This window comes from Veillonella sp. 27098_8_77 (assembly GCF_041431535.1).
Taxonomy (GTDB): Bacteria; Bacillota; Negativicutes; order Veillonellales; family Veillonellaceae; genus Veillonella.
The window spans coordinates 1-57,671 of record NZ_JAPVXW010000010.1 but is presented as its reverse complement, the minus strand read 5'-3'; the positions used below and the strand labels follow the sequence as shown (position 1 = coordinate 57,671).

General features: G+C 39.9%; 52 protein-coding genes and 4 tRNA genes (1 of these 56 running past the window's edge). 45 read left to right on the top strand and 11 right to left on the bottom strand.

Annotation, left to right across the window (positions count from 1 at the left end; all coding sequences use genetic code 11):
* Window positions 1-1,173: the 3' portion of an MFS transporter gene (locus O3617_RS07075; RefSeq protein ID WP_371449311.1), read on the top strand. The gene continues 78 nt to the left of window position 1, outside the view; 1,173 of the gene's 1,251 nt are visible here — the last part of the coding sequence; its start codon lies beyond the left edge, outside the window; its stop codon occupies window positions 1,171-1,173.
* A gap of 94 nt (window positions 1,174-1,267) precedes the next feature.
* Here the strand turns inward: O3617_RS07075 and pepT are convergent, their stop codons facing one another.
* Entirely contained in the window at window positions 1,268-2,491 is a 1,224-nt protein-coding gene (pepT, locus tag O3617_RS07070; RefSeq protein WP_371449310.1) for a peptidase T, read from the bottom strand.
* Window positions 2,492-2,723: 232 nt separating this feature from the next.
* On the opposite strand from pepT, the gene O3617_RS07065 reads away from it, so the two are divergent.
* Window positions 2,724-4,664, top strand: a complete 1,941-nt coding sequence (locus O3617_RS07065) for an OPT family oligopeptide transporter (protein ID WP_371449309.1) — start codon at window positions 2,724-2,726, stop codon at window positions 4,662-4,664.
* 227 nt (window positions 4,665-4,891) lie between these two features.
* Window positions 4,892-5,911: a homocysteine S-methyltransferase gene (gene mmuM, locus O3617_RS07060; RefSeq protein ID WP_316598505.1), complete on the top strand. Its 1,020-nt coding sequence runs from the start codon at window positions 4,892-4,894 to the stop codon at window positions 5,909-5,911.
* A gap of 80 nt (window positions 5,912-5,991) precedes the next feature.
* Here the strand turns inward: mmuM and O3617_RS07055 are convergent.
* From O3617_RS07055 to O3617_RS07045, 3 genes are all read right to left on the bottom strand, one after another.
* Window positions 5,992-6,082 (bottom strand) — tRNA-Ser (locus tag O3617_RS07055).
* Between the two features lie 137 nt (window positions 6,083-6,219).
* Complete coding sequence (locus O3617_RS07050; RefSeq protein WP_371441847.1) at window positions 6,220-7,455, bottom strand: FprA family A-type flavoprotein; 1,236 nt, start codon at window positions 7,453-7,455, stop codon at window positions 6,220-6,222.
* 222 nt (window positions 7,456-7,677) lie between these two features.
* Window positions 7,678-11,421: a phosphoribosylformylglycinamidine synthase gene (locus tag O3617_RS07045; RefSeq protein WP_371449307.1), complete on the bottom strand. Its 3,744-nt coding sequence runs from the start codon at window positions 11,419-11,421 to the stop codon at window positions 7,678-7,680.
* Window positions 11,422-11,668: 247 nt separating this feature from the next.
* Between O3617_RS07045 and O3617_RS07040 the strand changes: the two genes are divergently transcribed.
* From O3617_RS07040 to O3617_RS06955, 18 genes are all read left to right on the top strand, one after another.
* On the top strand, window positions 11,669-12,574 hold the full coding sequence (locus O3617_RS07040) for a LysR family transcriptional regulator (RefSeq protein WP_005377632.1): 906 nt from the start codon (window positions 11,669-11,671) through the stop codon (window positions 12,572-12,574).
* A 113-nt stretch (window positions 12,575-12,687) separates the two neighbouring features.
* A complete protein-coding gene (locus O3617_RS07035; protein WP_302745844.1) occupies window positions 12,688-13,263 on the top strand; it encodes a xanthine phosphoribosyltransferase in 576 nt (191 codons plus the stop codon).
* Between the two features lie 32 nt (window positions 13,264-13,295).
* Window positions 13,296-13,748, top strand: a complete 453-nt coding sequence (locus O3617_RS07030) for a hypothetical protein (RefSeq protein WP_371441845.1) — start codon at window positions 13,296-13,298, stop codon at window positions 13,746-13,748.
* A 9-nt stretch (window positions 13,749-13,757) separates the two neighbouring features.
* A complete protein-coding gene (locus tag O3617_RS07025; RefSeq protein ID WP_371441844.1) occupies window positions 13,758-14,198 on the top strand; it encodes a hypothetical protein in 441 nt (146 codons plus the stop codon).
* 387 nt (window positions 14,199-14,585) lie between these two features.
* Window positions 14,586-15,077, top strand: coding sequence for a 5-(carboxyamino)imidazole ribonucleotide mutase (gene purE, locus O3617_RS07020; RefSeq protein WP_371441843.1), 492 nt, complete (start codon window positions 14,586-14,588; stop codon window positions 15,075-15,077).
* Window positions 15,078-15,101: 24 nt separating this feature from the next.
* Entirely contained in the window at window positions 15,102-15,830 is a 729-nt protein-coding gene (purC, locus tag O3617_RS07015; RefSeq protein ID WP_119982252.1) for a phosphoribosylaminoimidazolesuccinocarboxamide synthase, read from the top strand.
* A gap of 14 nt (window positions 15,831-15,844) precedes the next feature.
* Window positions 15,845-17,263, top strand: coding sequence for an amidophosphoribosyltransferase (gene purF, locus O3617_RS07010; protein WP_371449305.1), 1,419 nt, complete (start codon window positions 15,845-15,847; stop codon window positions 17,261-17,263).
* Window positions 17,250-18,311 carry a phosphoribosylformylglycinamidine cyclo-ligase gene (gene purM / locus O3617_RS07005; protein ID WP_371449303.1) on the top strand — a complete coding sequence of 354 codons (1,062 nt, stop codon included), beginning with the start codon at window positions 17,250-17,252 and terminating at the stop codon, window positions 18,309-18,311. Before purF ends, purM begins: the two co-directional genes overlap by 14 nt.
* The gene (purN, locus tag O3617_RS07000; protein WP_371449301.1) at window positions 18,304-18,924 is read left to right on the top strand and encodes a phosphoribosylglycinamide formyltransferase; all 621 of its coding nucleotides are present in this window, start codon (window positions 18,304-18,306) and stop codon (window positions 18,922-18,924) included. The genes purM and purN overlap by 8 nt, the downstream gene beginning before the upstream one ends.
* Window positions 18,925-18,932: 8 nt before the next feature.
* Window positions 18,933-20,462, top strand: a complete 1,530-nt coding sequence (gene purH, locus O3617_RS06995; protein WP_371449299.1) for a bifunctional phosphoribosylaminoimidazolecarboxamide formyltransferase/IMP cyclohydrolase — start codon at window positions 18,933-18,935, stop codon at window positions 20,460-20,462.
* 8 nt (window positions 20,463-20,470) lie between these two features.
* Complete coding sequence (gene purD, locus O3617_RS06990; RefSeq protein ID WP_371447191.1) at window positions 20,471-21,733, top strand: phosphoribosylamine--glycine ligase; 1,263 nt, start codon at window positions 20,471-20,473, stop codon at window positions 21,731-21,733.
* A gap of 171 nt (window positions 21,734-21,904) precedes the next feature.
* The gene (locus tag O3617_RS06985) at window positions 21,905-23,047 is read left to right on the top strand and encodes an isochorismate synthase (RefSeq protein WP_371449298.1); all 1,143 of its coding nucleotides are present in this window, start codon (window positions 21,905-21,907) and stop codon (window positions 23,045-23,047) included.
* Window positions 23,048-23,114: 67 nt separating this feature from the next.
* Complete coding sequence (gene menD, locus O3617_RS06980; RefSeq protein WP_371449296.1) at window positions 23,115-24,854, top strand: 2-succinyl-5-enolpyruvyl-6-hydroxy-3-cyclohexene-1-carboxylic-acid synthase; 1,740 nt, start codon at window positions 23,115-23,117, stop codon at window positions 24,852-24,854.
* Window positions 24,851-25,711, top strand: coding sequence for a 2-succinyl-6-hydroxy-2,4-cyclohexadiene-1-carboxylate synthase (gene menH, locus O3617_RS06975; RefSeq protein WP_371441835.1), 861 nt, complete (start codon window positions 24,851-24,853; stop codon window positions 25,709-25,711). Before menD ends, menH begins: the two co-directional genes overlap by 4 nt.
* Before the next feature lie 5 nt (window positions 25,712-25,716).
* The gene (menB, locus tag O3617_RS06970) at window positions 25,717-26,559 is read left to right on the top strand and encodes a 1,4-dihydroxy-2-naphthoyl-CoA synthase (protein WP_371441834.1); all 843 of its coding nucleotides are present in this window, start codon (window positions 25,717-25,719) and stop codon (window positions 26,557-26,559) included.
* A gap of 129 nt (window positions 26,560-26,688) precedes the next feature.
* Window positions 26,689-28,116, top strand: coding sequence for an o-succinylbenzoate--CoA ligase (menE, locus tag O3617_RS06965; protein ID WP_371449294.1), 1,428 nt, complete (start codon window positions 26,689-26,691; stop codon window positions 28,114-28,116).
* Window positions 28,109-29,251 carry an o-succinylbenzoate synthase gene (gene menC / locus O3617_RS06960; RefSeq protein WP_371449293.1) on the top strand — a complete coding sequence of 381 codons (1,143 nt, stop codon included), beginning with the start codon at window positions 28,109-28,111 and terminating at the stop codon, window positions 29,249-29,251. The genes menE and menC overlap by 8 nt, the downstream gene beginning before the upstream one ends.
* Window positions 29,248-29,625, top strand: coding sequence for a PaaI family thioesterase (locus O3617_RS06955; RefSeq protein WP_371449291.1), 378 nt, complete (start codon window positions 29,248-29,250; stop codon window positions 29,623-29,625). The genes menC and O3617_RS06955 overlap by 4 nt, the downstream gene beginning before the upstream one ends.
* Window positions 29,626-29,785: 160 nt before the next feature.
* Here the strand turns inward: O3617_RS06955 and O3617_RS06950 are convergent, their stop codons facing one another.
* Window positions 29,786-30,403, bottom strand: coding sequence for a DUF2939 domain-containing protein (locus tag O3617_RS06950; protein WP_371449289.1), 618 nt, complete (start codon window positions 30,401-30,403; stop codon window positions 29,786-29,788).
* Between the two features lie 147 nt (window positions 30,404-30,550).
* Between O3617_RS06950 and O3617_RS06945 the strand changes: the two genes are divergently transcribed.
* The 7 genes from O3617_RS06945 (at window position 30,551) to O3617_RS06915 (ending at window position 34,928) form a co-directional block, all read left to right on the top strand.
* The gene (locus O3617_RS06945; protein ID WP_371449287.1) at window positions 30,551-31,765 is read left to right on the top strand and encodes an inverse autotransporter beta domain-containing protein; all 1,215 of its coding nucleotides are present in this window, start codon (window positions 30,551-30,553) and stop codon (window positions 31,763-31,765) included.
* A gap of 296 nt (window positions 31,766-32,061) precedes the next feature.
* A tRNA-Asp gene (locus O3617_RS06940) sits at window positions 32,062-32,137 on the top strand.
* A gap of 20 nt (window positions 32,138-32,157) precedes the next feature.
* Window positions 32,158-32,233: transfer RNA gene (locus O3617_RS06935), tRNA-Phe, on the top strand.
* 14 nt (window positions 32,234-32,247) lie between these two features.
* A tRNA-Leu gene (locus O3617_RS06930) sits at window positions 32,248-32,333 on the top strand.
* Window positions 32,334-32,899: 566 nt separating this feature from the next.
* Entirely contained in the window at window positions 32,900-34,405 is a 1,506-nt protein-coding gene (locus O3617_RS06925; protein ID WP_371449286.1) for an ESPR-type extended signal peptide-containing protein, read from the top strand.
* A 76-nt stretch (window positions 34,406-34,481) separates the two neighbouring features.
* Window positions 34,482-34,703 (top strand): type II toxin-antitoxin system RelB family antitoxin, encoded by a 222-nt coding sequence (gene relB / locus O3617_RS06920; RefSeq protein ID WP_371449284.1) that lies wholly within the window; start codon window positions 34,482-34,484, stop codon window positions 34,701-34,703.
* A gap of 12 nt (window positions 34,704-34,715) precedes the next feature.
* A complete protein-coding gene (locus O3617_RS06915; RefSeq protein ID WP_005380157.1) occupies window positions 34,716-34,928 on the top strand; it encodes a hypothetical protein in 213 nt (70 codons plus the stop codon).
* 50 nt (window positions 34,929-34,978) lie between these two features.
* Here the strand turns inward: O3617_RS06915 and O3617_RS06910 are convergent, their stop codons facing one another.
* The gene (locus O3617_RS06910) at window positions 34,979-35,770 is read right to left on the bottom strand and encodes a carbon-nitrogen family hydrolase (protein ID WP_371449283.1); all 792 of its coding nucleotides are present in this window, start codon (window positions 35,768-35,770) and stop codon (window positions 34,979-34,981) included.
* 184 nt (window positions 35,771-35,954) lie between these two features.
* On the opposite strand from O3617_RS06910, the gene O3617_RS06905 reads away from it, so the two are divergent.
* From O3617_RS06905 to O3617_RS06865, 9 genes are all read left to right on the top strand, one after another.
* Complete coding sequence (locus O3617_RS06905; RefSeq protein ID WP_371449282.1) at window positions 35,955-36,761, top strand: polysaccharide deacetylase family protein; 807 nt, start codon at window positions 35,955-35,957, stop codon at window positions 36,759-36,761.
* A gap of 11 nt (window positions 36,762-36,772) precedes the next feature.
* Window positions 36,773-37,711 (top strand): phosphodiester glycosidase family protein, encoded by a 939-nt coding sequence (locus O3617_RS06900; RefSeq protein WP_005377648.1) that lies wholly within the window; start codon window positions 36,773-36,775, stop codon window positions 37,709-37,711.
* Window positions 37,712-37,719: 8 nt separating this feature from the next.
* Window positions 37,720-38,661 carry a hypothetical protein gene (locus O3617_RS06895; RefSeq protein ID WP_302943385.1) on the top strand — a complete coding sequence of 314 codons (942 nt, stop codon included), beginning with the start codon at window positions 37,720-37,722 and terminating at the stop codon, window positions 38,659-38,661.
* Between the two features lie 166 nt (window positions 38,662-38,827).
* Entirely contained in the window at window positions 38,828-39,907 is a 1,080-nt protein-coding gene (waaF, locus tag O3617_RS06890) for a lipopolysaccharide heptosyltransferase II (protein WP_371441825.1), read from the top strand.
* Window positions 39,908-39,990: 83 nt separating this feature from the next.
* On the top strand, window positions 39,991-40,308 hold the full coding sequence (locus tag O3617_RS06885; RefSeq protein WP_298605764.1) for a hypothetical protein: 318 nt from the start codon (window positions 39,991-39,993) through the stop codon (window positions 40,306-40,308).
* 493 nt (window positions 40,309-40,801) lie between these two features.
* Entirely contained in the window at window positions 40,802-42,154 is a 1,353-nt protein-coding gene (locus tag O3617_RS06880) for a pyruvate carboxylase subunit B (RefSeq protein WP_302943417.1), read from the top strand.
* Between the two features lie 139 nt (window positions 42,155-42,293).
* Complete coding sequence (locus O3617_RS06875; protein ID WP_367890895.1) at window positions 42,294-43,637, top strand: sensor histidine kinase; 1,344 nt, start codon at window positions 42,294-42,296, stop codon at window positions 43,635-43,637.
* Window positions 43,630-44,319 (top strand): response regulator transcription factor, encoded by a 690-nt coding sequence (locus O3617_RS06870; protein WP_005377711.1) that lies wholly within the window; start codon window positions 43,630-43,632, stop codon window positions 44,317-44,319. The genes O3617_RS06875 and O3617_RS06870 overlap by 8 nt, the downstream gene beginning before the upstream one ends.
* A gap of 442 nt (window positions 44,320-44,761) precedes the next feature.
* Window positions 44,762-45,859 (top strand): S1C family serine protease, encoded by a 1,098-nt coding sequence (locus O3617_RS06865; RefSeq protein WP_371441824.1) that lies wholly within the window; start codon window positions 44,762-44,764, stop codon window positions 45,857-45,859.
* Between the two features lie 110 nt (window positions 45,860-45,969).
* Here the strand turns inward: O3617_RS06865 and pyrE are convergent, their stop codons facing one another.
* Complete coding sequence (pyrE, locus tag O3617_RS06860; RefSeq protein WP_371441823.1) at window positions 45,970-46,557, bottom strand: orotate phosphoribosyltransferase; 588 nt, start codon at window positions 46,555-46,557, stop codon at window positions 45,970-45,972.
* Window positions 46,554-47,273: an orotidine-5'-phosphate decarboxylase gene (pyrF, locus tag O3617_RS06855; RefSeq protein ID WP_005375655.1), complete on the bottom strand. Its 720-nt coding sequence runs from the start codon at window positions 47,271-47,273 to the stop codon at window positions 46,554-46,556. The genes pyrE and pyrF overlap by 4 nt, the downstream gene beginning before the upstream one ends.
* A gap of 230 nt (window positions 47,274-47,503) precedes the next feature.
* On the opposite strand from pyrF, the gene O3617_RS06850 reads away from it, so the two are divergent.
* From O3617_RS06850 to O3617_RS06835, 4 genes are all read left to right on the top strand, one after another.
* Complete coding sequence (locus O3617_RS06850) at window positions 47,504-48,133, top strand: 3'-5' exonuclease (protein ID WP_016475950.1); 630 nt, start codon at window positions 47,504-47,506, stop codon at window positions 48,131-48,133.
* A 63-nt stretch (window positions 48,134-48,196) separates the two neighbouring features.
* The gene (deoC, locus tag O3617_RS06845; RefSeq protein WP_371441822.1) at window positions 48,197-48,859 is read left to right on the top strand and encodes a deoxyribose-phosphate aldolase; all 663 of its coding nucleotides are present in this window, start codon (window positions 48,197-48,199) and stop codon (window positions 48,857-48,859) included.
* 53 nt (window positions 48,860-48,912) lie between these two features.
* On the top strand, window positions 48,913-50,214 hold the full coding sequence (locus O3617_RS06840; RefSeq protein WP_371441821.1) for a pyrimidine-nucleoside phosphorylase: 1,302 nt from the start codon (window positions 48,913-48,915) through the stop codon (window positions 50,212-50,214).
* A gap of 10 nt (window positions 50,215-50,224) precedes the next feature.
* Entirely contained in the window at window positions 50,225-50,629 is a 405-nt protein-coding gene (locus O3617_RS06835) for a cytidine deaminase (RefSeq protein ID WP_371449281.1), read from the top strand.
* A gap of 63 nt (window positions 50,630-50,692) precedes the next feature.
* Here O3617_RS06835 and O3617_RS06830 read toward each other — a convergent pair whose 3' ends face one another.
* Window positions 50,693-51,514 carry a MetQ/NlpA family ABC transporter substrate-binding protein gene (locus tag O3617_RS06830; RefSeq protein ID WP_371449280.1) on the bottom strand — a complete coding sequence of 274 codons (822 nt, stop codon included), beginning with the start codon at window positions 51,512-51,514 and terminating at the stop codon, window positions 50,693-50,695.
* 235 nt (window positions 51,515-51,749) lie between these two features.
* A complete protein-coding gene (locus O3617_RS06825; protein WP_371449279.1) occupies window positions 51,750-52,646 on the bottom strand; it encodes a prenyltransferase in 897 nt (298 codons plus the stop codon).
* 203 nt (window positions 52,647-52,849) lie between these two features.
* On the opposite strand from O3617_RS06825, the gene O3617_RS06820 reads away from it, so the two are divergent.
* The 4 genes from O3617_RS06820 to O3617_RS06805 all read left to right on the top strand — a co-directional run bounded on the left by O3617_RS06820 (window position 52,850) and on the right by O3617_RS06805 (window position 56,313).
* The gene (locus tag O3617_RS06820; protein WP_371449278.1) at window positions 52,850-53,794 is read left to right on the top strand and encodes a glutamyl-tRNA amidotransferase; all 945 of its coding nucleotides are present in this window, start codon (window positions 52,850-52,852) and stop codon (window positions 53,792-53,794) included.
* Window positions 53,794-54,618: a hypothetical protein gene (locus tag O3617_RS06815; protein WP_371449277.1), complete on the top strand. Its 825-nt coding sequence runs from the start codon at window positions 53,794-53,796 to the stop codon at window positions 54,616-54,618. The genes O3617_RS06820 and O3617_RS06815 overlap by 1 nt, the downstream gene beginning before the upstream one ends.
* Before the next feature lie 74 nt (window positions 54,619-54,692).
* Complete coding sequence (locus O3617_RS06810; protein ID WP_371449276.1) at window positions 54,693-55,064, top strand: RidA family protein; 372 nt, start codon at window positions 54,693-54,695, stop codon at window positions 55,062-55,064.
* 1 nt (window position 55,065) lies between these two features.
* The gene (locus O3617_RS06805; protein WP_371449275.1) at window positions 55,066-56,313 is read left to right on the top strand and encodes a serine dehydratase subunit alpha family protein; all 1,248 of its coding nucleotides are present in this window, start codon (window positions 55,066-55,068) and stop codon (window positions 56,311-56,313) included.
* Between the two features lie 86 nt (window positions 56,314-56,399).
* On the opposite strand, the gene O3617_RS06800 is transcribed toward O3617_RS06805, so the two are convergent.
* A complete protein-coding gene (locus tag O3617_RS06800; RefSeq protein WP_371449274.1) occupies window positions 56,400-57,587 on the bottom strand; it encodes an MFS transporter in 1,188 nt (395 codons plus the stop codon).
* Window positions 57,588-57,671: the final 84 nt, after the last annotated feature.

Genomic DNA, 57,671 nt, shown 5'->3' with positions numbered 1-57,671 from the left:
TATTATTTATTAATCGTTATTATTGCCGTAGTTGCAAAAGATAACCTTCATGCCACAGCTAGTCAAGCAGGTTTAGCCGTTGGTATATATATTATTGGTACCGTCGTAGCACGGTTGCTAGCAGGTCGCTTCATTAGCGTGTTGGGCTGCCGCAAGATGTTGTATCTCGGCTTATTAATTTATCTACTTTCAACAGCCATGTATTTTTACACACCTAATTTGTTAATGCTTGATAGTGTGCGTTTCTTAAATGGTTTTGCTTATGGTATTACATCTACTGCGACTAGTACTATTATTGCAGCGATTATTCCTCAATCGCGTCGCGGTGAAGGAATTAACTATTATGGTTTGTCTACATCCCTTGCTGCTGCAGTAGGTCCATTCTTAGGTATCTTGATGCTTCATAGTCTTGGTTATGACTTTATCATTGCGTTCTGTGTTGCCCTTATCGTTATTTGTGGCATTGGCGCCGTAATTATGAAGTTTAAGGAACCTAAGCTCGATATTGAGTCTGAAGCTCATAAGGGTATTAAGATTTCCGATTATATTGAACCTCGTATGAATTCTATTAGCCTCGTTTCGGTGCTTGTAGGTTTTGCATATTCTGGTGTTATCGGCTTTATGGCGGCCTATACAAAGGATTTAGATCTTATCATGGCCGGCACATTCTTCTTTGTTGTATATGCCGTAGTTATTACCATCACAAGACCGTTACTTGGCATCCTATTCGATATGAAAGGGGAAAACTTCGTTTTATATCCTTGCTTCGTATCTTTAGCGCTTGGTATTTTCTTACTATCCATTGCTCACACTACATGGCTTGTACTGTTATCCTCCGTATTCGTTGGTCTTGGTTATGGTACATTCATGTCTAATGGACAAGCAGTAACCGTTAAAATTGTACCGGTTCACCGTATTGGTGTTGCTACATCAACATATTTTATCGCATTGGATGTTGGTCTTGGCTTTGGTCCATATATCTTAGGTGCTATTAAAGAAGTGGTAGGGTACACAAGCATGTTCCATGTAACTGTAGTCGTTGCCCTTGTAGCGTTAGTTGCGTACTATTTGTTCTATGGCCGTTATGTAGGGACAGATAAAGATCTTTCCTTGAAAGCACGTGCTGAAGAAGAACAAATTAGAAATCGTAAACGCAATGGTAAACTTGCGTAAGATGCTCTTTTACATTGGATATATAATTTTATAGATTAATAAAAAATGACTATTCGAGCTATTGCTCGAATAGTCATTTTGCTTTTATGTGGTATTATTTTTCGATATTTACGATGTTAACGATAACTTCGACAGCTTTTTTCATATCGTCAATACATGCAAATTCATGACGTCCATGAAGGTTTTCTACACCGGTAAAGATATTTGGTGTTGGAATACCCATGAAGGAAATTTTAGAGCCATCGGTACCACCTCGGATAGGATCACAAATAGGTGTAATACCTGCTTTTTCCATGGCCGCTTTGGCTACGTTTACACATTCCATATTATCTTTGATGATGTCATACATATTGTAATATTGATCTTTGACAGATACTTCGCATACTTCGCGGCCATAGATTTCATTTAATGTTTGACCGGCTTGTAGGAAGAATGCTTTTTTCGCTTCGAACAATTCTTTATCATGGTCGCGGATAATATAGTTCATCTTACCTGTATCCACTTGTGTTTCCATGCTCATAAGCATAAAGAAACCTTGACGACCACAGGTGTGTTCAGGAACAGCGGCCCCTGGTAATAGCGCATCAAATTGCATAGCCAGTTTAGCACAGTTAATCATGATTCCCTTCGCTGTACCAGTGTGTACTGATACACCTTTGAGCGTCACAGTTCCGCCAGCTGCATTGAATGTTTCATACTCGAGTTGACCTAGGCTTTCACCATCGATTGTATAGGCAAAGTCTACAGGGAATTGTTTTACATCAAAATGGTCTGCACCAGTGCCGATTTCTTCGTCAGGGCCAAAGGCGCACATGATTTTACCATGTTTGATTTCTGGGTGAGCCACAAGATAGGAGAGGGCCTCCATAATTTCGCAGATGCCTGCCTTATCATCGCCGCCTAGCAATGTAAGACCATCGGTTACGACTAGAGATTTGCCGATATAGTTTTTTAAATTAGGGAAATCTTCGCGACGTGTGAAAATTTGATGCTCTTCATTGAGACAAATATCGTTGCCATCATAGTTTTCAATGATGCGTGGTTTAATATTTTCTGCGTTATAGTCGGCCGTATCCATATGGGCAATAAAGCCAATCGAAGGAGCCTTTGCATCTGTATTAGCATGTAATGTACCAATGACAAATCCGTTTTCTCGATTGTAGATGACCTCATCAAGACCGATTGCTTTCAAATCAGGGACGAGTACATTAGTCGCAAAATCGACTTGTGTTTGCGTACTAGGAATCGTTGTGCTTTCCTCGTTAGACCTTGTATTTATGCTTGTATAGCGTACAAAACGTTCAACCATTGGTTCCATAATAAGCCTCCTAATGTATTGAATATATAATTGGTTGATACCATGGGTAGACCTAAATGGTCCATTCATAATCTAATTGTAGACCAGTAGTACATAAAATGCAAAGTGTATCCCTGTATAATATGTAAAAATATTCGCATTATGCATATAAAGCAATTGAAACACACATAATGCCGTGATAGTATAAAGGTGGATAGATATACGTTTGTGTTTTTTATGAGGAGGTTTTACCATGTCGGACGAAACTCGTTCTATTCCGCCCGTAGAACCGGTACTTGATCCTAAAAAGGACTACGAAGAAATTAATTCATACGTAGTATTTTGGGGCCTGTTCTATGCAGCAATCTTTACACTGGCTGTTGGCTATCTATGTTTGAAAATTGGTCAAACAGTAGATGCCTTTGCTCCAGTATCTGTACTTGCCATGGGTACAGCAGTTATTTTGAAACGGAAAAATGCGTTTGCTGAAACTGTACACATTCAAGCAATCGCTAGCTCTAGTACAAACACATTAGCTGGGGCTATGTTCTTCTTGCCAGCCCTTTACATTTGGGGTGTAACAGATGTAACCTTTACACAAATGGCAATTCCAATTATTCTCGGTGGCGTACTTGGTGTTCTATTATGCGTTATGTTCCGTCGCTACTTTGTAGAAGAAATGCACTATGTGTATCCGTTCCCAAGTGGTCGTGCTGCAGCTGAAGTATTGATGAGTAATGAAGGTAGCAAAGCTAAATTGATGTTAGGTTCAGGCCTTATTGCTCTCGTATATGACTTTATCCTAAACAGCCTTGGCTGGTGGGAAGAGGTCATTCGTACAGCTACATTTAAATGGGGCGCTGCCTTAGCCGACCAAACTAAATTGACGGCTGCCGTAGATACTGATGCAGCATTGCTTGGTCTTGGTTATTTTACAGGCCTTCGCTATGCAGCGATTATCGCAGCGGGCTCATTCTTCTCTTGGTTCGTATGTATTCCGATTGTGTACTTCTTAGCACCAGAACATGTGATGCACATCAATGGTCAATCCGTATTTTTAGCGGATGCGCCAATTCGTAAGGTATTCCTTGATTATGTGCGTCATATCGGTATCGGTATGCTTGCTATGGCCGGCATCATTGGCCTTTTGAGCATGTCTAAGGTGGTTGGCAGCGTTGTTAAAAAAGCAGTTTTAGATATATTCACATCCAAAACTACAGAGGTTAATTTGCTCCGTACGCAACGCGACGTTCCTACATCCTGGATTGGTGCAGGCATCTTGTTATGTACCGTTTTATTTGCCGTATACTTCCACTTTATGTATTCTGAAAGCCTCGCTCAAACAGGCGTAGCATTCTTGATTGTTTTAATCATGTCCTTCTTACTTGCTGTAGTCGGTATTAGCTCCATTGCCTATACTGGTACAGAACCGGTATCCGGTATGACAATCTTTATGATTATCATCTCGGCTGTATGTTTAACAGCTGCTGGCATGACTGGTAAAGTAGGTATGATTGCAGTCCTCATGATGGCATCCTTCATCGGTACGACCATCGGCATGTCTGGTAACTTTATGTCCGAACTTAAGGTAGCGCACATGACAGGTGCCACACCTAAGAAAATGGAACAATGGCAAATCGTTGGTACCATTCTTTGTGCTGTACTTTCTGTAGGTGTCATGATCTTATTAAATGGCGCTTATGGTTTCGTAGGAGACCATGCATTGAATGCGCCTCAAGCGAATGCGATGGCTGCTATCATCGAACCTATGATGACTGGTGGTAGTGCACAATGGCCTTTATACATGGCAGGCGCATTGTTCGCAATTATTTTGTGGATGGTAAAAGTTCCACCTTTGGCATTTGCCCTAGGTACATATTTACCAATGGAAATCAACACACCATTACTCGTTGGTGGTTTGATTGCATACTTTGTACAAAATAGTACAAAAGATAAAGCGTTGGCAGACCTTCGCTTCTCTAAAGGTAGTACAATCGCTTCTGGTCTCGTAGCCGGTGGTGCTATTGGTTCCTTGTTCAGTGCTGTACTTCGTATAGCAGGTATTGATGTATTTGCTCAAGAATGGGTAGAAACACCAGAAGCAACATACCTCAGTATTGTAATGTACTTATTACTCTGTGCATTCTTGTACAAGGTAGCTATGTATATTAAAGACAAAAAAACAGCTAAATAATATGAATCCTTTATAATAGGATCATGAATAACGCTCTCTATGAATGCAATTCATAGAGAGCGTTTTCTATATGGAGATAATCAAATTGTGATGAGTACCTTTTTGTTATAGATATAATCAATATCAAATAAAGCATATTTATATGGTAGGAATTATTGACCTAGGATATATAGGGTGATATGATATGTTTATAATGAATTCATTAGAGAGCGAAAATAGGTGATAGAATGGCAAAACGTAATGCATTTTTAGATATAATCAAAGAGAAAGGGCACCTTGTATTAGATGGGGCACTAGGGACTGAATTAGAACGTCTTGGATACGACATTAGTGATAAACTATGGTCTGCTAAGATGCTCATTGAAAATCCAGAAGCCCTTAAAAAGCTGCATATTGCGTATTTGGCCGCTGGTGCAGATATTATTGAAAGTGCTGGCTATCAAGCGACAGTAGCAGGTTTTAAATCCTATGGCTGTGGTACGGAAGAGGCTCTTGAACTGGTTAAATCATCTGTGCGTATTGCCGTACAGGCTCGTAATGAATTCTTAGAGGCTAAAGCTAATGATGCTCTTACATTGCGTGGTATTACATTAGGTGAACAGTTGCCAGAAGGTAGTGTGCGCTACTTTTCTGAGGGGGCCTTACCAAAACCTTTAGTAGCAGCTTCCGTAGGGCCTTATGGGGCCTTTTTGGCAGATGGTTCTGAGTACCATGGAAATTATGGTGTACAAACAGAGTATCTCGAGGTATTCCATATTCCACGTATGGCATTGTTCTGTGAAGAAAATCCAGACGTTATAGCGTGTGAGACTGTTCCATCTTATGATGAAGCTATTGCCATCGCTCGTACTTTGTGTGATCCGTTTACGACAAAAGGTATTCCTGCATGGATTTCCTTTTCCTGTAAAGATGAACATCATATCTCAAGCGGTGAGACCATCATTAAATGCGCTGAAATGATTGATAAGGTGCGTCAAGTAACGGGCATAGGTATTAACTGTACAGCACCGGAATATGTAGAGTCCTTAATCAAAGATATTCGGTCTGTCACAGATAAACCGATTGCCGTATATCCAAATCTTGGTGAAACCTATGATGGAGAAACTAAAACATGGTCAGGTGGGCAGCAAAGCTTTATTGATTATGTTGATGTATGGCGCAAGGCTGGTGCGAACATAATTGGTGGATGTTGCCGAACAAATCCTGATATCATTCGTGAAGTTGCAAAACAAATACATGTAAAATAAATGAGAGGGGCTGTTTAGATACAGTCCCTCTTTCATATACAAAAAAAAGAAGGTCATCCTTCAGATAACCTTCTTATATGTGGCGGAGAGACAGGGATTTGAACCCTGGGTACGGTATAACCGCACACATGATTTCCAATCATGCTCCTTCAGCCGCTCGGACACCTCTCCATGTATTCTGTTGTGTAACAGGTACTTGTATAGTATATGAAAAAGTTAGATTTATGTCAAGAACAAAATAGTAGAATTATTATAGTTTCATAAGAGTTTTAAAAAGCCGCCCCGAAGGACGGCTTTTAGTCTGTATATTATAATACTTCTTTGATTTCTGCTGCATCGATGGATGCTTTGATATCGTCTGCCATTTTTTCGATTAATGGAATATCTTCTTCTTTCAAAGAGGATTTGATATCAAGTGGTTCGGATACGATTTCAATGTCTTTGAAGTCATTTTCGAAGTGAGCAACCATTGTTTTCATTGCAGCGGAAGCCCAGGAATGGTTACCGATGATGGATACCTTATGATTTTGGAAGTTAAGTGCTTTCAACTCATGAATGAAGTTTTCCATAGTAAGGTATAGGTTCAAGTTGTATGTTGGTGCAATTGTTACCAAGTTTGTATATTTCCAAGCATCAGCGATGATGTAGGAAGCATTTGTTTTAGAAACATCGTAGATTTTAATATCTGTAACACCGCGTTTAGACAATTGTTTAGCCAATTGTTGAGCAATGTCACGAGTGTTGCCATACATGGAACCGAAAGCGATAACAACGCCTTTTTTCTCAGCTGTGTAGCTAGACCAGTGCAAGTATTTGTGCAAGATATATTCAATCGTTTCAGGTGTACGCCAGATTGGACCATGAAGTGGAGCAATGCGTTTGATTTCAAGGCCGGAAACCTTGCGAATTGCATTTTGTACTTGAGGACCATATTTACCAACGATATTTGTGTAGTAACGACGAGCTTCATCTTCATAGGTTGCTACAAAATCAGTTTGGTCAGCAAAGATGTTGCCATTGATTGTACCAAATGTACCAAATGCGTCAGCAGAGAACAATGTACCTGTAGATTTTTCATACGTACAAGTTACTTCTGGCCAGTGAACCATAGGCATTGTATAAGAAACAAGGGTATGTTTACCTAAGCAAATTTCGTCGCCTTCTTTAACTGTGTAGTATTGGTCAGGCTTTGGTGTGCGGTAGAATTGCTCGAACATGCGGAATGTTGTTGCATTACCAACCATTTTACAATTTGGATAGCGTTCCAATGTTTCTAACAATGTTTGGCAGTGGTCAGGTTCCATATGGTTTACGATGATGTAATCGAGGTCACGACCATTTAAAAGGTGAGATAAGTTGTCGAAGTATTCTTCGCGAATTTCTGCATCAACTGCATCAACAACACAAGTTTTTTCATCATCGATGAAATAGCTATTGTAGCTTACACCATTTGGAATAGGGAATAAGTTTTCAAAACGTTCAGTTGTCCAGTCATTACTACCAATCCAGTAGATATTATGGGTCATTTTTTGAGCACAATGCATAGTAATATCCTTTCCTTACACATATGTATATACATAACTAACCTCATCCATGCGATGACGGTTTAATTAATTATATTGACATCTTATAATACAGTTTTTTTCGAAAAAAATCAATATATCGATATATGTCAATGTGATATAACTGTGATAACTTTCACATATTAGAATGTATGTTGTGAAAGTTTGCAAATATAGCCCATTCCGAAGAATGGGCCATATAGATTATTTAAAGTATTTTACGCCGGATGTGAAGATTGGCATTTCTAAGTTGCCTGGAATATTTTTGCTAATATCTGCACCACAACGTTCGGAGTGCGCCATTTTACCAAATACGCGGCCATCAGGGCTATAAATGCCTTCGATAGCAGCTACGGATTGGTTAGGATTAAAGCGCCCATCCATGGATGCAATGCCGTCAAAGTCAACATATTGTGTAGCAATTTGACCAGTTTTATTGAATCCCAATACTTGTTGTGGGGAGGCAATAAAGCGACCTTCACCATGAGAAATAGGAACTGTATAAATTTCGCCAGCTTTAGCTTCACACATCCAAGGAGATTTTGTAGAAATAACCTTAGTGTTGGCCATACGGGATACGTGGCGTCCAATGGTATTGTATGTCAATGTAGGGTGATCTGCCGTTAATGTTTCAATATGGCCACCAGGCAATAGACCTAATTTAATCAATGCTTGGAAACCGTTACAGATACCGAGAACTAGACCATCTTGTTTATAAAGTAGGTTTTCGAGGCCTTCTGCAAGATATGGGTTACGGAATAGGGTAGCCATGAATTTACCGGACCCATCTGGTTCATCGCCACCACTAAAGCCACCAGGAAACATAAGAATTTGAGACTCTGCTAATTTAGCTTTGATTACGTCAATAGATTCTTTTAATTGTTCTGGCGTTTGGTTGCGAATCAATACGATGTCGGCAATGGCACCAGCTCGTTCAAAGGCACGAGCGGAATCGAATTCGCAGTTAGTACCAGGGAATACAGGGATAAGTACCTTTGGTTTGGCGCCTAAGGATGTACTACGAGGTTTTGCGTGTTGATCGTGAATGTAGGCTACTGCTTCACCGGTACCAGATTTTGCTTCCAATGGGAAGATATCCGCTAAAGGTTTTTCGTATGCTTTTTCAACTTCATCAAGTGTTACAGATTGTCCGTTCCATTCGATAACAGGAGTATCTTGGGTAACTGCAATAACGCGAACATCGGATAATTCAAGTAAATGGTTAACCGCTGTAATATCTACTTCTACGATGAAAGAACCAATAGCCGGTTGGAAAATTGCTCGTTCCGCATATTTGTCGAATTTAACGCCAATTTTATTGCCGAGAGCCATTTTGGAAATTGCTTCAGGGATGCCACCTTGGTCTACTACATAGACAGAGTATACGCGGCCTTTTTCGATTTCCTCTTGTAAGATATCACAATTTTCCTTGAAGTGATCCCAGTCAGGTGTATCGTTGTACGTACGAGGTACATCAAAGTATACGAGTCGATGGTTAGGGCCTTTTAAATCTTGGCTTACAATATTTTTTACAGGAGCTGTTACCGCTGCGAAGGATACGAGGGTAGGAGGCACTGTTAAATCCATAAATGTACCACTCATGGAATCCTTGCCACCAATGGCACCGATTTCAAGTTCTTTTTGTGCTTTATACGCACCTAGGAGTGCAGCGACTGGTTTACCCCAAGATTCTTTGGAGTATAAACGTTCAAAGTACTCCTGTAATGTTAAGTATGCATCTTGACGACGACCGCCGAGAGCTACTAATTTAGCAACGGATAATAGAACTGCATATTGTGCACCATGGTATGGACTCCAAGCGGACAACTCAGGTACAAAGCCATGTGTCATGATACTAGCTGTTGTCGTTTCACCGTGAAGAACTGGTAATTTTGCCACCATACCTTGGGTAGGTGTTTTTTGATATTTACCACCAAATGGCATGAGAACCGTATTGGCCCCAACTGTGCTATCAAAGCGTTCTACTAAGCCTTGTTGAGAAGCAGTGTTTAATGTAGATATTGCTTCGAGCCATTGATCTTTGAAATTGTCGGCACTGGCAGAACCGCGGCGGAAATAAGATTTTTCAGTAGGAGCTGTTACTACAGCTTCTTGTTGTTGACTTGCCCCATTTGTATTTAAGAAATCACGACTGATATCGACAATTGTTTCTCCGCGCCATGTCATGATGAGGCGATTTGTGTCGGTTACATCCGCAACGATTGTGCATTCAAGGTTTTCTTCATCGCAATACTTCATAAATGCATCTACATCAGCTGGTGCAATGACACAAGCCATACGTTCTTGGGATTCGGAAATAGCGAGTTCTGTACCATCGAGGCCGTCGTATTTTTTAGGCACTAAATCAAGGTTGATGGTAACGCCATCTGTTAGTTCGCCGATGGCTACGGAAACACCACCAGCACCAAAGTCATTACAACGTTTGATGAGTGTTGTTACCTCAGGGCGACGGAATAGGCGTTGAATTTTACGTTCTGTAAGGGCATTCCCTTTTTGAACCTCTGCACCACATGTAGCGAGGGATTCTAATGTATGTTCCTTAGAAGAACCGGTAGCACCACCGCAGCCATCACGACCCGTTTTACCACCGAGTAGTACGATGATATCACCTGGTGTTGGTACTTCACGTCGCACTTGATTGCGCGGAGCAGCACCGATAACAGCACCGATTTCCATACGTTTTGCCACATAACCTGGATGATAGTATTCCTTAACTTCGCCAGTAGCAAGACCGATTTGGTTACCATAGGAGGAATAGCCACGTGCGGCTTCAACAGTAATCTTTTTTTGAGGTAGCTTGCCTTCTAGTGTATCGGCTAGTGGTGTGCGAGGGTCTCCGCTACCAGTGATGCGCATAGCTTGATATACATAAGAACGGCCACTTAAAGGATCGCGGATACAACCGCCAAGGCATGTGGCAGCACCACCAAAAGGTTCGATTTCAGTTGGGTGATTGTGAGTTTCGTTTTTGAATAGTAAGAGCCATTCTTCTTCTTTGCCATCTACATCAACGGGAACGATGATAGTACATGCATTGATTTCTTCGGATTCATCAAGGTTAGTAAGGCCACCTGCATGACGCAATTCTTTTACAGCTAATGTGGCCATATCCATGAGAGAACGAGCTTTCACCTTAGTTGTATATAACAAATTGCGACCTTCAGTGTATTCTTCAAGGGCTTCCTTAATTGGTTCTGTGAAACGGCTATCTTCGATAGTAATATCCGTTAACTCTGTCATAAATGTAGTATGACGGCAATGGTCGGACCAATATGTATCGAATAAGCGAATTTCTGTAATCGTTGGATTGCGTTTTTCTACATTCTTGTATTGCTCTTGAATTAATTTGATATCCGCCAATGTCATAGCGAGTCCATATTCGCTAATCATATCTTGTAGTGCATCGTCTGACATTTCTGTAAAACCGTCGATGATAGCTACATCTTCTGGCTCTTCTAGCTTAAGTGCCAAGGTATCAGGTAACTCGAGACTTGCTTCTCTAGAATCAACAGGATTGATGTAATACTGTTTGATTGATTCTTTTTCTTCGTTTGTGAAAGTACCTTCTATGACAAATACTCTTGCACAACGAACGGTATGACCTGTTGTAAGTGTGAGCATAGAAATACATTGCTCCGCACTGTCTGCACGTTGATCGTATTGCCCTGGTACATATTCGATAGCAAAGACAAAAGCATTTGCTGGAATATCTAATGTTTCTGCTACTAAATCAACAGGCGGTTCAGAAAAAATCAAATGTTTAGCCTTTTGTAATGCGTCATCGCTAAGATTTTCTACATCATAACGTTCATAGATTTGCACGACTGTAGCTGGTACATGTAATTCTTGCTGTAATGTAGCTAATACATGTGCTGCTTCATTAGCAAAAGCATCACGTTTTCTTACAAATAGTCGTTGAATAGCCATATAGCCTCCTGTAATATGCAGAATAAATGAGTTCTGGTGTTGACAAGATAAGTATAGTCGGTCTAGACTTATAAGTAAAGATAATCTTACTTATATAAAGATTAATGCTACTTATAAATATGAAGTTTTCATGAAGGTCATAAGACCAAAATTTCATAAACCGTAACAATAATATCTTGTTTTGAGTAAAAAGTAGAATATTAATGATGTATTACTATACTATTAGTATATAACAGAGGAGGATAAAATGGCAGTATCAGCAGATCTATATAGATCATTTTTAGGAGTTGGGTTGTATTTGTCATTTTCTCGCGCTGCAAAAGAGTTAGGTGTTTCGCAGTCCGCAATCAGTCAAAGTATTAAACAATTAGAAGGCGAATTAAAAATGCCTTTGTTTGTGCGCACTACTAAATCGGTAGCATTTACGCCAGAAGGCAAGGAATTATTCGATACAGTAGCAAAAGCATTTTCTATTTTAGATAATGGAATTACGCAATTACAAGAACGGGTGAATCAAGCTTACGAAAGTTTGAATATTGCCGCTACAGATACACTATGTCGTCATTTCTTGTTGCCCTACTTTCATAAATGGCAATTGCAAGAAAATCAAATTGGATTACATATCATAAATAGACCATCTCCAGACTGTGTGGAAATGGTCATCAATAAAGAAGTGCAGTTAGCTGTAGTCAATGACTACGAGGGTTTGCGTAGCAATACACAATTAGAGGTTACCACCTTGGCAAGTATTCAAGATATATTTGTAGGTGGCCATGAATATAAAGGGGCAGGCTTCTTTGATCAAGGTCGTTTGCTTAGCGAGCCAATGCTTTTATTACAAAAGGGCACTGCAAGCCGTACCTTCTTTGATGAAGTAACGCATGGTGCTTGTAGTAAACCTCGCTTTGAATTGAGTAGTGTAGACGTTCTCCTCGATCTTGTGGAAATTAACATGGGGATCGCTATGTTGCCAAGTAATGTGGTGCAAGAAAAAATGCAAGAAGGGACGGTTGTAAAAATCGATACCGATATTCCTGTGCCAACGCGAGATATCGTACTTGTACGGTCGCGGCTCGTTCCACAATCTGAAGGGGCTGCTAGATTTACAAATTTACTGACTAATCGTGAAGATAAACGGGACAAAGTTTTATAAATAGGAATTACAAACACACTTTATTCTTTTTTTCAATAAAGTGTGTTTTTTTGTTGACCCTAAGCGTTGATTTACGTTAAAATTTAAAGATAGTTATGCGGAGGTAAAACGAAATGGAATTATTAAAACAACGCATTCGTGAAGAAGGTATTGTCTTAAACAATCGTGTATTAAAAGTTGATAGTTTTTTGAATCACCAAATCGATCCACATTTATTTAAAGCTATTGGTAAAGAAATTGCTGACCGCTATCGTGATGCTGGTGTTCAACGTATTGTTACCATTGAAGCATCTGGAATTGCCTTGGCATTGATGGCTGCTCTTGAACTAGATGTGCCATTAGTATTTGCTCGTAAGAAAAAATCTATTCTTATGGTCGATGATGTATATCATTCTGTTGTATATTCTTATACAAAAGAAGAAAATTATGACATTACAATTTCTAAAAAATTCTTGCCAGCAGGCGAAAAAGTTTTAATTATTGATGACTTCTTGGCATCTGGTGAAGCAGCTATGGGGCTTGCTAAACTTGTAAAAGATGCAGGTGATGAAGTGGTTGGTATGGCAATTGCTATTGAAAAATCTTTCCAACCAGGTCGTGAACGCCTAGAAAATGCTGGTTTCCGTGTTGAATCTTTAGTGCGCATCAAAGAATTTAAAGATAATAAATGTGTTTTTATAGAGGACTAGTCCTATAGTTTTTTGCGGAGAGAGGTAGAATAATGAACGTAAAAGCTGAGAAATTTGATGTACTAGTAGCGGATATTGAAAAATCTGGTAATAAATGGTTTACAAAGGACGTTATTAAAGGCGATGAATACAATACGGTTGTATACCATGGTCGTTTAGAAATTCATGGTAATTCTTTACCTGTGTTTATTGTGTTGGATGACTCTGTATTCTCCTATATTCGTGTGGCAGTTACGACAACAAGCATTACAGATGCAGCCATTAAAAAAGTATTGCCTAAATTGAATGAGCTTAACCAACAATTTAAGGTAACAAAATACTATGTAAACGATGAAGACAGCAATATTTACACTGATATTTCTGTGCCATCTACAGCTGAAACATTTGAACCAGCAGTATTGGTTAATCTTATGTTAGAGGTTATTAAACCTCATTTAGATGAAGTTCATCCAGAAATTTTGAAAATCGTAGGACAAGCAAAATAAGAGGTTAGTATGAATCCTAAAGCATTAGCCTTTGATAAATTTATGAAGGCAGAAGAAGTAACGGCTTTTGAGCGTAAAGATTTTGATGATGAAGACGGTACAGTCGTATATCGATCCTATATTAAATCACCGCTTTGGGATATGCCGATGTTCGTAATCCTAGATAATAGTATTTATAGTGTTATTCGTTTGGTTCTTGGACCTGAAAAGGTTACTGCCCGAAATATGGCGGCTATCAACGCATTGATAAACCGTGAAAATGCAACGTATAAGAATTATAAATTCTATATTGATGAACAAGACTCTACATTATATTTAGATTGCGTTTACATGTGCGCTAATGATGAGTTTATCCCAGAATTGATATATGCCTTAATGACATCGATTGTGGATTATATTCCTGAAGCCGTTGGCGATTTAAAAGCTGCTTTTGAAAGCAATATACAATAAAATATATTCCCATATATCTTGAATCATAGATGTTAAGATTAAAGGGTAGTATTCAAGAGACTTCCATACAAATGTATGGGAGTCTCTTTTTGTATCAATGTACATTCGTACATAATAATTATTATTCGTATCATACTGTGTAATTTTTAATATAATTATCACATAGTTCGGAATATAACGAACAATTATAAAAACTAATATAATTATTATTCGAAAAACGATTGACCGATAGAAATTGGTCTGATACAATTTAGATACAGATAAGGAGGCGTTATCATGAAGAGACATATGAACCTAACATCCGTTACTATTATGACTATTTCTGCTAACGCTATCAGTGCGTAAACTCGGCCTTTTTAGGTCGAGTTTTTTTATTAAGGAGGAACAATGAAGGTTGGCATTATCATGGGCAGTAAATCTGACCTAGACACGATGAAGAAAGCATCTGCTATATTAGATGCATTCAATATTCCTTATGAAATGGTGATTGCTTCTGCGCATCGTACACCAGAGGCTGTTAAGTCTTTTGTGGAACGCCTTGAAGCAGAAGGGGCTATCGCTTTTATCGCAGGTGCAGGCGCTGCAGCCCATCTACCTGGAGTGGTGGCAAGTTTTACAACCGTACCTGTTATCGGTATCCCTCTTAATGCTACAGCATTAAAGGGCATTGATTCCCTCTTGGCAATCGTACAAATGCCTTCTGGTATGCCAGTAGCAACAATGGCCGTAGATGGTGCAAAAAATGCTGCATTATTTGCAGTACAAATCGGTGCTACTTTTAACAAGGATCTAAAAGAAAAATATGTTGCCTATCGCAAAGATATGGCTGACAAGGTTTTAGCAGATAATACTGCATTACAAGCAGAATTAAATAAATAATTATTACATAGGAGGATTACTATCATGGCTAATATCGATTTGGAAAAATTAACACTTTTATACGAAGGCAAAGCAAAACAAGTGTATCAAACAGATGACAAGGAAACATATATTGTTCACTACAAAGATGATGCCACTGCATTTAATGGTGAAAAACATGATACTATCCTTGGCAAAGGCGTATTGAACAATAAAATTTCCTCATTCTTCTTTGAATTGTTGAAAAAAGAAGGCGTTCCAACACATTTCGTTCGTCGTGAAGATGATCGTAATCAAACAGTATTGACGTTGAACATTGTTCCTCTAGAAGTTATCGTTCGTAACATTGCTGCTGGCTCTATGGCTAAACGTTTTGGCATTGAAGAAGGTACACCTCTTAAACATCCAATTCTTGAATTCTGCTACAAAAATGATGAACTAGGCGATCCATTTGCTAACGAATCCCAAATCACAGCTCTTGGTTGGGCTACGCAAGAACAATTGGATACAATTTCCGAAATTACTATGAAGGTAAACGATATCCTTAAAAACTTCTTGGCCACTAAGAATGTAACATTAGTCGATTTCAAACTTGAATTTGGTACTCACAATGGTGAAGTATTGCTTGGCGATGAAATTTCTCCTGATACATGCCGTTTTTGGGATGCAACAACGGGTGAAAAACTCGATAAAGACCGTTTCCGTCGCGACCTAGGCAATATCGAAGAAGCTTATAAAGAAATGTTATTCCGCTTAACAGGCGAACGTGCATAACCTGGGGGTTATTGATGAACTACGATCCGATTTTTGATAAATGGCATGAAGAATGTGGCGTCTTTGGTGTGTTTGACCGCACCATTGATGTTGCACGATATGTGTACTGGGGATTGTTTGCCCTTCAACACCGCGGTCAAGAAAGTGCAGGTATCGCTATCACCGATGGTAATGAAGTGGCTCTAAAAAAAGGTATGGGGTTATTGACCGAAGCAATCAAGGAATTGCCTACATTGAAAAGTCATATGGGGACTGGCCACGTGCGATATTCTACGACTGGCTCTAATAATCCCCGTAATATTCAACCTCTCGTAATTCATTATCAAGGCGGTCAAATTGCAGTAGCTCACAATGGTAATTTGACGAATGCTCTCGGTATCCGCCGCCGATTAGAAGCCGATGGTTCCATTTTTCAAACAACTATGGATTCAGAGGTTATCGTAAACTTAATCGCTCGTTCTAAGGCTGAAACGCAAGAGGAACGCATTGCTGATGCAGCTCGACAAATCGAAGGGGCCTTTTCCTTGGTTATTACAACTAATGACTCTCTCGTTGGGGTTCGCGATCCTCAAGGCTTTAGACCGCTTTGCTTAGGTAAGACTGAGCATGGCTATGTTTTATCTAGTGAAAGCTGCGCCTTTGATGCTATAAGGGCTGAATTTATTCGCGATATTGACCCAGGTGAGATGGTTATTATCGATGATCGTGGCGTGCGTAGCACAATCTATGCAGAACCTCAAAAAATTGATAAAAAACTTTGTGTCTTTGAATATATTTATTTTGCGCGCTCCGATAGTAAAATCGATGGCCAATCTGTATATGAAACACGACTCAATATGGGACGTGAACTATATAATGAAACTAAATATGATGCAGATATCGTGATGTCTATTCCAGACTCTGGCACGACGGCTGCTCTTGGGTATGCTCGTGCATCGGGCATCCCTTTCGCAGAAGGTTTGATTAAAAATCGATATAGTGGACGTACATTTATCAAACCTAATCAAGAGGAACGGGAACTAGCTGTGCGCATGAAACTAAATGCTATGCCAGAGGTTGTAGGCGGTAAACGCATTGTATTAATCGATGACTCTATCGTGCGTGGTACCACAAGCGGCCTTATCGTTAAGATGCTAAAAGAGGCAGGCGCTAGGGAAATCTATATGTGTGTTAGCTCGCCGGCTATCGAATATTCTTGTCACTATGGTATTGATACATCGGTTCGTAAAGAATTGATTGCGGCCACACATACAATTGAAGAAATTAAAGATTATATTAAGGCAGATAAATTGCATTATCTATCAAAAGAAGGCTTGTGCCGAGCTGTTAGCGGCGTGCCAGAAGCGGATTTATGTTTCGCTTGTTTCAATGGTGATTACAGGGTAAATGTACCTACAGAACAAGAGGAAGGGGTCAAATATGTGCTCGAATAAAACAGGATTAACCTATCGTGATGCAGGTGTAGATATCGATGCCGGTAATAAAGCCGTAGAGTTGATGAAAGAATCCGTAAAAAGAACATACACAGCAGGTGTTGTAGGTGATTTAGGCGGCTTTGGTGGCCTTTACTCCTTAGCAGGTCATTCCATGGAAGAACCAATGCTCGTATCTGGCACAGACGGTGTTGGCACAAAATTGCGCCTTGCTATCATGATGGATAAACATGATACGATTGGCCAAGACTGTGTTGCCATGAGTGTAAATGATATTCTTGTGCAAGGGGCAACACCTCTGTTCTTCTTAGACTATGTAGCGGTTGGTAAACTTGATCCAGTACAAGTCGCTGATATCGTACGCAGCGTCGCTAATGCTTGTGAAGAGTCCGGTTGTGCTCTCCTTGGTGGGGAAACAGCTGAGATGGCTGGTTTCTATGGTGAAGGTGACTATGATGTAGCAGGTTTTGCCGTAGGTATTGTAGATCGCCCTAAACTAATTACAGGTGAACATATTAAAGCTGGTGACGTTATTCTTGGTTTGCCATCCTCCGGTGTTCATTCCAATGGGTTCTCCTTGGTTCGTAAAATCGTTTTCGACCACAAGGGTTTCTCCATAGATCAAGACATTCCAGAATTTGGTAAAACCCTTGGCGAAGAACTATTAACACCAACACGCTTGTATCCTAAAGCTGTATTACCGTTGTTTAAAGAAAACTATATCAAAGGTATGGTTCATATCACAGGGGGTGGTTTCTATGAAAACATTCCACGCGTACTACCAAATGGCGTAACTGCTGAGGTAGATTGTGATACATGGCCACGCCTTCCTGTGTTTACAAAGTTGCAAGAATGGGGCAATGTGGATTGGCATGAAATGTACCGTACATTTAATATGGGTATCGGTATGATTCTCATCGTCGATGCCGATGATGTAGATACGGTGAAAGCTAATCTTGAAAGCCGCAATGAAGCGGTATATGAAATTGGTCGTATCGTTGCAGGCGAAGGTCCTGTTGTCGTAAAAGGGGCGGTATTTAATGACTAATTCCGTGTCTAAAAAGCGTCTTGCTCTATTTGCTAGCGGTAGAGGCTCAAATGGCGAAGCCTTGTACAAGGCGATGCAAGAGGGCCTTATCAATGGCGAGTTTGTCGTTATTATTACAGACCATGCAGATGCAGGTATTGTAGAACGCTCTAAAGGATGGGGCATTCCACTCATTGCTATTGAACGTAGTCAGTTTGATTCAAAGCAAGCCTTTGAACAAGCTCAATTGGATGCTCTTGATTTGTATTGTGTTGATGGCATTGTATTGGCAGGCTACATGCGTATTGTAGGGGCCGGCCTTATTGCGCGCTATGAGCATAAGATTTTAAATATTCATCCCGCTTTATTGCCATCCTTTCCAGGGCTTCATGGTCATCAACAGGCTATCGATGCGGGTGTAAAAGTAACTGGTTGTACCGTTCATTTCGTAGATGCCGGTATGGATACAGGACCTATCATCATGCAAAATACAGTTCCTGTATACCCTGATGATACAGAGGATACTTTGTCCGAACGATTATTGCCCGTAGAACATGCGACCTATCGTGAAGCACTTCGCTTGTTCTGTGAAGATGCATTGCGCATAGATGGACGCATTGTACATTATATTTAGGAGGAACGATGATTCAAAACGCATTACTTAGTGTTTCTGATAAAACAGGTATTGTTGACTTTGCCAAAGGTCTTGTAGAGTTAGGGGTAACTATCTATTCTACAGGTGGCACGTTGAAAGCTATTACTGATGCAGGCGTTCCTGCAAAGGCTGTAGAATCTCTTACTGGTTTTCCTGAAATGATGGATGGTCGTGTAAAGACGTTACATCCAAAGGTACATGGTGGCATCTTAGCGATTCGTGATAATGCAGAGCATCAAGCCGCTATGGAAGAACATGGTATTTTGCCAATCGATTTAGTGGTAGTCAATTTATATCCTTTCCGCGAAACGATTGCAAAACCAAATGTTTCATTAGACGATGCTATTGAAAATATAGATATTGGGGGCCCGACTATGGTGCGCTCCGCAGCTAAAAATAATGCGTATGTAGGCATTGTAGTTAACCCTAATCACTATGATGAAATTTTAGACATGCTTCAAACGAATGGTGCATTGACAAAAGAGTATCGTTTTGCCTTAGCGAAAGAAGCCTTTGCCCATACAGCCGCTTATGATACAGCAATTGCTAATTATATGAGTGGTATAATCGGAGAAGGCCCTACACCTCCTGAATATTTAAGTGCTTATGAAAAGGTTATGGACCTTCGTTATGGCGAAAATCCACATCAAAAAGCGGCTTTTTATAAAGAAATTGGCAAGGCTCACGGCATGGGGGCATTGAAGCAATTGCACGGTAAAGAATTATCTTATAACAATATCGTCGATATGGAAGCTGCGTGGAATATGGTATGGGAATTTACTGATCCTGCGGCATGCATTATTAAACATACTAATCCATGCGGTGCCGCAACCGCAGCCACATTGCATGATGCGTATGTCAATGCCTATGAAGCCGATTCCGTATCCGCTTTTGGTGGTATCGTTGTGTTGAACCGCGAAGTTGATGCGGCTACGGCAGAAGAAATGAGCAAAATTTTCTTAGAAGTCATCATGGCGCCAGCTTTCACAAAAGAAGCCCTAGATATTTTGGAAGCGAAGAAAAATATTCGGCTCATCGAGTTATCTAAGCCTGAATCTGGCCAAGTGACTGTGAAAAAGGTGTCTGGCGGTATGCTCGTACAAACGGAAGATGACATCGTAGAAGACCGTGCTAATTATAAGGTTGTTACAAAGGCGCAACCTACAGAAGAACAATGGAAAGCGCTTGAATTTGCATGGAAGCTTGTAAAACATGTAAAATCCAATGCTATCTTAATCTCCAATGAAAAACGAACACTCGGTGTTGGTGCCGGTCAAATGAACCGCGTTGGTTCTGCTAAAATTGCCCTTGAACAAGCTGGAGAGGCTGCAAAAGGGGCTGTTCTTGCATCTGATGCGTTCTTCCCATTTGGCGATACCGTAGAAACCGCGGCTAAACATGGTATCGCGGCTATTATACAACCGGGTGGATCTATCCGTGATGAAGAGTCCATCAAGGCTGCTGATGAAGCGGGCATTGCTATGGTATTTACAGGCATTCGTCATTTTAAACATTAGAGGTAATTATGAAGGTTTGCGTAATCGGCAATGGGGGCCGCGAACATGCTATTGCGTGGCGTTTATCCATTAGCCCCAGTGTAGAAAAGGTATACGCTGTACCTGGTAGTGCAGCTATGAAAAATTGTGCAGAATTAGTCGGTATCGATTGGTCTCATACGGATCATCTGATCCGTTTTTTGAAAGATAATAAGGTGGACCTTGTTGTTGTAGGTCCAGAGGCTCCTCTTGTGGCAGGCCTTGCGGATGCGTTGAATGAAGCGGGAATCCCTGTATTTGGACCTTCTAAGGCGGCTGCTCAACTAGAAGGCTCTAAGGTCTTTGCTAAAGATCTTATGAAAAAATATAATATCCCTACAGCTGCTTACGGCGTATTTTCTAACGCAGATGAAGCTAAACAATTCATCGCTAAAACTGGCGCGCCTATTGTGGTGAAAGCCGATGGTTTAGCAGCTGGCAAGGGTGTTGTTGTGGCTATGACTATTGATGAAGCCAATGCAGCCGTTGATGATATGCTCAGTGGAAATCGCTTTGGCGAGGCTGGTAGTACTGTTGTCATTGAGGAATTTATGGAAGGCGAAGAAGCTAGCCTTCTTGCCTTTGTAGATGGGAAGACAGTGGTTCCTATGATTGCATCTCAAGATCATAAGCGTATTTTTGATGGCGATAAGGGCCCTAATACGGGTGGTATGGGAACCTATGCACCAGCACCTGTGCTAACTGATGCGTTGCGAGATGAAGCAATGAAGACTATTTTAGAGCCTATGGTAGCAGCCATGGCAAAGGAAGGTATGCCATATGTGGGCTGTCTTTATGCAGGTCTTATGATTACCGATGAAGGTCCGAAGGTGGTGGAATTTAACGCCCGCTTTGGGGACCCAGAAACCCAAGTAGTATTACCATTGTTGGAAGGTGATTTAGGCCAAATTATGATGGCCTGTGCTACTGGTACATTACAGCCAAACATGGTGAAATGGAAAGACTCATCTGCTGCCTGTGTTATTCTTGCTTCAAAAGGTTATCCGGAAACATCCTCTAAGGGGGATGTCATCTTAGGTGAACTTGTACAATATGATACATCCATTATTTTCCATTCCGGAACGAAGCTAGAAGGAGACCATTATGTTACAAATGGTGGTCGTGTTCTTGGTGTTGTAGGACTTGGTAAGGACCTACGAACTGCTTTAGACCGTGCCTATGAGCGCGTAGATCATATTACATTTAAAGGTATGCAATATCGTAAGGATATTGGTGCAAAAGCTTTCAAATAATACATAATCCCCTATACTATATGCGTATGCAAACGGTGTAGGGGATTTTTATTGCCTATAATTTAGTATGTACCCGTGATATAATAATATCGATATACATAGAAACACCAATGTAGATGACATTGGGTGATGTAATAGAGTCTGTTTTCTTTATAATAGCGATATACCATTATGATTTATAATAAAGAACCGTTACAACTGAATAGTCCTGTGGCCTTTTGGCTTAATTTCCCCAATGAGGAACGCGTTTTTTGGGTGGACCGGCAAAGTGATCGTATTGTTGTAGGCGCTAAACGTCTAGCTACAGTTAAAGATGATGAGGACCGCCATAATTATGCGTACGTATTTTATGGGGATACTTTTTTTGACACATCAAAGGATCCTAAATGGTCGGGAATGGGGCATGAAATGATTGCGTTCACCCATTACTACATCGTAGAAAATGGGGAATCCTTTTATTTGCATGCTGGTGAAAGCGTTAGCATAGAAGATATTGAAGTGCCTCATATTCGTCATAATTTCCGTGAAACCAGTGATGATAAATCTGATTGGGATAATTTGATGAGTGCTATTTCGGATGGCATTAGTTATGGGGAGATGACAAAGGTAGTTGCATCCCGTGAGGTGCAATTTACAAGTGATACACCGTTTAATGTGGCGAGTATCTTGGCCAATTTGGTTGAAAATAATCCGAACTGTTTTATCTTTGGTTATGAAAAGGATGGGCGTACTTTTGTAGGGGCTTCTCCAGAAATTTTGGTGCGTCATCGTGGTAATGAAATCCTTAGTTATGCACTAGCTGGAACAGCACTAAAGGACGGACCTCATGCATGGACCAAGGAACAGTTATTAACAGACGAGAAAAATCTGTTTGAACACAATATCGTTCGAGATCGTATTGTACATACGATGAACGAGGTCACTCAAGATATTTCTGTTGGTAAAACGGAGATTATGGAGCTTGCCCATCTATATCATTTGAGAACTATCATAACGGCTAAGGATAGTACAAAGTCGCTTATTGAATGGGCGAAGTTATTACATCCTACACCGGCTCTTGGGGGAGAACCAAGAGTTAAGGCGTTGACCTTACTACAACAATATGAAGCGCACGAGCGTGGTATGTATGCCGCTCCGTTTGGCTTTATGAAGGATATGGGGGATGGCATCATTGTTGTCGCTATTCGATCTGCGCTCATTATGGATAATGTTCTATATGCGTACGCCGGATGTGGTGTAGTTGCTGATTCCGATGCGGATGACGAATATATAGAAACGAATAATAAAATGCGTACTATACTAGATGCTTTATAAATGGTATAGAACTAGTACGGAATAACTATGATGAGAAATAACCCCATCTATATTACGGAGAAATTACATGAATGAATATATCGCTACCTTGGTAGATGAGTTCGCCCAATTAGGCATCACGCATGCCGTGTTTAGCCCTGGTTCTCGCTCTACAACAATGGCCATGTTATTTCGTGAACATGGTGATTTTGAAACCTATATGAATATTGATGAACGGTCCGCAGGGTTCATGGCGTTGGGCATTGCTAAGGCCCATAGAAAGCCTGTAATTCTCGTATGCACATCGGGTTCAGCGGTGGCACATTATATGCCGGCCGTACTAGAAGCACAATATAGCGGTGTACCCTTGATTATTTTGTCTGCCGATCGACCTCATACATTGCAACATGTAGGGGCTCCACAAACGGTGGATCAACAAAAACTATTCGGAACAGCCGTTAACTATTACGAAGAATTAGCTGTACCACAACAGGACCATTACTATACATATCCACGCCTAGTAGCTCGGAAGGCCTACATGAAGGCTATGGATGTGAAAAGGGGACCGGTGCATATTAATGTGCCACTCTTTGAACCATTGGTACCGGAGTTAGATAAAAAACATTTTGATTGTGGACGACTTCCATTTTCTGTTGTGGGTGGAACGATTCAACCAAGCGATGTGCATGCTATGTATGATCTTCTTAAGAATACAAAGGTTCTTATATTGGCTGGCCCAAGTGCCTATCCTAATGACATAGAGGCTATTCTTGCTTTGTCCTATATGTTCAATGCACCGATTTTGGGCGATCCCTTATCTAATATGCGTAGCGTTCGTGATGAACGGGTCGTCACATCCTACGATGCAGTACTGACACAAGAAGCGTATTGTGACGTGTTACAACCAGATTGCATTTTACAGATTGGTCAGATGGTCGTATCTAAACGTGTTCAGCAGTGGGTGGCATCCATGCAACATACACCAATCATATCTGTTAGCCCCACAATGGACTATACGAACCCTGCAGGAAACACAACACTCTTTGTACAATCGATGCCACAAGGTTTGGTTGCTGCACTGAAAATAGGGATTCCTGAGCTTCATGCAATGGAAAATGAGGGATATGCAGAAGGTGCTTATGAGGAACTCGATACAGCGGATAATGGTTATCTAGCTACGTGGATTCATGCAGACGAAGTAGGGCGTAAACAACTCGATACAGTTGGTCGAGAACAGGAACTATTTGAAGGACGTACAATTCATCTCTTACAAGAACTGTTACCACCACACAGTCAAATTGTAGTTGCCAATAGTATGAGCATTCGAGATATGGATTATTTCTGGTCTGGTAATCGTCACAGTGCTATTATCTATGGTAACCGTGGCGTTAACGGTATTGACGGTACCGTTTCTACAGCCCTTGGCATCGCTACAAATGGCATGCCTACCGTATTGCTTACGGGGGACTTGACCTTCTTTCACGATTTGAATGGCCTTGCCGTGGCGAAAACGCACCCATTAAATTTAACCATCATTGTTCACAATAATGATGGGGGTGGCATTTTTGAATATTTGCCACAAAAGGGAACGCCCCATTTTGATTACTTATTTAGTACTGCACAAGGCTTAGACTATAGTGGCCTTGCAACCCTATATGGTATCGATTTTGTACGCGTTGCAAGCAATGATGAATTGAAAAATGCGTTACAAAACTATGTAGGAAAAGCAGGTGTTCACGTCATCGAAATCCCCACATCTAAAGAACGAAGTAGGGAATTACATAAACAATATACGACGATTCCTACAAACAAGGAGGACCGACTATGAGCCAATATGCTTGCAGTATTATAGATAACTCCATATACAATCCAGCACTTCGCATGTATGTCGATCTTGGTGAGTATCGATATGGGGTGACGGTAGCTGGCGCCGGTAAACCTCTTGTGTGCTTACATGGCTTTTCTGAGTCAGGCTATACATGGGATGGCATCGTTGTACCGGGCTATCAGCTTATCCGCATCGATACGATTGGCCATGGAGATTCGGATATACCAGAGGATGAGAGCGCATTTTCTATTCCTACCATGCTCAATGATTTGCATACAGTGATTTCCGCCGTGGCTGGAGAAAGCTATTCTCTTATGGGCTACTCCATGGGTGCACGATTAGGATTGCTTTATGCTCTTGAGTATGGTTCAGAAATTGAAAACCTCATTTTAGAAAGTGGTTCTGTTGGTATTGAATCGGATGGAGAACGACAAGCGCGTAAAGAATCAGATGATCAATTGGCACTAGCTATAGAAGATAATGATGGACATTGGTTTGCCACTAAATGGTCGGAAATCTCTATTTTTGAAAGCCAAAGCCAGCTTTCACCAATCGTACAAGATAAGTTGTTTCAACGTCGTGCACACAATAGTCCCTATGCATTAGCAGCTACATTGCGAGGCTCAGGACAAGGCGTTATGCCATATGTAGGCCATCGATTACAAGAATTATCTATGCCATCTCTATATATTAGTGGCGCGTTAGATACAAAATATACTACAATAGGAGAAGAGCGGTTTAGTAATTTACCAAACTGTGACCATGTCATCGTCAATGGGGCGGGACATAATGTACATTTAGAAAAGCCGGGCCCGTTTATGACGGCCTTAGCAGATTTTTTATATAAAGAAAGGTAACATCCATGAGCAAAATTGATTGGAAAGTATTGGATCGTAATTATGAAGATGTAATTTACGAAACCTATAATGGTATTGCAAAAATCACGATTAATCGCCCAGAAGTGCGCAACGCATTTCGCCCTAAAACCGTAATCGAGCTTATTGATGCATTCACAATCGCTCGCGACGATGCAGAAATCGGTGTTATTATCTTGACTGGTGCTAACCATGGCCAAGGTGAAGATAAAGAGGCATTCTGCTCCGGCGGTGACCAACGTGTGCGCGGCAATGGCGGTTATGTAGGCGATGACAATATTCCTCGTCTTAACGTACTTGACTTGCAACATTTAATCCGCATCATTCCAAAACCTGTTATCGCTATGGTAAATGGTTTTGCCATCGGTGGTGGCCATGTATTGCACATCGTATGTGACCTTACTATCGCTTCTGAAAATGCAAAATTCGGTCAAACAGGTCCTCGCGTAGGTTCCTTCGATGCTGGTTACGGTGCTGGTTATTTAGCGCGCATGATCGGTCATAAACGCGCTCGTGAAGTATGGTTCCTTTGCCGTCAATACACGGCTGCTCAAGCTTACGAAATGGGCATGGTTAACTGCGTGGTACCATTTGACAAATTGGAAGAAGAAACGGTTCAATGGTGTAATGAAATTTTGGCATTGTCCCCAATGGCATTGCGCATGTTGAAAGCATCCTTCAACGCAGATACAGATGGCCTTGCAGGGTTACAACAATTTGCAGGTGATGCAACATTGATGTACTATACAACAGATGAAGCTAAAGAAGGTCGCGATGCGTTCAAAGAAAAACGCAAACCAGACTTCAAACAATTCCCTAAATTCCCTTAATAGGAATATGGTTATCAGTCCTTATGTATGGACCGGAACCTTTTACATGATAAGTGCAGTGCGCCTCTATATGAGGCGCCTTTCTTATACGTATATGTTTTATAGTATTATGGCTAGCTAAGAGGTGAGATGATGGAATGGTTACGATATGGAAAACAGCACTATCCGAATCGTATATGTATGAATGAATATACCTATCGCGACATATATATTGCTGTTGTGCACGTGGCAACGAGATTACAAGCATTGACAGATACACGCATCGCTATAGTATCGGATAACTCTGTAACGATGGCCGTCTATATCTTGGCGGCTATGCTAGTCCATAAAGAAGTGCTTTTATTAAACGTCCATCTTACAGCAGGTGAAATAGAAAACCAGTTATCTCAATTACATATCACAACTGTGCTACATAGTGCTAAACGACAGTCACAAGTGCCAACATCTGCAACAGCCATTCAATTCGAATCCATAAGAACTATGTCGCGTAATGTAGCAGAGGATATCTTTGATTGGACCGTTGACGATAATGACATAGCAGCTATCATGAACACTAGTGCTACAACAGGGCAGTTTAAATCGGTACCACTTCGTTGGGGGCAAATTAAGGCTCATGTGCAAGCATCACAACAGGTACTTGGCGTTACGGAACAGGATAATTGGCTTATGGTATTGCCATTGTTTCATGTAAGTGGTTTGTCTATATTGATGCGATCAATCTACAATGGAACGGCCATGACAATCATGGAATCCTATAACGAAGAACAAGTACTGCAATATATTCATGATAGTCGCATTAATATGATGTCTCTGGTGCCTACCATCTTAAAGAATTTAGAACCGCGCATTGCTCACCATCAACTGCGTGTTATCTTATTGGGCGGTGAATTTATACCGCGACCTCTAGTTGATGCGTGTATGGCAAAGCAGTTACCGATTTATAAGACCTATGGTATGACGGAAACCTTTAGTCAAAGCGTGACCATGCCGGTATTATCGAATCTAAATAAACTTGATTCGGTAGGTAAACCTTTGCCGGGGATGACCGTACATATTGTAAATTCCGATACAGATGGGGTAGGCGAAATTCATTTGAATGGTCCCATGGTTATGAGTGGCTATATCAATCACGCACCGATTCATGGCGATTTTAATACCGATGACATAGGATACCTAGATGAAGATGGCTTTTTATACATCTTAAATCGCCGTACAGATTTGATTATTTCTGGAGGCGAGAATATCTATCCTAAGGAAATTGAAGATACTGTGTATGCCATGCAAGGGGTGAAGGAATGTGCGGTTATTCCTGTAGCCGATACGAAATGGGGGCAGGTGCCTGCACTATTTGTTGCCTTTGATGATGTAGATGTATTAGGTGCCGATTTGGAAATGGTTGTGCGAGGCTATATTTCTAGTAAGCTAGCCAAATATAAGGTGCCTAAATACATTATGATTATGGATGCATTACCACGTAATGGGACAGGTAAGATTATGCGTAAGTCGTTGGCCTCCTATCTCGATATGACGGCGCCGAGTGGAGGTTCTTATGCATGATATATTGAACTTTAAATCCATAACGACATATCGCGTAGCATTGCCTCTAAAATTTGAATTCAAAACGGCTAAGGGTACCGTTCGTGTTCGTGAAAGCATCATCGTTCGTGTCGAGGATCAACAAGGCTATGTTGGATACGGGGAATGTGTGGCTTTCACAGACCCTTTTTATACATCAGAAACCGTTGATTCCGCATGGAAGCAATTGGTGGATACCTATATTCTAGAGTTGCGCTTGATACGGCCAAAACCATTGATGGCCTATATTCGGCAGTTACAATTTTGGTTAAAGCGCGACAATATGCCCATGACAATAGCAGGCCTTGAAAATGCATTAATTAATTTGGACTGCAACCGAAAAGGCGTGAATTCTGTGTCGTATATCATGGGCCAGTCTTTGGAATCTACTATTTCAAAGGGTATCGTCATTGGTGACGTGCCCATGGATAAATTATTAGACATCGTGGAACAGCATGTATCTAATGGTTGCAAACGAATTAAACTCAAGGTATCGCCTCGTGATGGTTATGAACGGACACGACTTGTACGTGAAGCCTATCCAGAATTAGCCTTAGCTGTTGATGCTAACCAAAGTTATACGTATGACCAATTAGATATGGTGGCTGCCTATAATGATTTGAATTTGCTCTGCATAGAGGAACCCTTTAGCATGACGAATTTGATTACCTATAAGGCGTGGAAAGACTCGTTGCCTAATTGGCCGATTACAAGTCCTATTTGTCTAGATGAGTCAATTTTGTCCTATGATGATTTATCTTATGCAATCGAGCATAGATTAATTGATGTGCTCAATGTAAAAGTAGGACGCCTTGGTGGATTCATACAGACGCGCGCCGCTATTTTACGATGCCGTGAAGCAGGTATTCCCTACTGGATTGGTAGCATGGTTGAATCGGGTATTTCAAAGATATTACATATTCAACTAGCCGCTCTAGGTGATACATATATGGCAGGGGATTTATCCGATTCTAATCGTTATTTTGAACATGATTTTATCAGCCCAGAAATTTCATTTATCGATGGGGCCATGCAGGTGCCTAATGGCAATGGTCTTGGTGTTGATGTATTGGATAATCGTATTGAGGAATATACAGTGGAGAAACGAATGCTATGACAATGATAGACGCATTACAAATCGATTGTGTTGAGTTAACAGGGCCTACCAGTGGGCAAGGGGTGATGCATGTAACTAGTTATCATGCGCAGCCACAAGGCTATCTCAATGGTGGCGCTACCTTGGCCTTTGGCGAAGTGTTATCAGGGATGCTCAGCAATCAACTGATTCGAGATGATCAATTTGCTGTCGGACAATCGGTGACTGCAAATCATATGCGCCCTATGAAAGCAGAAGGCGATTTAATCGCTAAAGGACAGTTACTATTACAAGGGAAAACATCTCATGTTTGGCGTTTTGATATGCTTGATGAAAGCCATCGTTTGATATCTCAGGTTACCGTAACCTGTGCGATAGTATCTAAAAATCGATAAGAAAAAAAGACCTCTTTTGGTAAGCTGATACGGAAAAGAGGTAGATAACAGCAAAATTCGACTTTGGCCCTGCGAAGCCCGAAGGGCGTAGACAGACCTGGCCGGTGGAGAATTTTGCTATTATCTACCTCTACAAACGTATTTGCTACGAAAGAGGTCTTTATTTTCTTGTGATTTTATAGAGTGCTTCGATATCTGGGATATCATAGATAGCCCAAGTTCCATCACCGATGTGCTTCATAAGTACTCGGATAGGAGCTGTTTGGTTTGTTTTTGTGTTGTGTATCGTTACGGTTACTGTGGCAGTATCACCATCATCTTCAGAGGTAATGTTTTTTATCTCCAAATGTCGTTGTTTAAATAATTCACCCCGTTGGATACGGTCTACCATAGAGAAGGTATTGGATGTATCTTCGCTTTCAGTATTGGAATCACTACTATTTTGCGATTTGAAACTATCCGGATCTTCTACATATTTACGAATTACATCATCAAGAAGGGCTGGACCGAATGTTTTCGTTGCTGCCACTGCGGCCTTGCCTAATGGTGAGGATGTATCCACATAGGTGTTGCCCTCGCGGGTGACGATGTTTTTTACTAATGATGTTGTATCGATGTGCTCTAATACCGTCTCTGCATCTTTGTTTTCAACGGCTTCACGAATAGTTTGGAACGTGTAGACTGGTGTATGAGGAATATACCATAAGAAATACCACATAGCACTCAGTGCAGCTATGATGGCAATAATGATTGCTATTGTTAGTGTTTTTGATTTCATAATATTGCTCCGATGTATATAATACATATATTTTAACACATAAATTTCTCCTTCTCTATGGTTGTCAGCTTATTAGATTATATGTATAATAAAGTATGTTCATTTTATATTCATTATTAAAATGAATTTGTAAGAGAGGAGTTTGAAATGAAAGATAAATTAATAATAAAAACTCTGGTTTGCAGTGCTTTTATGTGCAGCTTGAGTATGGGAATTATGGCTGCAGATGTGAGCGCTGATGTAAAAGCTGGGGATACTGATCAAAGTAGCTGGATGGATCGTACAGATATCGGTATTGGGGTACAAGGTACTCAGGAAGATTCTTATCATGATTATGCAATGCCTAATAAACAAATGACTGATAATAATCTAAGCTATGATACACGATTCCATTATCGTAATCATAACTCTAAGCAGAAAATGAACGCAAAGTATTTTATAGAAACATTGCAACCTATAAAGAAATATGATAAATCTATGGTTTTTGTACAGGGGCGCTTAGATGGTAATGGTGGCGAAAAAGTTTCCACTACTACATATTGGAATGGTTCGGATTCAGATTTTGGAAGAATTGACGGTCAAGGTACCTATATTGATAAAGGTGAAGTCGTAGAACATGATACGCTTGGTGTTGTCGGTACTGCTGGTATTGGCTATCGCCGTCTTAGTACACATGAGCATGCCTACGTCGGTGCCAATGTATTCTATGACTATGCATTTAAGGATAAATTTTCTCGTGTTAGTGCAGGATTAGAATATGTAGCTGGTCTAAATACGATTAGTGTCAATGTATACCATGGACTATCAGAAAAAAAGGTGGGGCCTTATGACATTAACACACCTTTGCGTCAAGTACCACGGGCAATAGATTTCCATGATAGCTTAAGTTCACCGCCTAATGGTATTCGAAAAACACCTCGATATTCTTATGAACATGTATTGGATGGCTTTGATATACGGTATACACGCGATTATAAGAATGCTCGTTGGTTATCTAGTTATGTGGAAGGATATCATTGGAAAACAAAAGCGCCAGGAAAACATCCAGAAGAGATGTACTATATTGATCAACATAAGTGGCAATCCATACATGGATTAAGGGTAGGCGCTAAAATGAATGTGACGCCTCATATTTCTGTAGATCTAGGAATTGGTAAAAGTAATATTAGTTCTGTAGAACCGTATGTATCTGTTATGTATACCCTAGGTAAGTCTAAATATGCGTACTTTGGTGGTAAGCATAGTGAAAATGTGATGACTTCGGCACGTTCTAAGATGTTCGATAAGGTAAAACGCAGTGATATGAAGGTTGAGTATTATTGGGAGCAAGACTTGCGTGACGGTCCTTGGGATCATCTATAATCAGTATCATGCTGGTAGAAATGCTATAATCAACAATTTCATATAATTATATTTGAATTGGCACCTAAGGTTTCCTTATAGAAATCTAGGTGTCAATTTTATTTCTATAAATTTAGGTATAATTTTGAGCATATTCAAGTATACTGAATATAAATGACTATTATATACGATTTTTAATATATAATTCTTATTTCCATATATTTTGGAAAGATTCATCAAAAAATTAGAAAAAAGTACTTGCATTATGCTAGTGCGTCATGTTAATATATACAAGTAGTCAACGAGAGTTGATATGCGGCCCCGTGGTGTAGCGGTTAACATGTCGCCCTGTCACGGCGAAGATCGTCAGTTCAAATCTGATCGGGGTCGCCATTTTTTTTTACAAAAAACATGCCTCGGTAGCTCAGTCGGTAGAGCAACGGACTGAAAATCCGTGTGTCGACAGTTCGATTCTGTCCTGAGGCACCATTTTTGTATTCCACGCGGTTGTGGTGGAATGGCAGACACGCCATCTTGAGGGGGTGGTGAGCGTACGCTCGTGAGGGTTCAAGTCCCTCCAACCGCACCAAATATGAGGACCTACAGTTCGCTGTAGGTCCTTTTTCTATATCTGTATGAGCAGAGTTTAGGCAAGCTCTAGTAAAACCTGAGAAAATTATATTATTTATTTCTGTCAGCGCGATTAATTGTAGGCTTAATATTGTAATTAGCTGATTTGATCTTTTTATAAAATATAATTATTAACTAAAAATAAAATATTGACATAGATTATTTTAAAATATAAAATAATTGTAGACATACTGGCGTGTCAAAAAGGGATTAGAGAGTTCAGCCAGATATAATATGATATAGTTCGAGAGATCTATATACAAATTAAGACATGTTACGAGAGAGACGAGAGAAGAGTAACATGTCTTTTTTGTATGCCTAAATATAGGTGATAGTTCATTTTTACTCATAAAAATAATTTCATCTAGCATTTAATTAACTGATAAATATACTTAAAAATAAATAAAATATTGACATTAGAAATATAAACAGATATATTGATGATGATATTCATTTTCATACAAGAGAGAGTGTGAAAATGATATAACAACTTATAGTGTGAGAGCTTTAGGAGGGAACTTTCAAATGAATAAGGTGTATCGAGTAATTTTTAATGTCAAAAAAGGTTGTTATACTGTTGTATCCGAGATTGCAAAACGGACAGGTAAATCTAGTAGTGTGTTAAAGAGTAGTACTGTAACGGCGGCTACTCTTGCAGTGCTTATTACACTCGGTGGAATTGCCTCTATTGATGCAGCGAATTATGTCAATATTAGTGGAACTGAAGGAAGCATCTCTGCATCTGCTTCAAAAGGCATGTTCGGTGGTTCTAAAGAATTTAATTTTAATAGCGAGGGTATGAGTGTAACAGGTACAGATTATGCAGGCAGTACTAAGAAAAACACTACTATTCAAGACGGTAAGGTACTTGTAAGCAATGCAGCATATGCAAGCGAACACTACACAGAAATCGATGGTGGTTCTGTACGTACAGAAAATTTAAAAGTTGTGCCAACGATAAAAGACTCCTTAGAGTTCAAACAAGGTGGTCTTGTAGTACGCTCCGAAGATAGCCGCCTTATTGTAAGTAAAAATGGCATTGATCAATCTGTAGATAATGGTCGTGGTCAATCTAACAGTGTGAAGGTAAAACAAACTGGTACAGTATTTAGAACTACAGATAATGGTGCAATAGGTGCTACAGAAACAGTGATTACTGGTAAAACTATTACTGCTGGTGATATTGTTATCAACGGAGAAAAAAGTCAATCTACGATTACAGGCTTAACAAATACAACAGTAGATGCTAAAGACTTTGGTACGCAAGGCCGTGCTGCTACAGAAGAACAATTAAGTGCTGTGCGTAAAGAAATGAAGAATAGTGGTACTGTTATTAATCAACAATTTACGAATATCGACAAACGTGTTAATACAGTAGAAAAATCTGTAAAATCAGTAGATGCTAAGGTAACAAAGGTTGATGCTCGTGTTACAAATGTTGAAACTAAGGTGAGTACAATTGATACAAGTGTTACAAATCTTGGTAAAGAGGTAAAATCAAATACAGAAACACTAACGGCACATACTGCTGCTACAAATAATCGTTTTGCTACTGTTGAAAGTAATCTCAATACATTGGATCAACGTGTTGGTAGTGTGGAATTAGGAATGGTGTCTATTAACCAACGAGTATCAAACCTTGATACTCGCATTAATAAAGTTGGTGCCGGTGCAGCGGCATTAGCAGCCTTGCATCCTGTAAGTGGCGATGGCACAAAGTTCGGTGTGGCTGCTGGCGTTGGTATCTATAATGGTCAAAAAGCCGTGGCAATTGGTGGATCCTATAGCCCTAATGACATGACGACAATTAGTGTGGGTGGTGCTGTAGGCAATGGTGAGAATATGGTCAATGCTGGAGTATCTCTTAAAGTGGGGGCTGGCAATGCTATGAGCAAAGCTCAAATGAATAGTCAAATTAAATCTTTACAAGCAGAAAACAGTGCTTTAAAAGCTAAGGATGTTGCACAAGATACTCAATTACAAGAACTTCGTGCAGAAATTGCTGCATTAAAAGCAAGTATGACAAAATAATATAGATATATCTATTGTAAATTTGTAGACAATTACCTCCTAATATATTAGATTGAGTATATTAGGAGGTAATTTTATGGCTACTATCAATCTAAATTTATCTCATGAAGAATTTGTACTCTTCAATGATTTTGCAAAGATGAAAAAAACGACAATAGAAAATTTACTTAAGAAAACATTATTAGAAAAAATCGAAGATGAGCATGATCTAATGATAGCAAAAGAAGCATTGTTTGAGTTTAGTATGGATTCGGATACCTTTACGGTAAAAGAGATTCAACAAAAATATAATTTATAAGAGGTCATATTAATGAAATACTTACGTCGTGAATTAAACCAAGTAGAAAAGGAATATTTAAAACAATTTGGCGAAGATTCTTTAAATCGTGTTATCCTCCATGATCCAAATACAAAGGATAAACAAGAGGTTCAAGATACGATTGATATTTTGAAAGAAGCGATAGCAAAAAATAAACCTCTCGAACAAGTGCCAGAGGATATGTGGAAGCTTATTGAATTCTAATGTAAAAGACACATTGCAAATCCTTGCAATGTGTCTTTTGTGTTATAAGATTATAGATTATACAGTTCTGGTTTACGGTCCCTGAATATATTGATTTTGTTGCGAATGTCTTCGACAACATTAAAATCAATATCAGCAGAAGCAATACCCTCTTCAGTATCCATTTCCAATAGGTTTGTACCCCATGGATCATATACAGCAGAGTGACCTGTACTTTGAACGCGTCCAACTGTACCACAGCCATTTACAGCACATACGAATAATTGGTTTTCGATGGCCCGTACTTCATTGAGTACTTGCCAGTGTCGTAGGCGCATGGTAGGCCATTGGGCCGGTACAAATAGCAATTCTGTATTTGGTAATGCGGCCATGCGCACTAATTCTGGAAAGCGGATGTCGTAACAGATGACAGTGCTACACGGAATGCCATCTAACTCAAAATGTGTGGTATTAGTACCGCCTGCGAAGTATTGATCTTCTTTCGCCGGACTAAAGCCGTGCATTTTTGAGTATTCTCCGACGAGTTTGCCTTCGCGGTTATAGGCATAGGATGTATTGAATACAACATCATTTTTGGCAACTGCGACAGAACCGCCTACGATATTTACGTTATGCTCTTTCGCAAATGTACTCAATAATGATTTTGTTCGTTCTCCATTTCTATCAGCGATGTTGAATAATTCTTTGGAGGGATAAAATCCTGTATTCCATGTCTCCGGTAATACGATAATATCTGGGCTTTCAGAAAGAGATTGAACGAGTAACTCTTGAACACGATTGTAATTATATTCTACGTCATTTACATGGACGTCCATTTGGATAATGGTTAGGCGTTTTTTCATAGTGAATCCTTTGTTGCATAGTATAGTGTATGTGATATGTATTATAATTTAAATATTAAAACATTATTGAGTAGATTACAATATGGTCCTGAGTGTAGCAAATCGTAGTACGTTGATTTTTACTATTCTCTTTATAAATGATATAATATAAGGTATTAAATTGTGTCTATATAAAGGGGGACCTATGAAACGATTTTCATTGGTAGTGCTTTTCACAATTGTAATTGCTACGATGGTAGCAGGATGTGGAATGCTTTCACAGCAAACGACAGAAAATGAAACTAAAACGTCACCTGTACAAGAGGTTACGATGGTACATCCGTCGGGAATTCCAGTGCTCATGTATCACAAGATTGGCGATGATAAAGATAATGATGCGGTTATCCGCGAGGATTTATTCCGTCAGCAAATGAAGTTCCTTAAGGACAATGGGTACCATCCGTTGACGATGGATCAATTATACGATTATGTAGTTAATGGTGCTGCGGTACCTGAAAAGCCTGTAGTATTGACCTTTGATGATGGTTATGCAGATACATACTCTATCGTGTATCCATTGATGAAAGAATATGGTTTTGCTGCTACTGTATTTGTTAATCCGGGCGATGTAGGCACGCGGCTTACATGGGAACAGCTAAAAGAAATGAAAGATAATGGTATAACTATTTCTAATCATGGATTCCAACATGTGGAAATGGGCCAACTTTCAAAAGCAGCACAAATGGAAAATATTCAAAAAGCACAACATGCGTTAGCTGATAAGCTAGGCATTAAAGATAATCCTTGGTTTTGTTATCCCTATGGGGATAAAAATAAGGATACAGATGTTGCCACAAAAGACAGTGGTATAAAGATGGCAATGGCTATGAAGTCCGGTTGGGCTCATACAGGGGATAATCCATACAATATTTTACGCGTTTGGGTTGGTAATGCCGTAGACATCAAGCATTTTGAAGAGCGAATTAGCACTGAACATTACAGTGATTTATAAGGAGATATACATTGTTTAAAAAGAATTGGGTAAAGTTCATCATTATGGTGTTCTTATTTACCGCAGTCACATCACCATTCGTGGTATTGTTTGGACCATTTAATAATGTAAAACGTGCCGTAATTGGTGCTATCTTACAATCTCGTCACCCTCAATACATCACATGGCTATTTAGCAATGATGAATTGCAATCTATTTTGGGGACAGTAGGCGTTGTAAAGAGTCAAGATTTATTTAAATTTAATGCTCGCGAAGATAAAGACCTAAAATTGGAAAAAATTGAGTCTTCCCGTTATGTAGGGTACGTGCTTGAAATTCCAGATCCTCGTCGCATCCAAGTAGCGACAGCTGCAAACATCCAAGAAAAAGGGGATACCACAAGTAACATCGCTAAAATGAATGGTGCTGTAGCGGCTATCAATGGTGGTGGCTTCCACGATCCTAATGGTACTGGTACAGGACGTTTGCCATATGGCTTTATTCTTCACGAAGGGGATTATATCATCGGTAAGGATGTAGGTCCTGATGAATCCGTTGATTTTGTAGGCTTCTCTAAATCTGGTAACCTCATTGCGGGCAACTATGATAAAACCGAATTAGCTGATATGAAAGCCATGGAAGGTATTACCTTTGGGCCGCCTCTTATCGTAGATGGTAAGAAGATGATCACCGATGGTGATGGCGGTTGGGGCGTAGGTCCTCGTACGGCCATAGGTCAACGTAAGGATGGTACTGTGTTGTTCGTTGTAATCGACGGTCGTCAACCAGGCTATTCCTTGGGTGCTACCTTGCGTGATGTACAAGATGTACTTTATGAAAAGGGCGCTTACATTGCGGCTAACCTCGATGGTGGTTCTAGCTCTACATTGTATTTAAATGGCAAAGTTGTAAATAAACCAGCCGATTTGTTAGGGGAACGGATGATTCCTACGGCGTTTATCGTGAAATAGGAGGAACGATGAAACCTTTTACGCGTGTACTGAGCGCCTTTGCGGTAGGCATTCTACTGCAAGGAGGGGTGTATCTGTACCTTGATCAATATATGTTTGCACCGACTACGGAATTTAACGTCTCTGGTGCATCTAAGGATGACACGAAAAATTTCCCTGATGTAAAAGAGGGGCGTAAATACGTATCTTATGACCATCAGTTCATGGCTGTTGTTACAGATGAGTCTCTTCGGATTTATAAGGCTGGTGAAAGCAAGCCCACAACGGTTAGTTTGAAAGGTCGCTCCATTAGCTATTTTGACTGGATGCCAGATCGTAACTATGCAATTATGGGTCTGTATACGGACAATAAGGTTGTTATGGCTCGACTCAATGCAGATGATCCAGAACACGAAGTAGATACAGAACTCGAAGATGTACCAAAGGGTAGTCGTATTGTTGATGCGGCATATTCCGAAGCGACGAATGTGGTGTACATGAAGGTGAAAGTCCGTGAAGGTGCATATCGGATTTACAGAACTGATGCGAACTATGATACGCGTCGCGTTTACATGCAAGCTACGGACATTGGTCGTATTGCTGTATTCTATGATGAAGATAATTTCTTCTACGATAATGCTAAGACTGGCGACATCTTCATGTTTAATGGAATCGAAGGTGGCTGGCGTGTTATCAACCCACCTGGACGATTCCGTTTGCTTGGTGTAGATACTAGCAAGACCATCTATATTGCTCGTGTTGATGAAGATAATAATGTATTAACTGTATACTCTGGTAAATTAGGTGTAGGATTTAAACCTATTTATAAATATAATAATCCGACTACCTTATCTGAAGTGACTATGAATGCGGTGAAAGAAATTATTGCCAATGGCAGTGATGATACGATCAAAGTAACAGAAGATAACGATAAATCCTCTAAAGACTCTAGCTCTAAGAAAAAGAATTAATATAAAGCCTTTATAATCGCAGGTTATAAAGGCTTTATTTATAAAATTATTTAGTTTTATACGACATAATTCAAGTTGAACTCATATATATTTCGTTATAATCGGTATATGAGTATACGAGATGGTGATTTAACGGGGAGATAATGCATGAGAAAGGCGGTTGTCTATGAATATATTGTTTGTACGGCTCAGCTATATTGGTGATATACTGCATGCCACAGCCGCCGCAAGGTGGATAAAGCAACAGTATCCGAATGCAAAATTACATTGGATTGTTACACCTAGTATGGCTGAACTATTAGAACATAATCCCTATGTAGATCATATAATTCCTTGGGAGCGAGATGTATATGAGGCTCATTCAAAAAAATTACACCTTCGTACCATGTGGAACATGTGGTGGGATCTACGAAAACGTTTAAAGCCTTATCACTTCGATATAGCTGTTGATGTTCAAGGTAGGCTTATTACGGGGCTTGTACTATTGGCCTCTGGTGCACCTATACGGCTAGGATTAGGTGGTACTAAAGAACTGAATTGGTTGTTTACGAATTACAAATCAAAGGATCGGTCAAAGCATGTTATAGAGCAATATCTTGATGTAGCTAAATTACTGCCCGGTGCATTGAATACAGAGACTATCCCTATTGAGACTGAGAATATGGATCTAATGGATCTCATTGTAACAGCTGATGAGCAACAACGGGCTAAATCCGAAGTGGAAACGGCGTTTGCAGAAAAAGATAGACCGTTGATAGGTTTAGTTTTAGGTTCATCATGGCAGACTAAGTCCTGGCCTCATGAAAAGTGGCAACAACTAATTGATTCCCTGTCCTATAGAAGTAATTTTATATGCTTTGGTGGACCAAAAGAAGCGCAAGAGTTTGAAGATTTGATGCAACATGTAGAGAAAGAGGACTTGCCAGTTTACAATAAATTAGGCAAGACTACATTACGTGAAATGGCGGCTCTTCTTGATGAATGTGATGTGGTAGTGGCCTGTGATACGGGTGCACTGCATATGGCCGTAGCTCTAAATCGGCCTGTAATCGCCCTATTTGGCCCTACAAACCCCGTAGAGTGGGGACCTCTAACTGGAACCTATAAAGTGTTACAAAATCATGATATGGATTGCTTAGGATGCCGTAAACGTAAATGTCCGAAGGGAAAAGCGTACTGTATGTCTGGTATTGATCCCGTTATGGTGAAGGAACATATTATTGAATTATTAGGTGTAAAGAATTAGACTTAAATAAGAGTGACAATATATAAAGTTAGTTAGAATACGCATTATATTGTGTCGTCTAACTAGTAGAATAGGAGTATATAATGGCAAAGTTTAAAATTCAAAAAGGCTTATCCGACGCAGAAATGATGAAGCAATGGGGTGGCGATGATAACTTTGAAGAAACTATGATGCAGGCGGAACGCAATGCAGCGAAACCTGTGATTCATCAAAGTCCTAAACAAAACCAAGATGCATTCTATCGTGAGTTTTTAACTGAAAAGGTGGAAACGCTTATCGGTAAGATGTTGTTGGATATTAAAATGGAGTATTTTAAAGAAGGAGAAGGAGCATTCTCTATTCAAGTAAAACGAGATGGTAAGAATATTGTCCTTGAAACAGCTCCTAAAAAGGTAAAGTAAAAACAGGTATATTTGAAATAGAAAATGTATATTCATGAATTTTAGATTGTCTTCACCAGTTATCATAAAAAGTGATAACAAGGATTGTAAATCAAGATAATTCGTTGTACTACATCAATAAATACTGATATGCTTTTGTACATAAATAAAAATTATAACGATATGATGATTGGTTTGCTTTTGAATTCTCATTAACATACTCATTTGGTAATGATTAAAAATGCAAGATAAAATCTAGCATAACCGGTTCTTTTGGTGATTTTTTTTACACTTTTATATCAAAGATGCATGCATTTTGATGATAAATAAGCATAATATACTTGTTGACAAAGAATTTTAGAAGTAGTCTAATATAAGTATGTTCCAATAATTCCTATCACATTTTACCTACATAAGTAGGAACTATAGGAATTGTTGATAAATAGGTATGAAATAGTCATTGAGTGTATGTATAAATTTACATCACTAAACTATTTCGAATTGGAGGATTAACATGGCTAAAAAATTAAAACTTATGGATACCGTTCTTCGTGACGGTCATCAATCTATTTTGGCAACTCGTATGCGTTACGAACAAATGGAACCTGTACTTGGCCTTTTAGATGAAATCGGTTATGAAGCTCTTGAATGTTGGGGCGGTGCTACTTATGATAGCTGCCTTCGTTTCTTGAACGAAGATCCTTGGGAACGCCTTCGCAAATTAAAAGCTAATGTAAAAAATACACCACTACAAATGTTACTTCGTGGTCAAAACTTGTTGGGTTACAAACACTACTCCGATGACGTAGTAGAAGCATTCTGTAAAGCTGCTGTTCGCAATGGTATCGATCGCATCCGTATTTTCGATGCTTTGAACGACCCTCGTAACATGGAAGCTGCTATTAAATACTCCAAAAAAGCAGGCGCTCATGTTCAATCCGCTATGGTATACACTATTTCTCCAGTTCACACAACTGAAAGCTTCTTGAAAGTTGCTGAAACTTTGGTAGAAATGGGTACTGATTCCCTTTGCATCAAAGATATGTCTGGTTTGATGGCTCCAAAAGATGCATATGAAATGATTAGTACATTCAAAAAACGTTTTGGTGAATTGCCAATCGACTTGCACAGCCATTTCACTTGCGGTCTTGCAACTACTACATACTGGGAAGCTGCTAAAGCTGGCGTAGATATCATCGATACTGCTATCTCCCCATTTGCTCATGCAACTAGCCAACCAGCTACTGAAACAATCATCGAAATGTTCAAAGGTACTGAATGGGATACAGGCTTAGATCTTGATAAATTCATTCCATTGGTTGAACACTTCCGTAAAGTAAAACAACAAATCGCTGAAGAATTCAATTTGAAACCAGCTAGTGATGTAATCCCAGCTGTTCGTCGTTACCAAATTCCTGGCGGTATGTTGTCCAATACTCAAAACCAATTAAACGAAATGGGCATGGGCGATCGCTTCTTCGACGTTATGGATGAAATGCCACGCGTACGTGCTGACTTGGGTTACCCTCCATTGGTAACTCCAACATCCCAAATCGTTGGTACAATGGCTATGATGAACGTTATGATGGGCGACCGTTATAAAATGGTTCCTAACGAAGTTAAAGACCTTGTACGCGGTAAATATGGTGCATTGCCAGCTCCAATTTCTAAAGAAATTAAAGAAACTATCATTGGCGATGAAGAACCTATCACTTGCCGTCCAGCAGATCTTATCGAACCTGAATTGGCAGGCTACACTGAAGATTTGAACTCCAAAGGTTACACTGGCATCACTGAAGAAGACGTATTAACATACGCTATGTTCCCAGAAGTTGCAATTAACTTCTTCGAAGCTAACCGTCGTTAATCTCAATATTTACAGCTCTACCTGTACAGGTAGAGCTGTTTTTATGTTTATACGAATTTTATATTTTCTCTTGCTAATCATGAGCAAAATAGCGTACACTATAAGGAGTATCTACTAATTATGATATTGAGGTAATCCTGTGAATTTACAAATTAGAATTTGGATATCCAATGTTGTTCTATTTGTAGTTCCTATATTAATTGCAATTATTCTATTTTTGTTATATTTTTCAGGACTACGCATTTTAGCGAATGCCGGATACTATTTGCGTATCGAGCAAGAACAACAGTTTAAAAGTGTTAGCCGTGTGGCTGAGACTATTACCTTTTATGGTATAGACAATGGTTTAATGGATTCTCTTGTTAAACCAAGCTATAGTTTGTTAGACCCTAATGAGGTGTATGTAGAAATTCTCGATCAGGGAAAGGTTCTATATTCTTACGGTACACAACAGATTTATAATGAATCTGCTATCGTTGGCTTGATTGATGTAAACCCTGAGTTACAAGGGATTGTCTATCAGTCAAATCATACCTTTGTGTACGAAATGCGTAAGAATGAAGGTCGTCATGCATATCTATATCACATAGCTATTAAACGAGCTGTGCATGGTAGTGATAGCTTGATGGAAACTGTTTCGTTCTACATTAGCATTGTTGCATTACTTTTGTTTATAGTTACGTTTTTTGCAATCAACCGATTTGTGACGAAGTTTATTATGATTCACGTCCGCAATATGACGGAATCATTACGAGCTGCTAATTACCAAATCGAAATGGAGCAGGAGCAACAAAAAGAATTGCTTGCAGGTATCTCTCATGATATCCGTACTCCATTAACTGCAATTAAGGCTTATGCAGAAGGCGTTCGGGATGGTATCGCGCCAACCGAAGAGCAACAAAAGCGCTATATGGGAATCATTTTGAAGCGCGCCAATGATTTAGATTCTATGTTGGAGGAATTGTTCCTTATTACAACATTGAACTATAAAAAGGAATCTAGACCATCGGAGGAAATAGAATTAGGGAAATACGTACAAGGTTTCGTAGAAGATCATATAGAGCATTACAAGTCTAGAGGTCTTGAGCTAAGCCAACGTATTACAGTTAAGAATGCTACTATTATGGCAAATCCGCAATTATTACAGCGGGTCTTGCAAAATATTTTAAATAATAGTGCAAAATATAAGATGGCAGATATAGGACATAGTGTTATTGATGTCACCGAAGATGAAAGTCATGTGTACTGTGTGGTAAGTGATGATGGCCCTGGGGTTCCGCCAGAGTCACTTGACCGACTTATGCGTCCGTTTTATCGAGTTGATTCGTCCCGCACTAATCCACAGGAGGGGAGTGGACTTGGTCTTTCGATTATTAGACGTATTATGGAAATTTTCGAAGGTCGTGTAGTGATAGAAAATATTAGACCACATGGACTTAGGATTATTTTAGAGTTCCCGAAAAAAGGAGAAAATCATGAGTGAACATATTCTAATAATTGAAGACGATATTGATATTGCTAATATTGAGCGTGATTATTTGATGGTTGCTGGTTATGACGTAACTGTTATGAATAATGGTACCGATGGTATTGAAGCTGCTTTGAATACGCCAGTAGATTTAATCATTTTGGACGTTATGTTGCCAGAAATGGACGGTTTTGAAGTATGTCGCGCCATTCGTGATAAAGTGCGCGTACCAATTGTGATGGTAACGGCACGCCTCGATGATATCGATAAAATCCGTGGCCTTGGCGTAGGTGCTGATGATTACATCGAAAAACCATTCTCTCCATCTGTATTGATTGCAAAAATTAAGGCTATGTTAGCTCAATATAAACGACTTACTGAAAAAGATGTTGTTGATACAAATGCTATTCAATCTGGAGATATTCGCCTTGATCCTAAGATGATGAAGGTTTGGGTAAATGACAAAGAAGTTCATCTTAAGAAAAAAGAGTTCCAACTATTAGAATTTCTTATGCGTAACCGCGATATTGTATTCTCCAAAGAAGAATTATATTCCCGTGTATGGGGATTAGATTCTTATGGTGATTATGCAACGGTAGCTGTTCATATTAATCGTTTGCGTGAAGAAATCGAAGAAAATCCATCTGATAGCAAACATATTATCACTGTTTGGGGCGTAGGTTACAAGTTTGTATAAAAAGCACAACTAAATTCACTTTTAGCTCATGGATTGGTGAGTTGTTGATGTTATATATGTTTTGAGGCTAATCTTATAGAGAAATAATTGATGTTTTATATATTTTTTATATACTATACTTTATTTTTTAGAGATTTTGTGTATACTATAACTGTAAGGATTATTATGAAGATATACGGAAAAGATACACTTAACTTCTCTCTCTTAATAAGTTCTCTCTCAACTTTTCCGTCTTCATATATAACTCTCTCTCACAGTCTTTACACTCTCAAACTATATGCAAAAGAGGTATTCATTAGTTAATGCTAATGAATACCTCTTTTGTTTTCCCGTTTTTTACACATAATTTAGGAATGGTAGAAATTGTTATATTGCAAATCTACGAAATAAGCCATATAATAAGTGTGCATTGATTGCATACAATTAAAATAGGAGACAGTATATGAATATAAAACAATATAAGAAACAGATCATAGCATGTGCTATTGCACTCTGCGTAGGTGTAGGAGGAGGCTATTATTTCTTCGGTACACCAGCAGGTACGCAACAGAGTGTGGTAACAAATCAAACTAAGCAAACAAAACCTTTGACTGAAGCTCGTAATACCTATGTTGTACAAGCGGCTAAAAAATCAGGCCCGGCTGTAGTGGGGATTACAACACAAGTATTCCAAAAGGATATTTTTAATCGTACCATTTACGCAGGTGAAGGCGTTGGTTCCGGTGTTTTAATCGACAATGAAGGTCATATTGTGACGAATAACCACGTTGTATCCGGTGCCAGAAATGGAGAGGTTACGGTTTCATTATCCGATGGTAGTACTGTTAAAGGTACTGTTATGGGCACTGATGAACAATCTGATTTAGCTGTCGTAAGGATAGATCCACCAAAAAATATTCAACCTGTTGCTATAGGTGACTCCGATTCTTTACAGGTAGGTGAACCAGCAATTGCCATTGGCAACCCCTTAGGTCTTGAATTTAAAGGCTCTGTTACATCTGGTGTAATTAGTGCTTTAGCTCGTACCATTGATGATCAAGGACAACGTTTCCCGTTGATTCAAACTGATGCTGCCATTAACCCAGGAAACTCTGGTGGTGCATTGCTCAATGCTGATGGTGAGTTAATTGGCATTAATAGCTCTAAAATTTCTAAAGAAGGTGTAGAAGGAATGGGCTTTGCCATTCCTATTAATTCTGCAAAACCTATTATTGACTCTATCATTAAAAACGGTAAGGTCATTCGCCCATATTTAGGTGTATGGGCTGTAGATCGTCAAACAGCAGCTCGTAATAATGTAAGTTATGAAGGAGAAGGCCTTCTTATTGTACAATTGGATCCTACTGGCCCTGTGGCTCGAGCTGGTATTGCAGAAGGTGATACGATTGCTCAAATCGATGGTAAGGATGTAAGCACATTAATCGAATTGAAAGAGCAAATTGACGCCAAGAGTCCTGGCGACACTATTTTAGTATCCTATACTCATAATGGTAAAATGAAAAGCACTCAAGTTACATTAGGACAATCTTCGTCTAATTAATAATTGGTAATACACACACGCAAAAGGCGTTCCTTTCAGGGGAACGCCTTTTGTGTATATAGAGATAAAAAATGCCCTACATATATCGTGTAGGGCATTCATGAAAATGATTATTTAATATGTTTAGAACCGCGTTCTGTCATAGCTACGCCTTCTTTGCAGAGCGGACATTCTTCTGGTTCGTATGTTGGTACTTCAAGGTTAAGTAATGCTTGTACTTTTTCTTTTGGCACGCCGAACTCAGCTTTGCCGCCAGAACGGTTAACGAGAAGGCCTACGCCTACGATTTCGCCGCCAGATTGGTTAACTACGTTAACAACTTCTTGTACGGAACCGCCTGTAGTTACGATGTCTTCTACGATAAGTACGCGTGTACCCGGTTCGATTTTAAAGCCACGACGCAATGTCATAACGCCTTTTTCACGTTCTGTAAAGATAGCGCGTGTGCCTAATTCTTTACCGACTTCATGAGCTAATAAGATACCACCAGTCATAGGTCCAATAACGAGTTCTACGTTTTGATCGCGGAAACGTTCAGCCAATTCTTTACACAATGTTTCAGTGTATTTTGGATGTTGTAACACGTTGAATTTTTCAACGTACATAGGGCTATGTAGACCGGAAGTCAATAAGAAATGACCTTCTAAAATTGCTTGAGTATCGATAAGTAATTGTTTTACTTCTTGTTCTGACATCATTTGGATACACTCTCCATTTCTTCAATAATTAAACGTACCGCCTCTTGTGGGTGTTCAGCCTGCGTAATAGGTCGGCCAATAACAAGGCGAGATGCACCATCCTGTAATGCACTCGATGGTGTAGCAATGCGCTTTTGGTCGTTTGTAGCTGCAAAGGATGGGCGAATACCTGGTGTAACGATAAGGAAATCTGGTCCGCAGGCTTCGCGAATCATCTTAGCCTCTAAAGCGGAACATACAACACCGTCCATACCGGATTCTTTTGCTAGTTTAGCAAGGCGAATGACTTGGTCTGCAATTGGTAATTGACCGCCAATAGATGTCCAAGATTCGTCATCAAAGCTTGTTAATACGGTAATCGCTAATAGTTTTGGACGTTCGATGCCTAATTTTTCAGCGCTTTCACGAGCAGCCTCAGCGGCAGCTTTCATCATTATAGGGCCACCTTGACCATGAATGGTAATTAAATTGGCACCTAAACGAGTAAGGGAAGATACGCCATGGGCCACCGTATTAGGAATATCATGTAATTTCAAATCGAGAAATACATGTTTGCCGTGCTCTTGCAAATAGCGAACCGTTTGGTCCCCTTCGGCGTAGAATAATTCCATGCCCACCTTGTAGAAACTAACGGAATCCCCAAGTGAGGACACGATAGATTTCATCGCATCCATTGTGGATACGTCGAGGGCGACGATTAATCTGTCATCTGCCATGTTATAACCTCCATAGTATTTATATATCTAAATAATTTTCACATAGAATGGGGCGTCCTGTCAATGAAAATCCGTGGTGAAAGTCAGCTTAAGAACTGCTTTTGTACATCGATTTTCTTCGCGTTCATGATATAATAATAGAGAAGTGAAGATGATTCCTAATACGAGTTGATATATGTATATCAGACTTATTTATATAATATGTTGTTAATAGCTAAGAAAGGATTACCATGTTAGATTTTGTAGCATTGGATTTTGAAACAGCTAATAAATATAAAAATAGTGCCTGTTCTTTAGCGGTTATTACCGTTGAAAATGGGCAGATTACCAAAAAAGCGTATAGTCTTATTAAACCACCGTTTATGTCTTTTGACCCAGAATGCATTGAAATTCATGGAATTGAGCCTAAAGAAGTGTTGCATGAAAAGACATTTGATCAACTATGGCCTGCTATCTATGAAAATCATTTGAAGGGAAAAATTATGATTGCTCACAATGCAAAATTCGATATGAATGTATTGCGAGCTACTCTTGATTATTATAAAATTCCTTGGCCAGAACTTGATTATGCGTGTACTGTAAAAATTTCACGCGCCGTATGGCCCGATTTGGTAAATCACAAATTGAACACAATGGCAGCGTACTTAGGTGTAGAATTTAAGCATCACTATGCTTTAGATGATGCTGAAACTTGTGCTAAGGTTGCTATCGAGGCAGCTCGCTTGAAAGGGGCGAACTCACTACCTGAACTACTTTCAAAAACAGGCGTACCTCTTGAACCATTCATCGATGAAAAAAATAAAGCGGCACAAGCCGAATTACATAAGGAACCAGAACCAGAGCAGATGTCATTTTTCTAAAGACGTGCTCGGTTACAATGGTAACTAATCCTGATAGAATAATAGATTGTTTTGGAGGTAGTCATGTTAGGTAAAGAACTATTAACCTATGTGGATCACACATTGTTAAGACCCATTGCTACATGGGACGAAATTAAGGTGATTTGTGAAGATGCATTGGCCTATCATACGGCATCAGTTTGCATTCCACCCGATTTTGTAGCATCCGCTCATAATGCATATCCCGATTTGAATGTTTGTACCGTTATCGGATTTCCTCTAGGCTATCAAACGACAGAATCCAAGGTGGCAGAAGCGAAACAAGCTATTGCAGAAGGTGCATCAGAAGTGGATATGGTCATCAACCTAGGTGATGCAAAACAAGGCGATTTTCATGCTATAACAGAGGAAATTAAGGCTCTAAAATCCGTATGCGGTGATAACATTTTAAAGGTTATCATCGAGGCCTGCTTCTTAACGAATGAAGAAAAGATAGAGCTATGCCATTGTGTAACGGAAGGTGGCGCAGATTTTATCAAGACCTCAACTGGATTTGGTAGTGGTGGCGCTACATTAGAAGATGTGCAGCTATTTAAGAAGCACATTGGTCCTAATGTACAGATTAAGGCAGCTGGAGGCATTCGTTCCATTGCTGATATGAAGGCTTATATTGCAGAAGGATGTAGCCGTATTGGAGCGAGTGCGGCCGTAGAGCTCCTAAAAGATTATTTGGACGAAGAAGTATAAAGAAAAACCACCTAGGCAGTGCTTAGGTGGTTTCTTAGAATGGCGGTGTAACTATGCGCATGTATGATATTATTTTGAAAAAAAGAGCGAATCTGCCTCTAACAGATGAGGAAATTCGCTTTGTCATAGGGGGCTATGTAAATGGTACTATTCCTGATTATCAAGTCAGTGCTCTATTGATGACCATCGTATTTAATGGTATGAATGCTCGTGAACTCGGTACGTTGACACTCTCTATGGCTCAGTCTGGGCAGATGGTGGATTTATCATCTATTGATGGCATCACTGTAGATAAACATAGTACGGGCGGTGTAGGGGATAAGACGACACTTATCATCGCTCCTCTGGTGGCTGCTTGTGGTGGCAAGGTAGCAAAAATGTCTGGCAGAGGTCTTGGACATACTGGTGGCACTATCGATAAGATGGAATCGATTCCTTATTTAAAAGTATCCTTAAGCCAAGAAGATTTTATCGCCCAAGTGAATAGAATAGGCCTTGCCGTTATCGGACAATCAGAAGGCTTGGCACCAGCTGATAAAAAACTTTACGCTTTACGCGATGTAACGGGAACAGTGGACAGTATTCCTCTTATTGCGTCCTCCGTGATGAGCAAGAAATTGGCATCTGGTGCACAAGCCATTCTTCTAGATGTAAAGGTGGGCAGTGGGGCCTTTATGAAAACTATTGAAGAGGCCCGTGCCTTGGCTAAGGCTATGGTAGATATTGGACGTGAAAACAGTCGTTCCGTTAAGGCTGTTTTGACGGATATGGATCGTCCTCTTGGTCATGCCATAGGCAATGCCTTAGAAATACGTGAGGTCATTGATACATTAAAGGGGTATGGCCCTGAGGACTTGACCCATGAATGTATTATCATGGCTGCTCATATGCTCGTTTTAAGTCATATCTGCGACTATGAAACCGCACTCACTCGTGTGAGAGAAGCCCTTGATTCTGGTGCCGCTCTTGAACGTCTACGTCTCATGATTGACGCTCAAGGTGGGGATAGCTCTGTGATTGATGATGAAAGCCTACTGGCTATCGGCCAATGTACATATGATGTAGTGGCTCCTAAGTCTGGTTACATTACCCATATGAATACAGAACAATGTGGTATAGCATCTGTTATGCTTGGTGCGGGACGCACTGTAAAAGACGGCCCTATCGATTATAGTGCAGGGATTATCATGCACAAAAAAACTGGTGATACCATTACTGCAGGTGAAAGCATAGCGACCTTGTATGCCTCTGATGAAAGCTTACTTGCTAATGCGGCTAAGACCTATATAGAGGCGATTACGGTTGGCGACGAAATGCCAAATGTGGTGGATACAATTCTTGATATTGTGGAATAAGGAGCCCTGTATGACAGAATTAGAAATTCAAAACCTTATGGAACGCGCCATAAAAGCTCGTGAAAACTCGTATTCCCCATATTCACATTTTGCTGTTGGCGCTGCTTTATTATGCGAAGATGGTACCATCTTCGAAGGATGCAATATAGAAAATGCTTCCTATGGTCTTACAAACTGTGCCGAACGAACGGCCATTTTCAAAGCCGTATCCGAAGGTCATATAACATTTAAGGCCCTTGCCGTAGTTGCTGATACGGAAGGGCCTTGTGCGCCATGTGGTGCATGTCGTCAGGTGATGGCTGAATTTAAAATACCTCTTCTTATTATGGGAAACTTGATAGGGAATATAAAAATAGTAACTATAGAGGAACTATTACCATTTAGTTTTTCTGAATGCGATGTAATTGGTAAATAGAATGTAATATAAGAAAAAGGCTGGAGCGCGTGGCTCCAGCCTTTTAGTGTAAGATAGTGACCATTAGAATGCAGGAACAATTGCACCTTGGTATTTATCTTGAATGAATTTTTTGATTTCAGGGCTATGAAGAGCTTCCATCAATTTCTTGATGCGAGGGTCGTTTTCATTGCCTTTAAGAACAGTTACGATGTTTACGTAAGGGGAATCATTAGATTCGATGAACAATGCATCTTTACCAGGGTTAAGACCTGCATTCAATGCAAAGTTAGTGTTGATAGCTGCTAGTGCAACATCGTCGATAGAACGAGGCACTTGCGCTGCTTCTAATTCTACGAATTGGTAACCATTAGGGTTAGAAGCAATATCTTGTACAGTGGATAAGATATTGTTAGAGTCTTTCAATGTGATAAGACCAGCTTTTTGTAATAACAATAATGCACGACCACCATTTGTAGGATCATTAGGGATAGCGATTTTTGCACCTTTAGGAAGGTCTTTTAAATCTTTGATTTGACGGGAATATAAGCCCATTGGTTCAAGATGAACGCCACCAGCAGATACTAGAGGAAGGTTATGTGCTTTTGCAAATTCCTCCATGTATGGTACATGTTGGAAGAAGTTAGCGTCGATTTCTTTATCACCTAATGCAAGATTTGGTGTATTGTAATCAGTGAATTCTGTGATTTGTAAATCGATGTTATCTTTTGCTAAGATTGGTTTTACTTGTTCTAAGATTTCCGCATGTGGTACTGCAGTAGCACCAATTTTTAATACTTGTTTGTCACCGCTGTTAGCCGCTTTGTTATTATCGCTGCCGCAACCTGCAATTAATAGCGCACCACCGAGAACGACAGTAGCCGCTAATGCTAAAAATTTGTTCATACAAACACTCTCCTTTTCGAGAAAATTAAATGTAATTCGATAAGCTTATAGTACTAAATTATTTCCCATCATGCAAGTATGTATTATTAGTAGTTATCCATAACTAAAAGTTATATAGAAAGAGGAGCTGCCATTCAAAACCGACTTTGGCCCTGCGAAGGCCGTAGGCCGAAGTCAGACCCGGCCGGTGGAGGTTTTGAGTGGTAGCTCCTCTGCGTATCGTCTTTTAGTTTGGTTAACGACTAATAATGAGCCCTATACTTAATAGTAATTGGTATAACATGGCGGCACCAGCAGTGGTACCCATGGCTTTATCTAGCTTGATTTCGTCTACATGGGTATAGAATATGTTAATGGTTTTAAATGCTGGGATAATGGCTATTAATGCGAGTAATGCTGGAATAGGGAGGACTTTCAAATAGATCCATGCACCAATCCAGATGAAGTTAAAGATATAAGTGATGCTCATTAGGCTGATGGCGCGGTCGCGGCCTAATACAATTGGTAATGTGCGACGACCGTGTTTTTCATCATTTCGAATATCTCGAATATTGTTGGTGAGCATGATAGATCCAACTAATAGGGTTGCCGGTAGTGCTGGGATTAAGAATGCTAGTGAAAGTTCACGCGTCCACGCATAGCCTGTAATGAGAACAATCGCAAAACCCATGGCGATACCGGATGAGATTTCCCCAAATGGTGTGCGAGAAATCGGCTTTGGGCCACCTGAATACAAAAAACTAATTAATATACAGATGATGCCGGCCGGAATATACCACCATGTAATGGTGGCTGATAGGTAGAGACCGATGATGATAGGTACAATCATAAGAACCTTAATCATAGTGGAGATGAGCTTCGGCGTCACTGCACCACGTGTAAGAGAACCGGCATTACCTATTTTTTGCCCCGCATCAAGACCGGATTTAAAATCTTTCAATTCATTCCATAAATTGGCGATGATTTGAGCCGATACGACGGCTAAAAATATAAGAATTGTATGGAAAATGGCGAGACCTGTGCCATGAAGTGCACCGAAGGCATAATAACTAAATGCAGCACCTAAGATGGTTGGCCCTAATGCAGCGGCCAATGTGCGAGGTCTAGTGAGGGGAATTAATTCTTGTATCATACTAGTGTGGCGAAATGCCAACTCCTTTCTGTTAGAAATACGTTTTCTTATCACTAAGTATTGTATAGTACATTAGGGGAAATGTAAATTTGGTGTACCTATCATGTTAATACAATTATATAGTATAATATTATATGTATATTTAAAATTCTTAATTTAAACTTACTTGTATAATTCAGTTTATATATTCACGAGGTGAGACTATGAAAACGTGGAGTAAGAAGATAATGACGCTAGCTTGCGCTACATGCTTAACGGTAGGCATGGCGGCTGTAGCTTGTGCCGATACAATCGATTTAGGCTATGGTCAGTATGCTACCACTAATAATGGTGTACATGCGACAGCTATAGGTGCGATTCCTACAAATCCTACTTTCAGAACGATGGAACAAAATAAGACCCTTCAAACAGCTAATGAACGAGCTGCAAAATCTATGAATGACCGCATAAAAACATCCTATCCAATGGTAAAAGAGGAATTTAAAGGCACTGCCTTAGATGGGTATAGTTTGTATCAATTATCTGGAGATAGTACACTAGGTCATCATACGGGTTGGTTACTTACATACAACGTAAATAAAGAGGCTATTAATTATCTAGATCGTACAGCTACTGAAATTGTTAATTCCGCAATGGCCGATAAACAAGTGAAAGTACAATCTGTTAGCGAGCCTTACACGAAATCTAATGCAGAGAAGTTTATTTTGAAAATGGCCACAGTTACACTTGACCGCAAGATATTAGAACCTCAAATGGCGAAGTTAAATGCTACTATGCATCGCGATATGTTTAAGACAATACAACAAAGTGCTATGCAAGATGCATCGTTGTCGCAAAAGAACAAAGAAAGTATTCAAGAAGGTGTGGATCTTTTTAAACGTGTCATTCCTAACTTTACAATAGGCGCTACAGAAATATCCTTCAAACCATATACATCTAAATTTGGCACTATGGCTGGTACGAATATGCGTGGCAGTTTAAAATATGATGGCTTTGTATTGCCTGGTAGCTTAACTATGTATGCAATGCCACAAAATGAAGGACTTACAGTACAAATCTTGGCTACCGAAGATACGAGCCGAGACTACTGGTCAGGACAATTAGAATCCATGTATGGGTTGAAAAGCCTAAAGGGAGGCAATAAATAATGAAACATTTAAAAACTTTTGTATTAGCAGCATGCTTAGTTGGTGCTGTGACTAGTTTTGCAGGCGCAAAGGATGTAAAAACATTAGCAGGAACTATGGCTGTTCCGAATACTGTTACTGTGGCGACCGCATCTACTACAGATTCTCTGGATATTATAAAGGATTTGCTTATTAAGGATAATGCAAAACCAACTACAAATAAACGGACCCGTCAAAGTAATGAGGAAGCATTATCTGCGCTTAACTATATGGGCGTTTCCTATGATGTATATCAATTACAAGGGGAAGATAAAACAGGTCAAAAGGACGCTTTGTTAGTGGCCGTAGATTTAAAAACGGCAGCCAATGCATTGTTTGATAACCCTAAGGCTAATGCATCTGTTCTTCCTGTATTAGCCATACTCAATAATGGAGAGTTAGATCCGATTACAGAGCAACTCATGTTGACTACGGTTAATAATCTATTGCCAAAAGAATCTAAAACATTTACATTGCCAGATAAGAACGTGCCTGGTTCCATCTATGTAAGTGCTGGTAAAAATCATAGTGCTGCTATCGGTGTAGTTGGTGAAAGCCAAAAGCCTACTACCATTACTGTAGAAAATACAGAACAAATGGAAAAAATGAATAATACAAAGTATCAAACATATACCGTAGGTTCTCGCGTATTAGTTGATGCAGAAGGTATCAAATTCCCATATTATGCAAAAGCGGCACTCGTAATGAACCCACAAAAACCAACATTGTTCTTGGCATTGACCAGCGATGTACAACGTCAATATTTTATGCCAATCTTTGCAGATGCTTTCAAATCTATTAAATAAAATATATTGAAAAACATCAATATCAATATATAATAATTTATATATATGTATGTATTGTAAAAAGGAGTCCTATTATGAAAACAATTCACACAGATAAAGCGCCTGCAGCAGTAGGTCCATATTCCCAAGCTAAAGTAGCCGGCGGTTTTTTGTTCGCTTCTGGTCAAGTAGCGATTAACACTGCTACAGGTTCCGTAGTTGAAGGCGGTATCGAAGCACAAACTGAACAAGTATGCAAAAATATTGAAGCTGTATTAGCTGAAGCAGGTTCCGATTTCTCCAAGGTTATCAAAACAACATGCTTCTTAGCTGATATCAATGACTTCAAACCATTCAACGAAGTATATGCAAAATATTTTACATCTAAACCAGCTCGTTCTTGCGTGGCTGTAAAAGATCTTCCATTGGGCGTAGCAGTAGAAGTGGAAATCATCGCGGAAGTATAATATGGATTATATTTCATTATTACAAAAAGAAATGCGACCTGCCTTTGGTTGTACAGAGCCAATCGCTCTTGCCTATGCAGCAGCCAAGGCCGCATCCGTATTGGATGAGTTTCCCAACCACATTCATGCGCGATGCAGTGCCAATATCATTAAGAACGTAAAATCTGTTGTCATTCCCAACTCTGGGGGCCGCAAAGGCTTAGCAGCGGCTACCGTGCTCGGTGCCATCGTAGGCCATCCCGAACGAGAACTAGAGGTATTAGAATCGGCTACCGATGAAGATCGTAATTGGCTAGGTACCTTGTTAGATGCTAACTTTTGCACTGTAGAATTAGCAGAAGGCGTTGATAATCTCTACATTGAAATTATGGCCACAACCGATGAACATACGGTTGTAGTACGCATTGAAAATGCACATACGAATATTACTTATGTATCTGTAGATGGGAACGTGATTTCTGAAACCATTAATGAAATTAAAGAGGCTGAAAGTAGCACTTATCCCATGACATTCGACAGCATCTACGAATTTGCAAAAACAGGGGATATTTCGGGTGTTTTGCCTAGCATCAAACAACAGGTAGAATATAATACGGCCATTTCTAACGAAGGTTTATCCAATGATTATGGTGCCAATATTGGTCGATTGTTATTACTTGATGATGAAACCCCATCTCTAGAAACCAAGTGTAAGGCTCGCGCCGCAGCTGGTTCCGATGCACGCATGAGTGGGTGCCCGTTGCCTGTAGTTATTTGCTCCGGCTCTGGCAACCAAGGATTGACTGTTTCGATGCCTATCATTACAACCGCTGAGGGACTCGGTAAAACCGATGAAGAATTACACCGAGCCCTTGTATTTGCCAATTTGTTAACGCTTTACGTTAAATCTGGTATTGGTAAACTATCCGCATATTGTGGCGTTGTGTCGGCTGGCATTGTAAGTGTGGCGGGTATTGCCTTTTTGAAAGGCGATAGCAAAGATATCATTGAAGATACACTCGTAAATGGTCTTGTTAGCCTATCCGGTATCGTATGTGATGGGGCGAAACCATCTTGTGCCGGTAAAATTGCCATCTCCTTAGATGGAGCTTTCATGGGCTATAAACAAGCCCGTCTCAACAAGAGCTATCAAAAGGGTGATGGCCTCGTAGCTCACTCCGTTGATGATACAATTAAAAGTATCGGTGTCGTTGCACAAGGCATGAAAGAAACTGACGTAGTCATTTTGAATGAAATGTTGAAGCATTAATTGGCTCTATATATGGACTATTTTTTGTCCCATAAACAAGAAAACAGCGTTATGATCGGCTTGGTCATAACGCTGTTTTTCTAATATTATTGTAATTTTTTAGGATCCTTTAATAGCAATGATGCGCCTAGTCCTACAATAAGGAATGGAACCAGTGTCATCATGGCCAAAGATAGGGAATAGGTATCTGCTAAATTCCCTACAACCGGTGCGATGATACCACCAATCGTTTGGCTTACGCCAAGGGTGATGCCTGATGCAAATCCGATGCTCTTAGCTAGGTATGTTTGGCCCAGTACGATAACAGGGCTGTAACTGATGGCCTTTGCAGCACCAATCATGAGCAAAATTAGATAAGCCAGTGGCATCATAATTGTTACAGAAAAATCAGGGACTTGTGTTAATAGGAACATGGATGGCAACCAAATCAACAGAGATAATCTAATAATTTTGATAGGACCGTATTTGTCGCCTAACAAGCCGCCAATGTAGGTCATAAAGATACCGATACTAAAGAATACGGTTAATGCAAAACTACCTTGTTCTGGACTTGTGCCGAGTTCATGAGTCCAAAACACAGGAATAAATGCATTAATAACGCGGAAATTAACCGATTGGCTTAGAATGATAATGAACAATATGCCAAAATATTTCCAATAATTTTTCAGTGGCTGAGCCGCAACTGTTGGATTTTCGGTGGCTACGGCTTGATCGATTGTTCGTGCATGAGCTACGATACGTGGCATGAGCAGGAATAGAACGGTAGATATAATAATACCAGCTACGGTGAAAGCTGCTAGACCATGTGCGCCTACTGTATAGGCGATGGCGCCCGCAAATAGAGGACCAAAGGCGAAGCCTGAACTGCCGCCGATGGCGAAGGTTCCCATTGCTTTGCCTTTTTTACCACCTCCGAGGCGGTTCATAATTTTTGCTCCTTCAGGATGGAAAATGGAAGAACCTACACCGGCTAATGTAGCGCATACGAGGAGACTTTCATAAGAAGAAACAAAACCCATCATCCCCGTACTACATGCGGATAATAGCGTGCCTGCTGCGATGAGTCGTGGCTGATTGAGCTTGTCTGAAATATACCCTAACAATGGTTGTAGCAATGACGATAGTGCCGTGTTCGCTAAGATGAGAAAACCTGCTTGCTCCAAGGACAGTCCATACGTATAGATAAACAGTGGCAATAATGCAGGCAGTACGCTTTGGCATGAGTCATTAATCATGTGACTCAGCGTAATGAGATAAGGATAATACTTTTGCATAGTAGACCTCGTTAATTGATGATGTAGTATACAATATATTTATATTATATACTATATGTATACAAATAAAACCTAGATAACATC

Excerpts from the sequence above, each read along its gene's own strand:
- pepT (WP_371449310.1), bottom strand. The coding sequence starts at position 2,491 with ATGGAACCAATGGTTGAACGTTTTGTACGCTATACAAGCATAAATACA.
- O3617_RS07065 (WP_371449309.1), top strand. The coding sequence starts at position 2,724 with ATGTCGGACGAAACTCGTTCTATTCCGCCCGTAGAACCGGTACTTGAT.
- mmuM (WP_316598505.1), top strand. The coding sequence starts at position 4,892 with ATGGCAAAACGTAATGCATTTTTAGATATAATCAAAGAGAAAGGGCAC.
- O3617_RS07050 (WP_371441847.1), bottom strand. The coding sequence starts at position 7,455 with ATGCATTGTGCTCAAAAAATGACCCATAATATCTACTGGATTGGTAGT.
- O3617_RS07045 (WP_371449307.1), bottom strand. The coding sequence starts at position 11,421 with ATGGCTATTCAACGACTATTTGTAAGAAAACGTGATGCTTTTGCTAAT.
- O3617_RS07040 (WP_005377632.1), top strand. The coding sequence starts at position 11,669 with ATGGCAGTATCAGCAGATCTATATAGATCATTTTTAGGAGTTGGGTTG.
- O3617_RS07035 (WP_302745844.1), top strand. The coding sequence starts at position 12,688 with ATGGAATTATTAAAACAACGCATTCGTGAAGAAGGTATTGTCTTAAAC.
- O3617_RS07030 (WP_371441845.1), top strand. The coding sequence starts at position 13,296 with ATGAACGTAAAAGCTGAGAAATTTGATGTACTAGTAGCGGATATTGAA.
- O3617_RS07025 (WP_371441844.1), top strand. The coding sequence starts at position 13,758 with ATGAATCCTAAAGCATTAGCCTTTGATAAATTTATGAAGGCAGAAGAA.
- purE (WP_371441843.1), top strand. The coding sequence starts at position 14,586 with ATGAAGGTTGGCATTATCATGGGCAGTAAATCTGACCTAGACACGATG.
- purC (WP_119982252.1), top strand. The coding sequence starts at position 15,102 with ATGGCTAATATCGATTTGGAAAAATTAACACTTTTATACGAAGGCAAA.
- purF (WP_371449305.1), top strand. The coding sequence starts at position 15,845 with ATGAACTACGATCCGATTTTTGATAAATGGCATGAAGAATGTGGCGTC.
- purM (WP_371449303.1), top strand. The coding sequence starts at position 17,250 with ATGTGCTCGAATAAAACAGGATTAACCTATCGTGATGCAGGTGTAGAT.
- purN (WP_371449301.1), top strand. The coding sequence starts at position 18,304 with ATGACTAATTCCGTGTCTAAAAAGCGTCTTGCTCTATTTGCTAGCGGT.
- purH (WP_371449299.1), top strand. The coding sequence starts at position 18,933 with ATGATTCAAAACGCATTACTTAGTGTTTCTGATAAAACAGGTATTGTT.
- purD (WP_371447191.1), top strand. The coding sequence starts at position 20,471 with ATGAAGGTTTGCGTAATCGGCAATGGGGGCCGCGAACATGCTATTGCG.
- O3617_RS06985 (WP_371449298.1), top strand. The coding sequence starts at position 21,905 with ATGATTTATAATAAAGAACCGTTACAACTGAATAGTCCTGTGGCCTTT.
- menD (WP_371449296.1), top strand. The coding sequence starts at position 23,115 with ATGAATGAATATATCGCTACCTTGGTAGATGAGTTCGCCCAATTAGGC.
- menH (WP_371441835.1), top strand. The coding sequence starts at position 24,851 with ATGAGCCAATATGCTTGCAGTATTATAGATAACTCCATATACAATCCA.
- menB (WP_371441834.1), top strand. The coding sequence starts at position 25,717 with ATGAGCAAAATTGATTGGAAAGTATTGGATCGTAATTATGAAGATGTA.
- menE (WP_371449294.1), top strand. The coding sequence starts at position 26,689 with ATGATGGAATGGTTACGATATGGAAAACAGCACTATCCGAATCGTATA.
- menC (WP_371449293.1), top strand. The coding sequence starts at position 28,109 with ATGCATGATATATTGAACTTTAAATCCATAACGACATATCGCGTAGCA.
- O3617_RS06955 (WP_371449291.1), top strand. The coding sequence starts at position 29,248 with ATGACAATGATAGACGCATTACAAATCGATTGTGTTGAGTTAACAGGG.
- O3617_RS06950 (WP_371449289.1), bottom strand. The coding sequence starts at position 30,403 with ATGAAATCAAAAACACTAACAATAGCAATCATTATTGCCATCATAGCT.
- O3617_RS06945 (WP_371449287.1), top strand. The coding sequence starts at position 30,551 with ATGAAAGATAAATTAATAATAAAAACTCTGGTTTGCAGTGCTTTTATG.
- O3617_RS06925 (WP_371449286.1), top strand. The coding sequence starts at position 32,900 with ATGAATAAGGTGTATCGAGTAATTTTTAATGTCAAAAAAGGTTGTTAT.
- relB (WP_371449284.1), top strand. The coding sequence starts at position 34,482 with ATGGCTACTATCAATCTAAATTTATCTCATGAAGAATTTGTACTCTTC.
- O3617_RS06915 (WP_005380157.1), top strand. The coding sequence starts at position 34,716 with ATGAAATACTTACGTCGTGAATTAAACCAAGTAGAAAAGGAATATTTA.
- O3617_RS06910 (WP_371449283.1), bottom strand. The coding sequence starts at position 35,770 with ATGAAAAAACGCCTAACCATTATCCAAATGGACGTCCATGTAAATGAC.
- O3617_RS06905 (WP_371449282.1), top strand. The coding sequence starts at position 35,955 with ATGAAACGATTTTCATTGGTAGTGCTTTTCACAATTGTAATTGCTACG.
- O3617_RS06895 (WP_302943385.1), top strand. The coding sequence starts at position 37,720 with ATGAAACCTTTTACGCGTGTACTGAGCGCCTTTGCGGTAGGCATTCTA.
- waaF (WP_371441825.1), top strand. The coding sequence starts at position 38,828 with ATGAATATATTGTTTGTACGGCTCAGCTATATTGGTGATATACTGCAT.
- O3617_RS06885 (WP_298605764.1), top strand. The coding sequence starts at position 39,991 with ATGGCAAAGTTTAAAATTCAAAAAGGCTTATCCGACGCAGAAATGATG.
- O3617_RS06880 (WP_302943417.1), top strand. The coding sequence starts at position 40,802 with ATGGCTAAAAAATTAAAACTTATGGATACCGTTCTTCGTGACGGTCAT.
- O3617_RS06870 (WP_005377711.1), top strand. The coding sequence starts at position 43,630 with ATGAGTGAACATATTCTAATAATTGAAGACGATATTGATATTGCTAAT.
- O3617_RS06865 (WP_371441824.1), top strand. The coding sequence starts at position 44,762 with ATGAATATAAAACAATATAAGAAACAGATCATAGCATGTGCTATTGCA.
- pyrE (WP_371441823.1), bottom strand. The coding sequence starts at position 46,557 with ATGATGTCAGAACAAGAAGTAAAACAATTACTTATCGATACTCAAGCA.
- pyrF (WP_005375655.1), bottom strand. The coding sequence starts at position 47,273 with ATGGCAGATGACAGATTAATCGTCGCCCTCGACGTATCCACAATGGAT.
- O3617_RS06850 (WP_016475950.1), top strand. The coding sequence starts at position 47,504 with ATGTTAGATTTTGTAGCATTGGATTTTGAAACAGCTAATAAATATAAA.
- deoC (WP_371441822.1), top strand. The coding sequence starts at position 48,197 with ATGTTAGGTAAAGAACTATTAACCTATGTGGATCACACATTGTTAAGA.
- O3617_RS06840 (WP_371441821.1), top strand. The coding sequence starts at position 48,913 with ATGCGCATGTATGATATTATTTTGAAAAAAAGAGCGAATCTGCCTCTA.
- O3617_RS06835 (WP_371449281.1), top strand. The coding sequence starts at position 50,225 with ATGACAGAATTAGAAATTCAAAACCTTATGGAACGCGCCATAAAAGCT.
- O3617_RS06830 (WP_371449280.1), bottom strand. The coding sequence starts at position 51,514 with ATGAACAAATTTTTAGCATTAGCGGCTACTGTCGTTCTCGGTGGTGCG.
- O3617_RS06825 (WP_371449279.1), bottom strand. The coding sequence starts at position 52,646 with ATGATACAAGAATTAATTCCCCTCACTAGACCTCGCACATTGGCCGCT.
- O3617_RS06820 (WP_371449278.1), top strand. The coding sequence starts at position 52,850 with ATGAAAACGTGGAGTAAGAAGATAATGACGCTAGCTTGCGCTACATGC.
- O3617_RS06815 (WP_371449277.1), top strand. The coding sequence starts at position 53,794 with ATGAAACATTTAAAAACTTTTGTATTAGCAGCATGCTTAGTTGGTGCT.
- O3617_RS06810 (WP_371449276.1), top strand. The coding sequence starts at position 54,693 with ATGAAAACAATTCACACAGATAAAGCGCCTGCAGCAGTAGGTCCATAT.
- O3617_RS06805 (WP_371449275.1), top strand. The coding sequence starts at position 55,066 with ATGGATTATATTTCATTATTACAAAAAGAAATGCGACCTGCCTTTGGT.
- O3617_RS06800 (WP_371449274.1), bottom strand. The coding sequence starts at position 57,587 with ATGCAAAAGTATTATCCTTATCTCATTACGCTGAGTCACATGATTAAT.